General features: G+C 58.9%; 38 protein-coding genes and 4 tRNA genes. 23 read left to right on the forward strand and 19 right to left on the reverse strand.

Annotated features, from left to right (window positions below):
- The first annotated feature begins 238 nt into the window (after positions 1-238).
- The 3 genes from F4V58_RS00195 to F4V58_RS00205 all read left to right on the forward strand — a co-directional run bounded on the left by F4V58_RS00195 (position 239) and on the right by F4V58_RS00205 (position 11,100).
- Complete coding sequence (locus F4V58_RS00195; protein ID WP_075736302.1) at positions 239-3,508, forward strand: arabinosyltransferase domain-containing protein; 3,270 nt, start codon at positions 239-241, stop codon at positions 3,506-3,508.
- Between the two features lie 263 nt (positions 3,509-3,771).
- Positions 3,772-8,607, forward strand: coding sequence for a YPDG domain-containing protein (locus F4V58_RS00200; protein ID WP_075732346.1), 4,836 nt, complete (start codon positions 3,772-3,774; stop codon positions 8,605-8,607).
- 15 nt (positions 8,608-8,622) lie between these two features.
- Positions 8,623-11,100, forward strand: coding sequence for a zinc metalloprotease (locus tag F4V58_RS00205; RefSeq protein ID WP_075732348.1), 2,478 nt, complete (start codon positions 8,623-8,625; stop codon positions 11,098-11,100).
- 182 nt (positions 11,101-11,282) lie between these two features.
- Here F4V58_RS00205 and glfT1 read toward each other — a convergent pair whose 3' ends face one another.
- The 5 genes from glfT1 to wzm all read right to left on the reverse strand — a co-directional run bounded on the left by glfT1 (position 11,283) and on the right by wzm (position 15,007).
- A complete protein-coding gene (gene glfT1, locus F4V58_RS00210) occupies positions 11,283-12,188 on the reverse strand; it encodes a galactofuranosyltransferase GlfT1 (protein ID WP_075732350.1) in 906 nt (301 codons plus the stop codon).
- Positions 12,189-12,248: 60 nt separating this feature from the next.
- Positions 12,249-12,659 (reverse strand): hypothetical protein, encoded by a 411-nt coding sequence (locus F4V58_RS00215; protein WP_075732352.1) that lies wholly within the window; start codon positions 12,657-12,659, stop codon positions 12,249-12,251.
- Positions 12,660-12,801: 142 nt separating this feature from the next.
- Positions 12,802-13,149 carry a hypothetical protein gene (locus tag F4V58_RS00220; RefSeq protein ID WP_075732353.1) on the reverse strand — a complete coding sequence of 116 codons (348 nt, stop codon included), beginning with the start codon at positions 13,147-13,149 and terminating at the stop codon, positions 12,802-12,804.
- Between the two features lie 190 nt (positions 13,150-13,339).
- Positions 13,340-14,149: a galactan export ABC transporter ATP-binding subunit Wzt/RfbE gene (gene wzt / locus F4V58_RS00225; protein ID WP_075732355.1), complete on the reverse strand. Its 810-nt coding sequence runs from the start codon at positions 14,147-14,149 to the stop codon at positions 13,340-13,342.
- 9 nt (positions 14,150-14,158) lie between these two features.
- On the reverse strand, positions 14,159-15,007 hold the full coding sequence (gene wzm / locus F4V58_RS00230; protein WP_075736304.1) for a galactan export ABC transporter permease subunit Wzm/RfbD: 849 nt from the start codon (positions 15,005-15,007) through the stop codon (positions 14,159-14,161).
- Positions 15,008-15,131: 124 nt separating this feature from the next.
- Between wzm and F4V58_RS00235 the strand changes: the two genes are divergently transcribed.
- Complete coding sequence (locus tag F4V58_RS00235) at positions 15,132-16,373, forward strand: aminotransferase class V-fold PLP-dependent enzyme (RefSeq protein ID WP_075732357.1); 1,242 nt, start codon at positions 15,132-15,134, stop codon at positions 16,371-16,373.
- Between the two features lie 895 nt (positions 16,374-17,268).
- Here the strand turns inward: F4V58_RS00235 and F4V58_RS00240 are convergent.
- Complete coding sequence (locus tag F4V58_RS00240) at positions 17,269-18,225, reverse strand: NAD(P)H-quinone oxidoreductase (protein ID WP_075732361.1); 957 nt, start codon at positions 18,223-18,225, stop codon at positions 17,269-17,271.
- A 98-nt stretch (positions 18,226-18,323) separates the two neighbouring features.
- Here F4V58_RS00240 and F4V58_RS00245 point away from each other — a divergent pair.
- The 5 genes from F4V58_RS00245 (at position 18,324) to F4V58_RS00265 (ending at position 21,628) form a co-directional block, all read left to right on the forward strand.
- A tRNA-Ser gene (locus F4V58_RS00245) sits at positions 18,324-18,408 on the forward strand.
- A 267-nt stretch (positions 18,409-18,675) separates the two neighbouring features.
- Complete coding sequence (locus F4V58_RS00250) at positions 18,676-19,623, forward strand: Abi family protein (RefSeq protein ID WP_075732362.1); 948 nt, start codon at positions 18,676-18,678, stop codon at positions 19,621-19,623.
- 441 nt (positions 19,624-20,064) lie between these two features.
- Positions 20,065-20,412, forward strand: coding sequence for a hypothetical protein (locus tag F4V58_RS00255; protein ID WP_075732364.1), 348 nt, complete (start codon positions 20,065-20,067; stop codon positions 20,410-20,412).
- 80 nt (positions 20,413-20,492) lie between these two features.
- Positions 20,493-20,957 carry a hypothetical protein gene (locus tag F4V58_RS00260; RefSeq protein ID WP_075732366.1) on the forward strand — a complete coding sequence of 155 codons (465 nt, stop codon included), beginning with the start codon at positions 20,493-20,495 and terminating at the stop codon, positions 20,955-20,957.
- Between the two features lie 167 nt (positions 20,958-21,124).
- A complete protein-coding gene (locus F4V58_RS00265; protein WP_075732368.1) occupies positions 21,125-21,628 on the forward strand; it encodes a hypothetical protein in 504 nt (167 codons plus the stop codon).
- A 103-nt stretch (positions 21,629-21,731) separates the two neighbouring features.
- On the opposite strand, the gene F4V58_RS12930 is transcribed toward F4V58_RS00265, so the two are convergent.
- A complete protein-coding gene (locus tag F4V58_RS12930; protein WP_281247307.1) occupies positions 21,732-21,854 on the reverse strand; it encodes a hypothetical protein in 123 nt (40 codons plus the stop codon).
- A gap of 316 nt (positions 21,855-22,170) precedes the next feature.
- On the opposite strand from F4V58_RS12930, the gene F4V58_RS00270 reads away from it, so the two are divergent.
- Positions 22,171-22,605: a hypothetical protein gene (locus F4V58_RS00270; RefSeq protein WP_075732370.1), complete on the forward strand. Its 435-nt coding sequence runs from the start codon at positions 22,171-22,173 to the stop codon at positions 22,603-22,605.
- 139 nt (positions 22,606-22,744) lie between these two features.
- Entirely contained in the window at positions 22,745-23,245 is a 501-nt protein-coding gene (locus F4V58_RS00275) for a PIN domain-containing protein (protein WP_245803004.1), read from the forward strand.
- Between the two features lie 103 nt (positions 23,246-23,348).
- Here F4V58_RS00275 and F4V58_RS00280 read toward each other — a convergent pair whose 3' ends face one another.
- The 5 genes from F4V58_RS00280 to F4V58_RS00300 all read right to left on the reverse strand — a co-directional run bounded on the left by F4V58_RS00280 (position 23,349) and on the right by F4V58_RS00300 (position 27,084).
- Positions 23,349-23,789, reverse strand: coding sequence for a hypothetical protein (locus F4V58_RS00280; protein WP_150385640.1), 441 nt, complete (start codon positions 23,787-23,789; stop codon positions 23,349-23,351).
- 285 nt (positions 23,790-24,074) lie between these two features.
- Positions 24,075-25,106: a ThiF family adenylyltransferase gene (locus tag F4V58_RS00285; RefSeq protein WP_075732372.1), complete on the reverse strand. Its 1,032-nt coding sequence runs from the start codon at positions 25,104-25,106 to the stop codon at positions 24,075-24,077.
- Positions 25,075-25,482: a molybdenum cofactor biosynthesis protein MoaE gene (locus tag F4V58_RS00290; RefSeq protein WP_075732374.1), complete on the reverse strand. Its 408-nt coding sequence runs from the start codon at positions 25,480-25,482 to the stop codon at positions 25,075-25,077. The genes F4V58_RS00285 and F4V58_RS00290 overlap by 32 nt, the downstream gene beginning before the upstream one ends.
- Positions 25,472-25,942 carry a MogA/MoaB family molybdenum cofactor biosynthesis protein gene (locus F4V58_RS00295; protein WP_075732376.1) on the reverse strand — a complete coding sequence of 157 codons (471 nt, stop codon included), beginning with the start codon at positions 25,940-25,942 and terminating at the stop codon, positions 25,472-25,474. Before F4V58_RS00295 ends, F4V58_RS00290 begins: the two co-directional genes overlap by 11 nt.
- Positions 25,936-27,084: a molybdopterin molybdotransferase MoeA gene (locus F4V58_RS00300; protein ID WP_075732378.1), complete on the reverse strand. Its 1,149-nt coding sequence runs from the start codon at positions 27,082-27,084 to the stop codon at positions 25,936-25,938. The genes F4V58_RS00295 and F4V58_RS00300 overlap by 7 nt, the downstream gene beginning before the upstream one ends.
- A gap of 40 nt (positions 27,085-27,124) precedes the next feature.
- On the opposite strand from F4V58_RS00300, the gene F4V58_RS00305 reads away from it, so the two are divergent.
- Complete coding sequence (locus tag F4V58_RS00305) at positions 27,125-27,382, forward strand: MoaD/ThiS family protein (RefSeq protein WP_075732380.1); 258 nt, start codon at positions 27,125-27,127, stop codon at positions 27,380-27,382.
- Between the two features lie 113 nt (positions 27,383-27,495).
- On the opposite strand, the gene F4V58_RS00310 is transcribed toward F4V58_RS00305, so the two are convergent.
- Complete coding sequence (locus F4V58_RS00310; RefSeq protein ID WP_075732382.1) at positions 27,496-27,888, reverse strand: phage holin family protein; 393 nt, start codon at positions 27,886-27,888, stop codon at positions 27,496-27,498.
- Positions 27,885-28,901 (reverse strand): histidinol-phosphate transaminase, encoded by a 1,017-nt coding sequence (hisC, locus tag F4V58_RS00315; protein WP_075732384.1) that lies wholly within the window; start codon positions 28,899-28,901, stop codon positions 27,885-27,887. Before hisC ends, F4V58_RS00310 begins: the two co-directional genes overlap by 4 nt.
- 101 nt (positions 28,902-29,002) lie before the next feature.
- Here hisC and F4V58_RS00320 point away from each other — a divergent pair.
- A tRNA-Ser gene (locus F4V58_RS00320) sits at positions 29,003-29,091 on the forward strand.
- A gap of 101 nt (positions 29,092-29,192) precedes the next feature.
- Entirely contained in the window at positions 29,193-30,188 is a 996-nt protein-coding gene (locus F4V58_RS00325) for a serine hydrolase domain-containing protein (protein ID WP_075732386.1), read from the forward strand.
- Positions 30,189-30,592: 404 nt separating this feature from the next.
- Here F4V58_RS00325 and arsB read toward each other — a convergent pair whose 3' ends face one another.
- Entirely contained in the window at positions 30,593-31,642 is a 1,050-nt protein-coding gene (gene arsB, locus F4V58_RS00330) for an ACR3 family arsenite efflux transporter (RefSeq protein WP_075732390.1), read from the reverse strand.
- 450 nt (positions 31,643-32,092) lie between these two features.
- On the opposite strand from arsB, the gene F4V58_RS00335 reads away from it, so the two are divergent.
- Positions 32,093-33,670, forward strand: a complete 1,578-nt coding sequence (locus F4V58_RS00335; protein WP_075732392.1) for an SLC13 family permease — start codon at positions 32,093-32,095, stop codon at positions 33,668-33,670.
- 139 nt (positions 33,671-33,809) lie between these two features.
- Positions 33,810-33,882: transfer RNA gene (locus F4V58_RS00340), tRNA-Arg, on the forward strand.
- Between the two features lie 275 nt (positions 33,883-34,157).
- On the opposite strand, the gene F4V58_RS00345 is transcribed toward F4V58_RS00340, so the two are convergent.
- Positions 34,158-35,777 (reverse strand): aspartate:alanine exchanger family transporter, encoded by a 1,620-nt coding sequence (locus tag F4V58_RS00345; RefSeq protein ID WP_075732394.1) that lies wholly within the window; start codon positions 35,775-35,777, stop codon positions 34,158-34,160.
- A 303-nt stretch (positions 35,778-36,080) separates the two neighbouring features.
- Positions 36,081-37,097 (reverse strand): prephenate dehydrogenase, encoded by a 1,017-nt coding sequence (locus F4V58_RS00350; protein WP_075732396.1) that lies wholly within the window; start codon positions 37,095-37,097, stop codon positions 36,081-36,083.
- A gap of 38 nt (positions 37,098-37,135) precedes the next feature.
- Here F4V58_RS00350 and F4V58_RS00355 point away from each other — a divergent pair, with 38 nt between their 5' ends.
- The 4 genes from F4V58_RS00355 to F4V58_RS00370 all read left to right on the forward strand — a co-directional run bounded on the left by F4V58_RS00355 (position 37,136) and on the right by F4V58_RS00370 (position 38,434).
- Complete coding sequence (locus F4V58_RS00355; RefSeq protein WP_075732398.1) at positions 37,136-37,621, forward strand: tRNA adenosine deaminase-associated protein; 486 nt, start codon at positions 37,136-37,138, stop codon at positions 37,619-37,621.
- Between the two features lie 25 nt (positions 37,622-37,646).
- Entirely contained in the window at positions 37,647-38,078 is a 432-nt protein-coding gene (locus F4V58_RS00360; protein ID WP_075732400.1) for a nucleoside deaminase, read from the forward strand.
- Positions 38,079-38,088: 10 nt separating this feature from the next.
- Positions 38,089-38,301, forward strand: coding sequence for a CsbD family protein (locus F4V58_RS00365; RefSeq protein ID WP_075736306.1), 213 nt, complete (start codon positions 38,089-38,091; stop codon positions 38,299-38,301).
- A gap of 42 nt (positions 38,302-38,343) precedes the next feature.
- A tRNA-Ser gene (locus tag F4V58_RS00370) sits at positions 38,344-38,434 on the forward strand.
- A gap of 257 nt (positions 38,435-38,691) precedes the next feature.
- On the opposite strand, the gene F4V58_RS00375 is transcribed toward F4V58_RS00370, so the two are convergent.
- Complete coding sequence (locus F4V58_RS00375) at positions 38,692-40,755, reverse strand: HtaA domain-containing protein (RefSeq protein ID WP_075732402.1); 2,064 nt, start codon at positions 40,753-40,755, stop codon at positions 38,692-38,694.
- A 380-nt stretch (positions 40,756-41,135) separates the two neighbouring features.
- Here F4V58_RS00375 and F4V58_RS00380 point away from each other — a divergent pair, with 380 nt between their 5' ends.
- The 3 genes from F4V58_RS00380 (at position 41,136) to F4V58_RS00390 (ending at position 45,448) form a co-directional block, all read left to right on the forward strand.
- Positions 41,136-43,538, forward strand: a complete 2,403-nt coding sequence (locus tag F4V58_RS00380; protein WP_075732405.1) for an MMPL family transporter — start codon at positions 41,136-41,138, stop codon at positions 43,536-43,538.
- Complete coding sequence (tgt, locus tag F4V58_RS00385) at positions 43,519-44,799, forward strand: tRNA guanosine(34) transglycosylase Tgt (RefSeq protein WP_075732407.1); 1,281 nt, start codon at positions 43,519-43,521, stop codon at positions 44,797-44,799. Before F4V58_RS00380 ends, tgt begins: the two co-directional genes overlap by 20 nt.
- 226 nt (positions 44,800-45,025) lie before the next feature.
- A complete protein-coding gene (locus tag F4V58_RS00390; protein ID WP_075732409.1) occupies positions 45,026-45,448 on the forward strand; it encodes a hypothetical protein in 423 nt (140 codons plus the stop codon).
- A gap of 277 nt (positions 45,449-45,725) precedes the next feature.
- On the opposite strand, the gene F4V58_RS00395 is transcribed toward F4V58_RS00390, so the two are convergent.
- Positions 45,726-46,055, reverse strand: a complete 330-nt coding sequence (locus F4V58_RS00395; protein WP_075732411.1) for a carboxypeptidase-like regulatory domain-containing protein — start codon at positions 46,053-46,055, stop codon at positions 45,726-45,728.
- Positions 46,056-46,388 lie beyond the last annotated feature (333 nt).

Raw genomic sequence — 46,388 nt, forward strand, 5'->3', positions numbered from 1 at the left:
CTCTTTAAATGTCTTCATGGCCCACACGCTAAACCCAGCGGCAAGCCCTGGCAAGGGCCACACCCTGGCCTGTGGATAACTTCCGCCCCAGCGGGCCAACCCGGCCCAAAACCCTCCCCAACCGCCCCACCCGCCCCACAACCCGGAGTTATCCACAACCCCCGTGAAAGTTTTAGCCACCAACGCCCGCCCCGCCCGGCGGGTGTGCGCAGGAGCAATGTTCTAAACTGGGAGGGTGATAAACCGCGTAGATGTGAAAGAAAGCTCAGAACTTGAATCAGCCCCCGGTTGGTTGCGGTGGAGCGCCATCGTGGCCGGACTGGTGGGGTTCATCCTTTTCATTGCCACCCCGCTGCTGCCGGTCAACCAGACCCAATCCAGCCTGACCTGGCCACAGAACGGCAGCCTGAACTCAGTCAACGCTCCGTTGATTTCCGTGGCACCGGAAAGCATTGAGGCCGCCATCCCGCTGGCCGCAACGCAGTACCTGCGTGAGGACCAAACCATGGTCTACGGCACAGTGCCGGCGGATTCTAAACAAGCCACGGAGCGCGGGCTTTTTGTCAACTACAACGCGGACGCCGGCCTGGTAGTCACCTCCCTGGACGAGGTCATCTTTGACCTTTCGCCCGCCGAACTTAAGCAGGTCCCGGCAACGGAGACGCTGCACCTCGCTGTCACCGAAGACGCGCTTACCGTGCGCCTGGGTAAGTACACGGAAGAAACCGAGGAGGACCTGCGCCCCCAGGTCACCGGCGTCTACACCGAGTTGGAGGACACCCCGGAAGCCATGGCGGCGCTGGGGGAGCTGCGCGTAGACGTGGAAATCAACTCCCGCTTTACCTCCGCGCCTACCTTGTTAAAGCTCCTGGCCATGTGGCTGGGTCTGGCCATGGTGATGGTGTCGCTGTTCGCGCTGGCGCGGATTGACCGCTTGGACGGGCACCGCCGCGGGTTCATGCCCACCACCTGGAAACAAATCCGCCCGCTGGACGCCGTAGTGGCCGCCGTCCTGCTGTTCTGGTACGTCCTGGGCGCAAACACCTCCGATGACGGCTACATCCTCACCATGGCACGCGTGAGCGAAAACGCTGACTACATGGCCAACTACTACCGCTGGTACGGCGTGCCGGAGTCCCCATTTGGCTCCCCGTACTATGACCTCCTGGGAATCATGGCGCAGATTTCCACCGCCTCAATCTTTATGCGCCTGCCTTCCTTAGTCGCGGCCTTGTGCGTGTGGTTCATCCTCTCGCGGGAGATCCTGCCGCGCTTTGGGGGCATCGTAAACTCGGGCCGCGTTGGCCACTGGACTGCCGCACTGATGTTCTTGGCCTTCTGGCTGCCTTATAACAACGGCACCCGGCCGGAGCCGATGGTGGCGCTGGGCGTGATGTTTACCTGGGCATCGTTCGAACGCGCCATTGCCACCCGGCGCCTGCTGCCTGCGGCGGTGGGCACGATTGCCGCCACGGTCACCCTGGCCGTGGGACCTACCGGCCTGTTTGCCGTGGGCGTGTTCCTGGTCAGTTTGCCGCAGGTGTTCAGGATTCTGGGCGAGCGCGCCCGCGCCGCCGGCTGGCCCGCCGTGGTAGCACCCTTCCTGGCCTGCGGCACCGCCATTATGGTGCTGGTATTCGGGGACCAAACGCTGGCCGCCGTGCTGGAATCCACTTCCGTGCGCGCCGCCGTGGGCCCCGCACTGCCGTGGTATTCGGAATATGTTCGCTACGCCACCCTGTTTGATGTTTCCGTGGACGGCTCGCTGACCCGGCGCTTTGCCGTGATTGTCATGTTCGCCTGCCTGAGCCTGATTGCATACGCGTTTATCAAGGACCAGCGCGTGGTGGGCGCGGAAACCGGCCCCACCGCGCGCCTGCTGATGATCATGGGTCTTTCCGCCTTCTTCCTCATGTTCACCCCCACCAAGTGGACGCACCACTTTGGCGTCTACGCGGGCGTGGCGGGAGTCATTGCCGCGCTGGGGGCCGTGGTGCTCTACCAGATTGCCCGGCGCTCTAGCCGCGCGCGCACCTTTGCGCTGGCAGCCGTGGTGTTCCTCATGGCTATTTCCTTGGCCGGCTGGAACGCGTATTGGTACGTCTCTTCCTTTGGCATCCCGTGGTGGGACCGCACCGTGCAGCTCAAGGGCGTTGAGGCCAACTCGGTGGTGCTTGTTATCGCACTGCTTATCCTGGCCGCCGGCATCGCGCAGTCCGTGCGTGCGGAGCAGCGCAAAGATAGTTTTGCCACGCAGCAGGCCTTCGCCGCTAACGAAAGGGCGCGCATGAGTAGCTGGGCTGGGCTGATGTCTGCGCCCATCGCCATTGCTTGTGCGGCGGTTATTACCCTGTCCTTGCTTTCCGTGGCCAAGGCTTACGTGGACCAGTGGCCGGCGTACTCTATTGGCAAGGGCAACCTGGCCGCGCTGGCGGGTAACAGCTGCGGTATGGCCAACGACGTGCTGGTGGAGACCAACACCAATGATTCTTTCCTCACCCCGGTCAGCGGCAGCCTGAGCCAGGCGTTTCGGGACCCGGACGGCCGGGGCTTTGGTCCGGACTTGGTTCCGTCTTTGGCGGAGCTTGAGGATGAGAGCACTGCTAACGCGATTGCCAAGGCGGCGGCCACGGCCGGCACGCAGAAGACCCTGGGCACCAATGAGGACCCTACGCAGGATACGGAGGAGCCTACGTCCGGCGCGCTGCCTTTTGGGTTGCGCAACATTCCGGTGGTGGGTTCCTACACTGAAGATCAGGTAGGCACAGCGGAGCTTACTTCGCAGTGGTTCCACTTGCCAGCACATTCCGCCGATGCCCCCTTGCTTGTGGTCTCCGCCGCCGGCAAGATTTTCCACCACGACGTCAACGGCATTGTTCAAGACGGCGAGGACATCCACTTAGAGTACGGCCGTTTGGACGGCGCCAAGGTGGTAGACAAGGGCGAGGCGGAGTTTGCGCTGGCAGGCGGCGAGCCCAAGTGGCGTAACCTGCGGCTGCCTTTGGATAGCCTGCCGGATAACGCCAACGTGGTGCGCCTGGTGGCCAAGGACACTTCCCTCGCGGAGGATGACTGGCTGGCGTTTACCCCGCCGCGCGTGCCCACAGTGGCGCCGCTCAATGACATTTATGGTGCGGAAACGCCAGCGTTGTTGGACTGGTCTGTGCCGTTGCAGTTCCCGTGCCAGCGGACCTTTGACCACTACGCCGGTGTGACGGAAATTCCGGAGTACCGCATTCTTCCCGATGCCGCCGCGCAAAGCACCCTGTCTGACTTCCAGTCCTACAGTGGCGGCGGTGCCATGGCCACCGCCGAGGCGGTCAACTACTCCTACGAAATCCCCGCTTACCTCAACCACGATTGGTCCCGCGACTGGGGTTCTGTGGAGAAATACCAGCTGCGCACCAACTCCGCCGGCCAGGCCCCGGACCCCGCCCACGTTGACCACGAGGTCATCACCCGCACCGGCTGGTGGAAGAACTCAGATATGCGGGTGGAGGAGAAGTAACCCGCGCCGCGCGCCGCCGCGCACCCCGGGGGTGTCCCGCGACACCGTTCCGCCCCACGCCCGACGCGTGGGGCTTTTCAACGTTCGGAGATTCTTTTTTACGCTCCTTTCAGCTTTACTTTTGGAACTCTTAGGATAAGCTAGAAGAAAGCTTTAATGCGATTAACTTTCCAAACATTCTCCCGCAGGCTTTTTTCAAAAGCCTTATCCGTCAGCTGTGTTTTGGCATAGCTGAGCACTCCTACTTTTTCGAAAGGCCGCTCATGCCAAGATATGGCTTAAAATACAGCGCACCTACATCTCGGCGTACCGCCGCCCTAACCGCTGCGGTCCTGTCCGCGGCACTGATTACGCCGTTCATCCAGCCGGTCGTGGCTCCGCAATCTGTGAGCCAAGCTACTGCGGCCCCTGCCGCCCCGGTTGCCCCTAACTACTCCAATTTGGTTGATGCCGACGGCCTTCTCACCGGCGCTAAGATTGGGATAGGCACCCCCCACACTTTGCATGGACACGTGGTCCTTCAGGAAATTACCGCCAACTCGCGAAATGCCGAATTTGATAGAGCTGGTGTCAACGGTGTTCCTGTGCGTATGCAGTTTAAGGACCCTGACGGTGTTATCTCACCTATCTACTCTGCCACGACTGACCAGTTGGGCAGTGCTAATGGCACCTACTTGTTTGACCTGCGTGCTAAAGATGAAGATGGCAACGTCCTTACTCACCCCGACGCACCGGGCAATGGTACGTATTCCTTTATTGATACCGATGGTAAGCCACACGTGTTCGGGCCCTGGGGAAATCAATCCTATCGCCTGTGGATAGAGGAGCCTGCCGTCAATGAAGATACCGGTAACTCGTTGCTTTATACCCGCCAGACTCCGGGTGCTATTCCGGGTGCGTGGATTGGGGTCAACCAGTCGTCTGTAGCCGGTACTACTTACGTTGCTGGCAGCTATATGCAAAATACTTTGATGGCACTAACGGAGGTGCCTCCGTTGTCTTCCAATGACTCCTATATGGTCCGGGAGAATAGCAATGGTGATAGTGACATCATTGTTGATGACATCGGATTTGTTGAAGGTGGTGTTGATAACTCGTTGTCTGGCATTGTGTGGGAGGATAATCTTCTCAACGAGCGTGGCTCAAACGGTATGGCTTATAACGGCCAGGATGTTCCGTTGGAGGGCTATAAGGTTTTTGCTTCCACGTTGACACCTGTTGCTGCTACCCGGTTCGAGGAAATTCGAAATATGCCGTGGACTGAGCAGGCGCTTGCTACTAAGCAAGCTATTGAAAAGATGCGGGGCAATGGTGAAGAGCCAATTGCTGCGACGGTAATGGCCACTACGAATGCTGATGGCAAGTACACTTTGCGCTTTCCTGATGGCAAGTTTGATCCATCCAATATGTACATGTGGGTTGAATCCCCGGACGGTGAAGTAGTCAAGGCTGTTTCTTATTTTCCTACTCCTGTCTTCCAACCCTGGAATGGCAACGCTAACTCAGGGCCAACCAGCAGTGGTGCACTGGGTATTGGGCCACTTATTTTCAAGAAGAATAGCTATGATCGTGCGCATTTTGCGGTAGTCAATTACAAGCCGGTAAAACTCGATGTGACTAACTATGACACGATTGCTAATCCCGCAGATCGTGGCGATACCGCTGAGGTTGATCTAACCGGCACTTTGCCTAAGAGCGGCAAAGCGTTTGTGCGGTGGACTGATTCTGCTGGGAATCAGGTCGGGGAGGATATTCCGGTTGTCACTTTGGCCGATGATGCTAAAGCTTCGTTGACCGTGCCTGCGGATGCCAAACTTGGTGAGATTTATACCGCTACTTTGCATAGTGGAACGGGCCTAGAGCTTGCTGCCGACGCTTTTGCGGTAAAGAGTGCAAATGCCGAGGTGGCTTACGAGCCACGGACCTACATTGAAGGTCAGGGCGGACTTGTTCCGGCACCAACGTTTACCGATCCAGCCACCGGTGACAAAATTGACATGCCTGCCGGTACGAAGTTCTACAACGAGGACGAAAACGCTGCCAACGGCGGATCTCGCCCTGATTGGTACGATGTCACTACTAACGGGACCATCACCATTGGCCCCGATGCCCCAATTGGAACGCATCAGATTCCGGTAGTTGTCTCTCATCCTAATGGTGAGCAGGTCACGGTCAACGCTGAGGTGACCGTTGTCCCCGAGGACAAACTTAACGCTTCGGTCACCCCGAAATACAGTGAAACGCTGGTTGTTCCGGGGACTGCTGTTACCTCGTCTCCTACGTTCACCGATAAAGATGGCAATGATGTTCCTATCGAGTCTGCTGTTATTGATCCTAGTTTCACTGATCCTGACGGCTATACCGTTGAGATTAATAAGGCTACTGGTGCGGTAACTGTTACGGCTGCTGATGGTACGAAGGTGGAAACCGTTGAGGTTCCTGTTGTTATTACTTATGACGATGGCTCTACGGATGAGGCTACGGCTACGTTCTTGTTGGATACTGATGGTGACGGTGAGCCTGATACCACGGACACCGATGATGACAATGATGGTGTGTCTGATGCGGATGAGAACACGGCTGGTACGGATCCGAAGGATGATAATTCTGTTCCTTCGACTATCGGTGATATCGATGATGTGACTGGCACTGTTGGTGAGCCAATCGATGCTATTGAAGTTCCAGTCGAGAACGTGCCTGAAGGTGGCTCAGTCGAGGTCAAAAGCCTGCCTGATGGCCTAACCTACAATCCTGGGACTGGTCAGATTACGGGTTCTCCCACTACTGCTGGTAAGTCCGCCGTGACCGTGACCGTCCTTGATAAGGACGGCAATCCGGTCAAGGGTGCTAATGGCAATGATGTGACTAAGAAATTCACCATCGGGACTTTTGAGATAAACGACTTAGACGCGGACGGGATCCCCGACTCGAAAGATCCGGATGCTGACGGCGACGGTGTGAATAACGCTGATGAGATTGCTATTGGAACTAACCCGCTTGATCCTGATTCCGATAGTGATGGCAACAGCGATGGTGAAGGTGACTTTGATGGTGATGGCAAGTCCAACGCCGATGAGTCGGTTGTTCCTGACGCTCCTGTCACCGACGGTGATGGTGACGGCCTGGGCGATGTTGATGAGACCGACGTCAATCCCAAAGATGGCACCAACGACTTGGTTGACGGTGTTGATAAGGACGGCGACGGTATCCCTAATGGTAAGGATCCGGATGCTGATGGCGATGGCGTGAATAACGCTGATGAGATTGCTATTGGAACTAACCCGCTTGATCCTGATTCCGATAGTGATGGCAACAGCGATGGTGAAGGTGACTTTGATGGCGATGGTAAGACCAACGCCGATGAGTCGGTTGTTCCTGATGCTCCTGTCACCGACGGTGATGGTGACGGCCTGGGCGATGTTGATGAGACCGACGTCAATCCTAAGGATGGCACCAACGACCTGGTGGATGGCGGGTCAGCGCCAGGCACGCCCGGCATTGATACCGTGCACCCGGGAGACTTCATGCTCAGCGGTACCGGTGAGCCCGGGCGGTCGGTCGAGGTCGAGGTAGACGGCAAGAAGGTCATTGCAAACGTCAACGCGCAGGGGCGCTGGTTTGTCTTCGAAGACGCTCTGCGCAAGGCGGGGATCAGCATCACGGGCGGCACGGTTGTCACCGCGCGCCAGTTCAATGACCTGGACGGAAACGGGCAGCGGGATGGCTACGAGCCGGTGTCCGCTGATGAGACCGTCACGGTAAAAGAACCCGTCAGGACCACCCTGGCTGAGGACCACGCACCTTCGTACACCCCGGCTTCTGTCCGGGTGGGCAGGCAGACAGAAACCTTCACCCCGATTTTTGACCTCACCTCCACCGATGACGTTGAGCAGCGTCCCGCGCCGTTTGGGACAAAGTTCGAGGTCACCGGAGTTACCGCAGGCTACAAGGCCACCGTTGGTAGCAACGGCCGCGTACGTCTAACAGCCCCGGCAAACGCCAAGGTGGGGTCCACCGCGGAGGTAGCCGTCAAGGTTGTCTACAGCGACGGCTCGGAAGATGACACCACGGCAACGTTCACCGTCACTGATTCTTTGCTGGCGGAGAAGTTTGCCCCGGCATACGAGACCGGTGAAACCGGGATCCCCGGTAAGGTGGCCCAGATCGCCCAGATTGGCGAGGCTGCCATGCCGGACGGAACACAGTTTGTGTTCAAACCAGGCGACGCAGACCTGCGTGGCTGGATTGTCAGTGTGGATCCCATCACTGGGCAGCTTGCGGCAATTGCCCCCGCGGGCGCTAAGGCAGGGGACTCCGTGACGTTTGACGTGACGGTGCTCTACAACGACGGTTCCAAAGACATCGTTGCCGTCACCTTGACGGTGGGGCAGCCCACCATCGCCGATGCGGTGGAGCTGAAATACCTCACCACTGGGCTAGATACCGGCGTTTCCAACAACGTGAAGCAAGACAGTGAGATCCAACCGAACTCTAACCACCAGCTGTTGGACCGTGGCACCATCCCGGAGTCATGGGGTCCGGTCACAGTGGACTCTGCGACGGGCACGATCAACGTCAAGGTTCCCGAAAATGCCAAGATAGGCACCTCGGTCACCGCGACTGTGCGGGTGACCTACCGGGACGGCTCGGTTGACACCGTGAAGGTGCAGATGGTGGTCACTGACGTGGTCAACGTCATTGCCGGTCAGCGTGCTACTGGCGATCTCAACTGGGAGTCCGGCACGTTCTCCGTAGATAAGGCCAGTGTGCCGGAGGGATGGAGCGTGAGCATTGACAGCGCCGGCCGGTACTCCGTGGTGGCACCTACGGATGATCCTGAGCAGGCCATTGTCCGCTTCCGCGTGGACGGAGTCGTGGCCGTGGTGGTCTTCCGGGTGACTAAGCCAGTGGAGCCCGCCAGCCCCCAGAGCAGCGAGGGCTCATCGGTGGGGTGGAGCGTTGTCGTTGCCGCGCTGTTTGCCTTGTTGGGTTCTGGGCTTGGTCTGTGGTCCCTGTTTGGCAATCACGATGTCCGCGAAGCGGCTAAGCGCCACGGCATCACCCTTCCTCCTGTCCCTGCATTCCCTTTTCATCTCTAGCCCCAAGGAATCACAATGAAAAAGTTTCGTTTAGTTGCCACGTCGGTTGTCGCGGCGTGCGCTTTGACCACTGGCGTTGTTAGCGTTCCCTCTATTCAGGTCATTCCCGCAGCCCAGGCCGCGCCGGCCCCTGGTGAGGTCCAGCTGCGTAATCAGCGGGTGTTCGCGGAAATTTCCAGCGACGGCACCCGCTCCCACATCAAGTTCGATGATCGCCTTTCTGACGGCTCCCCGCTGATCATGGATCAGCGCGTGCATGCCTTTGTTATTGACGGAGACCAGCGCCAGGTAGTCACATTCGCCGCCGATGACGCCTTCGAGCGCACCGCCGAAGGCAGCAAGACCTTCTACACGCGCACTCATACCGATTCCGCCCTTGAGGTTCAGCTCACCTACATGCTGAGCTTTGACACTGAAGCCAAGACCGTGGAGGTATCTGCGCGGTTGGTGGACAACAGTGCGGAAGGCGGCCGTACCGGGCGCGTGGAAATCTCCAACGTTCCCGAGCCGGCTTTTAGCGGCCTTAGCTATGGGGTTGTCCAACGGGGTGGCGGGTTTAAGCTTGCCTACCAGGAGGAAGATACTCCTAACTCGGTAGTGATTAAGCCGGGGGCTGGGTACAAGTATTCGCTTTCCGGCCCTGCCGCTGAGACCGCCGCGAATGATGATGCGGAAGGTATGCAGGTGCTGGGAGATAGCGCCGAGCGCCAGTTTACGGTCTGGGAAAGTGCCGAGGGTGCGGATGTGGCGGCATCGGTGGCGTTGGAGTTTGCCTCCACCCCTGGTGTCATTGACTCGGATGAAGACGGCATGCCAGACGCCCTAGAGCGTTACCTTGCTCCGCGTTACGGCACCAACCCCGATGAAAAGCAGATCTATCTCCAGCTGAACTGGATGAGTTCCCAGCGCGCGGTTGCACGGTGCGCCGACCTTAAGGAACAGGAAAACTCTTCCGGCCGGAATCTGACACTGACCCCGGGGCAAAGGAGGACGAATAATGAAGCGAAGTGGTACCTCGAGTGCGTTACCAAGGATAATGAGCACTACGCCCCACGCGTAGAAGACCTGGAAGGCTTGGTAGAACTCTTTGCTGACAATGGCTACTCCCTCCTCATTGACGCGGGCAACCTTTATCACAACTTCACCGGCACAGCCGAAGCTGATCTCCGCGGCGGGCCGGTTGATGAATACCGTAGGGACTGGTTCGAGAACGTAGAAAACGGCACTGTGGGCGAGCTCCTGAGGCTCTATTCCCAAAACATTTCCAAGGAGCGCCAGAACATCTTCCGCGCGGGCTTCCTCGGCGGCCGCCGGTCCACAACGTCCAATTCCACCGGCGTTAGTTTGCTAGGACACAACAGCTTCTACGTAGCGATACCTGCGGAGAACCCGGAGGAGGTCCGGTTCAACACCATCCTTCACGAATTTGGCCATAGCTTGAGCCTCACCCACGGCGGTGTGTGGAAAATCAACGGTGAGGAAAATCCTGACCACGAGCGCAATTTCGTGGCCGACCACAAGTCGGTAATGAACTACCTCTATCAGTTGGACAGTAACGTACGTAACCTTCTTGACCATGACGTGATTTCTGATCCATCAAGCCCAGGCGCTGAAGAGGCCCGCCAGACTTGTCTGCGGTCCTTTGGCAGCGAAGCTGATGAGCACTGCCCGCAGCCCGGTGAGTCCTACAAATTCTACGACGAGTGGGACAACCTGATTCTTGCGAACAGCAACATTGGCAAGAAGATCGAAGAAATTGCTCCTTTGACTGAGGAAGAGTTGCACTTCCATGAGGAAAGGCCGTCTATCGATGATCTTCTGGATCAACGGGCTGACGCCAACGACGGTGTAGGCACCATTGAGACCCTGGAGCCCTATGACCTGTTGCAATTCTACGATGGTAACAACATCACCGTTGAGGTAAACAACGTGGGTTCTACCGAAGAGACCTTCACTTTGTTCTACAGCTATCTGGACCGCGTTGAGCAAGAGGTCTTTACTCTGGCTCCGCGTGGCCAAGACGGTGCGGTGGAAAAGCGCAAGATTCCGATGCCCGGCCTCAAGGACTACGAGCTCCCTAATATTGAGGTGGGCTTCAGGCTGGTCAACTCCGCGTCGGAGACGCAGAGTTCCAAGTCTCAGACTTTCAGCTTCCTGCCCATGCCCGCCGACAAAGCCAAGACCGAGTTCGAGAAGATTGCGAATGACCCGGACACCTCCGATGAGGACAAGGAGCAGGCGCAGCGTTTGATCGAGATCGCGGATAAATCCCTGAAGCCCGACGCTTCTACTTCAAACACCACGCCGCCGAAAATCAGCAAGCCGGACAACACCCCGGCTCCCAAACCGGAGCCTAAGCCCGCACCTGCCAACGGCAGCAGCGACGACTCTTGGATCATCGCCGTTGTCCTCGCAGTTCTGGGCCTGCTAGGTGCAGCTGGCGCCGCCGTGTTTGCGAACGGCCAGTTGCCGGCCATGCTGCGCAACCTCTAGCGGTTCGCGCCTAGGCGGCCCGGCGGCCGCCCAGGTTGGACGCGCTAGGCCCGCCGGGGCGCGCTGGGCGGTCTGCGGCACCGCCGGGTAGGCAGCAAAACGCACCAAAGCCGGTGCCCCATTCACTTGGGGCACCGGCTTTTCGCGACCGCTCGCTGCAGCCTTTCGCTGCGGGCGACGCGCTACGGCCGGCGGAAGTCCTCCGTCCGCCCGCGGTTGTGCAGCTTGAGCCATTGCATAAACCCTTTCGGGTCATGGCGCTGGACTAAGAAGAACCACCCAAAGCGGGCGAACTCCTGCGGCAGCAGCTTGCGCATACCGCGCTGCCACAGCAGATACCCGCGGTTGCGGTAGGTGAAGAAACGCTTGAATTCCCCCTCCGGGTACTGGGTGTGCATCTTCCCTCCCAGGATGGGCTTGAACTCATCCGAGCCGTCCGGGTGCAGGTAGCTGGTGGTCAACGCAGTGCCAAACTTTAGGCCGGAATTGGCTAGGCGCCGGTGGTATTCCACCTCGTCGCCGCGGATGAACAGGCGGTAGTCGGGGACGCCGATGATAGCCATGGCATCGGCGGCAATGAGCGCGCCGTTGAACAAGGAAGCGATACCGGGAAGGAAGTCTCCCTCCAGCTCGTCCATCCGGCGGCGCCAGGTCAGGCCCTGGCGCAGGGGGAAAGCCAGCAGCTGCGGGGCGTCGATGTTGCACACGGCAGGGGAGACCTCGTGCAGCTGGTGCTTGTGCGCCACGCGGTAAAGTTCTTTCAACACGCCGTCATCGGCCGGGCGGCCGTCATCATCCGCGCACCAAATAGCGTCCGCGCCCAGGGCCAGGGCCTTCAAGAACCCCAGCGCGAAACCGCCGGCCCCGCCCAGGTTGGTCTTGGAGGGCACGTACACACCGCGCTTGCCGGCCATGTCCTTGACCAGCGCGGCAACGGCGTCCTGGTTGCCGTTGTCCACCACGATGACCCAGTCCACCGGATGGGTCTGGGACACCACCTGGTTTAAGGAGGCGCGCAACAGTTCAACGCGTTGGTGGGTGACAATAACGGCGGCGGTAGTGCCGGCCGGGGAGAGCGTGGCAGTCATGCCTCTATTGTGCCACCTTGTGCGCCGGAGCCCTCCCAGCACCCGGCGGGTGTGGGAATTTTACAGGGAGGGAAGCTGCATAAGACCGGTGTGCAGGGCATGGGCCAGGCCCGCGCCTATTGCCAGGACAACGCCGGCGATGATTGCGCCCAGGGTAATTTCCGCAGTAGTACCCACCGGGTAGCCCTTTGCGGCGTCATTGCGCACGGAGCTCAAGAACAACGCTGCTTTGCCGATGTTGCCCTTGCCGGCCTTCTCCCCAATCTCGCTACTAGTGAACTTGTCTTTGTCACCTTTGATAGAAGATGTCATGTTGCCCGTGGTGGCGGCGCCGATTGCGTAGCCAATGGCCTCGCCGTGGGAGACTTCCGAGGAGCTCTTTTCAGACGATCCCTCCTGCGCGTGGGCCACCGCAGTGGATAGGGTCAGGGCGGTGATGGTGGCAACCAGGCCGGCGCTTAGGCGTTTCATCTGAGAGAGCTCCTTTGAGAGAGTAGAAAAGGTTTCTTATCACTTATCCTAGACTCTCCCGGGCCGGGCGGCTATAAGTTTTGTCATAAAAACTAACAAAAATCCCGCCGGAATTACTCCGGCGGGAAAAGGTCAGTTCAGCTTACATAGGAAGCTTGATCAGGTTAGCAATCTGAGGAGGCAAGACGCCAGCGGAAGCTAGTACTGGAACCAGGGAGAGAATGCCACCCACGATGGCAAAACCCCAGAGGATGTCAGCAGTGGTGCCGGCAGCGTATCCATTTGCGACATCATTCTTATAGGAGGATTGATAGAATTCAAGGTGGGACTTGAGTGAGCCTACTTTTTGCTCATTGGAGGAAGTTTTCAATGCGCCGTCGCTGGAGTGGGCGGAGCCTTGGTGAAGTGGGGAGGTGTCAGCCAATGCGGGGGCAGCGGATAGGGAAACGGCGGTGGCAACAGCAACCAGGCCAGTGGTAAAGCGCTTCATGTAAAAGCTCCTAAGATTTTGAAGGGGACAGCCTCTCTGTGAGGCTCATCCTTATAATAAGTTAGACTTGCCAAAATAAGAAGTTGAACACCATGAGTACCTCAGTTGGGGGTGATAACTTCGCTGGATAGGGCACTAATTGAGAGAATAGTGTGAAATTGGGCGCATAATAAGTTTGCAAAGGAGCAGGTTAGGTGGAGCGCGGATCTGCGTCCTGGGTTTCAAAGCGCTTGAGCAGCTCGCGGACGTACTCCCCCGCGCCGGGGCCCTCGTAAGCCTCCACGACCTCATCGACCAGACCGGCCTGGCGGATTTGCCCGTGGTCCACCCACAAGGCAGTGTTGCACAGCTGCGCCAAGAAGTCATTGGAATGGGAGGCAAAGACCAAGATGCCGGAGCGCTTGACCATGTCCTGGAGGCGGATGCGGGCCTTGTTCATAAAGGCGGCATCGACGGCGCCGATGCCCTCGTCCAACAGCAGGATTTCCGGCTCAATGGAAGTCACCACGCCCAGCGCCAAACGCACGCGCATACCGGTGGAATAGGTGCGCAGCGGCATGGCCAGGTAGTCACCCAGCTCGGTGAACTCCGCGATGTCATCCATCTTGGCCTTCATCTGCTTGATGGTCTGACCCAGGAATAACCCGCGGATGATGATGTTGTCATAACCGGAGACCTCCGGGTCCATGCCCACGCCCAAGTCAAAGACGGGGGCCACCCGGCCGCGCACATGCGAGGTGCCGCGCGTGGGCTCGTAGATTCCAGACAGCAGACGCAGCAATGTGGACTTACCGGCACCGTTGTGGCCCACCAGCCCCACGCGGTCACCTTCGCGAAGGTGCAAGTTGATGTCCTTGAGGGCTTCAACCACCACGGTGTTATTGGCGTTCTTGCCAATCACGCCGCCAGCGGAAGAGAGCATGGCCTTTTTCAACGAGCGCGACTTGGCGTCAAAGATAGGAAAGTCCACACAGGCGTTGTACGTGTCAATTGATACCATTTTGGCTCCTTAAACCCAGTAGCTCACGCGGAAGCGCCATTGGCGCATGGCCACGATGGCAAGCCCCAGGCCCGCGAAGGTGCAGGCCAGGACAATCCACCAGTGGTAGGCGGCCACCGGCTCACCGATCATGGGGGCGCGGACAATTTCCAGGTAGTGATACAGCGGGTTAATCTCCGCGATCTTGGCCCGCGATGCCGCGTCCCCGCCCTGCTGCGTCAGCGTCTTGGTGGTCCACACGATGGGTGTGACGTAGAACAGCAGCTGCACCAGCGCCTCCAGCAGCGGTGCCACGTCGCGGAAACGCGTTGCCACGATGCCAAAGAACATGGCCACCCACACGCCGTTGACCAGCAAGAGGAACAAACCCGGAATGAAAAGCAAAAGCTCAAGGCCCAAAGAGCGGGGGAATATGAGCATGAGAACCACCCAGATAATCAAGTTGTGTCCCAAGAACAGGGTCTGGCGCCACACCAGCCGGTAGACATGCACCGACAGCGCCGAGGGCAGCTGCTTAATCAAGCCCTCATTATCAATGAAGATGTTGGCACCCTCTTTAATAGCGCCGGCGATGAAATTCCACAGGATAAGCCCCACCGTGACGTGGGGGAGGAACTCCCCAACCGGGATCTGAAAGAGCATGGAGTACAGCAGGCCCAGTGCGGCGGCCATCACACCGGTGGCGATGGTGATCCAGAACGGGCCCAGGACAGAACGGCGGTAGCGCTGCTTGATGTCTTGGATTCCCAGCTTGAGCCACAGCTCATGCTGGCCGGCACCACGCACCAAATCCTTCCAGGCGGCAGTGAAAGTCATGGAATCAGACTTGGGCACCTCTTTGCCTGGTGGTTGCGTCATGCGGGCGACATCAGCGCGCAGTTGGTTAGTATCTTGCACGGGTTTAACCCTATCACCTGGGCAAAAACTATTGTCCCGACATGCGTATAGAGTAGGCTATACGCTTGTTCGAGGAGGGATTTTCATGTCGTCTTATGACGCAGCCAGTGTTCGTGGCCTTTATGCTGGGCTTTCGGACGGTTGGACGTACCTCAATGCCCACGCGGCACCACAAGTGGCGGAAAAAGTTGCCTCCGGGGTGGCCCGGTCTTTCCGCATGAGCAACCTGGTGGCGCAACCTGACGCGCCCACCGGGTCACATTCCGCGCGTGCGGTGCCGGGGCAGTTGGAGGGTGACGGCTTCGTGGCATCGGCACGTATGGCCGTGGCTGACCTGGTGGGTGCGCGCCCGGACGTGGTGGTCCTGGGCCCCTCCTTGCCAGTGCTCTACCAATCATTGGCGCGGGCGCTCAAACCGCTGCTGCGACGCAATTCCTCTGCAGTACTCTCCCGGCTAGACCCACCGGAGCTGTACTCCGCGTTCTCCGGGCTGTGCGGTGACGTGCGATGGGCGCAACCCGACCTAGGAACCGGTGAACTGCCCGCATTTCAATATGACGATCTAGTGGACGGCTCCACCCGCCTGGTCGTGGCCTCTGCCGCACACGAATCTTTAGGGACCATTGCCCCGGTGGCGGAGATCCTAGAAAAAGTCCGCGCGCGCTCCCGCGCGTGGACCGTGCTGGACGTCACTGCGCTAGCACCCTACCGCCCCGTGGACATCCACGAACTAGGCGTAGATATTGTGGGCGTTGACCTAGGCCAGCTGGGCGGTCCGCAGATTGCCGCCCTGGTATTCCGGGACACTTCCATGTTCAAGCGGCTAGATACGCTTAACCCCGTTAAGCACGAACCCACCGCCGCCAAGCTGGAAACCCCAGTCTCCGCCGGGATGGCCGGCGGCGTGGGACCCTTGGTGGATCATCTGGCTGGGCTGGCTGCCGCCGGTAGGGGTTCCCGGCGCAACCGCCTGCACAAGTCCATGGGCTCCTTCAGCGAATACATCGATGATCTGCGCGCAGACCTCTACATATACTTGAGTGCGCTGCCGCAGGTCCACATCATGGGCTACTCCGGTGAGGCCGCCGCCGGCGCATCCAATAACCGGCTGCCGCGCCTGACTTTTGCCGTACAGGGCGTCCCGGCTGAAACCGTGCACCAACGCCTCTTTGACAACCAGCTGGTCACCACCGTGGCGCCCAGCACCCCGCTGCTCGATGAGATGGGGCTGCACGAAATTGGCGGCGGCGTGACCATTGGCCTGGGGCCGTTTAACACGCACGCGGACATTGAGCACTTAACGCGTGTGGTGGCGTCCCTGGCTTAAAGGCAGTTGTGGTCACCTTGCGGCGCTTCGCCCTTTGCGGCATCCGATGGGGTTTCTTGCGTGCGGTGGTCTGTCGGCGGGCAGCAGAAGATGAAAATTTGCAACCGCTGTCTAGCATAAGCGCCCCGGCACGGTGTTCGTGTTGGGGGAAATGTCGTAAGTGAGAGTTGGTTACTTGGTTGGTGGCTGGTTGTGCCGTGAAATTCGACGGATTTGTCCTCAAGTGTGTTCAGGGTAGTAAAGGAACCAAGTCAGATATTTACGGGGGTTCCCTGGATAGAACCTCCAACAATGCGAGCGAAGCGAGCTTCTTCGGCCTGCGTTTAAACCCCTCGTCAATCCATCATTCTTTGAACGGAATCGTCGATAAAACTAGTCGCGTAAACTAGTCACTGACGCTGTGCATGCAAAAGGGTCATGACATCGTGCATGCAAAGGATGATGCGATGACAGCTGCTGGTCTCAGTAGGAATAATCAGCAGAAATAATTAGGAGGAATAAAATGAAAATAGGAAGATTGCTTATCGTCACCGTATTATCAGTGGGGATCATTCTTACCATCCTTGGAATGGTTCCCTCCGAATGGTTAAGCTCGATTCTGGGCTTCGGGCCCCTACTGTGCACCACGGGAGCAATTGCTGGCGTTCTCTACAGTTTGTTTGTTGCCCAAAAACGGCGTAAATGAGGATTCAATAATTTCCCGGTTCCCCTTCGCTACGGCCTAAAGTGCTGTAATGAAGGGGTTTCGCACACCACCAACAACCCCCCAAACCCCGGAACAAATTTGTGTCGCTTGACACGAAGGGCAAATGGAAATACCTCAAGTAACTGGAGCCTAATTCCTATCCCATTCCACACCCCTTTCGGGCTTTGTGGCTGGGCTAGATGGCACCACTTAGACGGTGAGCACCAGCGTGCCGGTGACTTCGCCGGATTCGAGGGTCTCGTGGGCATCGGCGGCTTGGGCAAGCGGGAAGGTGGCGTGCAGCGAGTGCTTGACGCGGCCGTCTTCCAGCATGGGCCAGATGTTGTCCACCGTGGCAGCCACGATCTCTGCCTTGGCCTGGGTGCCCCGGGAGCGCAGCGTGGTGCCCTGCAAGGTGAGGCGCTTGGCCAAAACGATACCCAGGTTCAGATCCTCCTTGGTGCCGCCCTGCAGGCCGATGGTCACCAGGTGTCCGTCCTTGGCCAGCGCCTTGAGGTTCTGCTTGAGGTACTTCGCCCCAATGATGTCCAAGATGACGTCGCACTGGTTCTTCAGTTCCTCCGCGAAGTCCTGTTCCTTGTAATTGATGAGGATATCCGCGCCCAGCTCGCGGCAGCGGTCGAGCTTCTGCTTGGAACCGGCAGTCACCGCGACCTTCGCGCCCAGCGCCTTGGCCACCTGGATGGCAAAGGTGCCAATCCCGCCGCCACCGCCGTGAATCAAGATGGTCTGGCCCTCTTTCAGCCCGGCCTCCATGACCAGGTTGGACCACACGGTGCAGGCCACTTCCACTACGGCCGCGGCGTGCTCGAAGCTAAAGCCCTCCGGCAAGCGCATGACCTGGCCTTTGGGCACGGCCACGTATTCGGCGTAGCCGCCGCCGGCTAGTAGGGCTGCGACCTCTTGGCCTTGCTCAAAGTCAGAGTCCCCTGCGTCCGCGATGACGCCGGAAATTTCTAAGCCAATTACCTCCGATGCCCCCTCCGGCGGCGGGTAGTGCCCCTTGGCCTGCAGGAGGTCAGCGCGGTTGACGCCCGCGGCCTTGACCTCGATGAGCACCTCACCCTTTTTGATGGTGGGGGTGTCTACCTCGGTTAGCTCCAGGGAGCTGGGATTGTCAGTGTCTTGTTGAATAATTGCCTTCATTTTTCCCAGGGTAGCGAAAACCGGCCGATCCCGGGCGAATATGGATCCCGGCGCATAATTTAGTATCCTTAACTGGTTGCTTGCTTTTTAGGCAATGAGGAGACGTGGCAGAGCGGCCGAATGCACTGGTCTTGAAAACCAGCGTGGGGAAACTCACCGCGGGTTCAAATCCCGCCGTCTCCGCGGTGTGAAGTCTCGAGACATCGTTTGCGTTTGATGTCTCGAGATTTTCTTTTTGGGGTCATTCTGGGCGCTCCGCTGCCTGACTCGGTGGGAGTCCAGGGGGCTGTGCCCCTGTGGCGGGGCGCTCGTGTTACTGAGAAACTGGAACATCTAGCTATTGCCTCAAACAGCTCGAATCGGGTAGGGTACAGGTATCATGACCGGTTCCGCCCCTCGGGGTCCAGGGCCGGTCTTCATTCTTCTGAGAACCGGAGACGGGCACCGATTATGGTCGAGAGTTCACCCAAGGCTTTTAAGACCTACAACGAGCAGATCGCTCTCCTGCGGTCTCGAGGTATGCGCATCGATGATGAGGGTTACGCCCGAGCGGTCCTAGAACAGGTTAATTACTACCGCCTTTCGGGTTACTGGTACTCGCTGCGGCGCATGTCCGACCAATCGCTTCACAGATGTGACGAATTCGTCGAGGGGACCTCATTCGAACAGGTGACTGCACTCTACGACTTCGATGAGCGTCTCCGCTCACAGGTGTTTCAGGTGGTAAGCATCATCGAGCTTGCGCTGCGTGCATTGCTCGGGCACGTGCTTGGGCGAATTGACCCGCAAATCCATCTGAACCCTAACCTTCTTGGATCTTTGGCTCGAGCACCGCAGTCAGCAGGTGAACCTTCCGCTGACTACAACCGATGGTTGGGTCGCTACCGCAGGGAGATCGGGGCTTCCCGTGAGGATTTTGTTGCCCACCACAACGAGACATACGGTGGTCGTCTGCCCATTTGGGCGGCTGTAGAGGTCATGGATTTTGGACTTCTGAATTACTTATATCGGCTTTCCCCGGACAACGTCCGTGAAGACATTGCAGCCCGCGTCCAGTTGACGCCTGCCCAACTTGGGTCATGGATCAAATCACTCAATATAGTGCGAAACTACTCCGCACACCACGCGCGGATGTTTAATCGCGTGTACGTCCTTCAGCCCCGACTTCCTAGGCCGGGGACGAACCCTGGTCTGGATGCGGTGAGAGGCGTAATGAACCGCTGCTTTGGGCAGCTGACACTAATCCAGCATTTCATCGCAGCCCTTGATCTCCGTGGCCGAAATGTCCTTCCCGAGGTTTTAGCAACCTACCCCACAACGGTGGCTCCAGTACCCATCAGCCATATCGGAGCGCCCCAACACTGGCAAGAGCTCCTACTCTGGCGCACCAACAGCTAGTGATTCATATAGAAGGAACGCTCATACTCACCGGTATCAAGTGGTAGGCCCTAAGCCCAGGCAGGACCGGTATTCATCAGCCTACAGATCTACTCCACACTGGTGGCGGTGGCCTGCCAGTATAGGTTCTTGCCCTCCGGCGTGGTGGTTTTACATCCAAGTCAGGTAGTTACGCGAGCTTTAATCGTTGAGTGGCCGGTGACCATGGACCCGCACCCCGGGTTTGGAAAAGAAGACGCTGCGAATGAGTGACTGAGAGCGTGGGGCGGATGGGAAGATCGGAAGCCATTCTGTAGGGGGAATTGTTGTATCCGGGAAACAAGGGAGGCACTCCCTTAGCTTTCCCACGGGCGTAGTAAATCTTAGAAGACCTTGCCAGCCAAGGTGGGGGGCTAAAATGCTCTACATCACAGTTGCCTAGATGGAAGGGAATGAAGGGGAATGCAAGAGATTAGTAAAGATAACGCCTTATTGGCCTCTATTTTCTACGTGCTGGTTTTTGCTGGTTCTACGTTGCTCTCGGTACACATGCAAAGCGGGGACCACCTAGCTGGGGGCACTGTCTTCTTGTGGCTTGCTCCACTGGCTGTTGGCTTGGCTGGGATTGCTTACTTGATCGTGGCCAGGGACTTCCGGGCCACGGTCTTCTATGGAGTTCCCACCGTGGCGTTCGCTATAGCTGTTGCCTTGATGGCGCCGTCTACGTTTACTCGTTTATTGAGCCTGGTGTTGTATACCCTTTTAATTGGCGTTCTTTGGTACCAGCAATCAAGAACTCGGACCGCTTAGAATGCAACGGTTGTAACGTTTTTTGGGGGGCAGGATTGAGTGAGTAAGGTCCATCTTACTTCTACTAGAAAGCGGTTTTTATGTCCCCTAATTTTTTGAAAAATTTCCCTATCCCGTTGTCGCCGAAAGACCTGGCGGCCGCTGCGGTGGCCGTGGTGGTTGCCATCATGGGCATCGTTGGTATTTCCGTTGCTACCACCCATGAGGGAATGTCTAGCGTCCATGGTTCCGAAAACGCACGACAATTGGAGTCGCGGGATGATCTTCTCCGCGAAAAGCCAATTGAGTGGAGCCGATACGAGGTGGCGAAGGGCGGTGATGCGGTGCGGATTTTCTTTAACACCGGCAGCTGTGAAGGCATTCGCACGGAAGTTGAAGAGACCACCTTCGCGGTAAAAATCAAGCTCTATGAAGGCGTGCCGCCGGAGTTGGATGGAAAGCCTTGCACTGATGACGCCCGAATTGGTTCAACCCTGGTGAAGCTGGAAAAGCCGGTGGGGCTGCGCCGGGTGGTGGATCCTCGCAAGGAAGGCTCGAGCAGCTAGTTCCTTTCTGGTTCAGAGAAACACTTGAGCATTGTTGAGTCGTCAACCTGTGTGTAGTGTTTGTACTGAGGAAAGTAAGAGCGCGCGCAAGCGTTGTCGTCCTGCTGTGAGACAGAGACTTGTTTTCGATAGGTCTTTAACAGTGGTTTAAGAATCAAGGGGCTTCCATGTGGTTTGACGGGTATCATCAGCAATTTGGGAACCGGCTGGAGGAATTTCTTTCCACCGCAGTGCCTACAGCGCTCGCAGAACTCACGAATGCCCAGCAGCAACACGTCACTGATGGCGCTGGAGAGTTTCCTGTCGAAATTCTGCTGGGCATCCTCAACTCTGAGCACAGCTACGAAGACAAAGTCACCCGAATTCTAGTCATAACCGGCACGTGGCTGAATGCGGCATCAGGCAGCCAGTGGGCACTCGGACCTTTAAGCTGGGCGAATTACTCCGAAAGAGTAGGCATTGGCGTTAGATGGGATGAGATTGCATTTGCCCCGTTGCTAATCACCGCAGAGAACCTTATCGATACATATCCCGCCTGGCCAGGAGTGCTCATGGAATTCTCCCGGATGCAAGAAGCTGACCGTGATTACTACCGCCAGCGAATTCAGGAAACTAGAGCTGGAGAGGAGAAGGAAACTCTTCTCAACCCTCAGCCTACTCAGAACGGGTAAGGGGTTTACCCTTGGCAGCCGGGGAGGTCTACGAATGAAGCGAGGCTCTGTTGTGATCCCTGCTTAAAGCAAGATGGACTGGCTCTCCTCCCGAGTGCTTGGATTAGTCGGAGTGAGCGGAAAAGGTGCTGCTTGCACCGGCGATGAGTAACTCGAGCTTGCGTTGCCACCAGGCGTGCGGGCCTTCACGGAGCATGGTTGAGATGAGGGTGGAGATATCAGCCACCAGCGGATCATCGTTGTTATCGCCGGTGGCGGAGTATTGCTCGGCGATATCGCTGAGGGTTAGGGCGCCGGCTCTTGCTTGTTTGAGCCGGACGGATTCACCTTCGGTGGTGATGGTGCGGGTGTGGTGCGTAACAAGGTGGATGTTATAGGCGATAATTTAGTTGGAATCTATTTCATCTAGCGGGCGCTGGTTCCGCTGGCCGAGCCGGTGGGAGTCTGGCGCGCGTGCGTGGTGGCGTTTGGGTTTCCGGGATGTTCGGTATTTCAATTTCGCTGAGCGCGACCAATGCGCTTGATCAATTAAGGAGAAACACATGTTTAATCTTCCTATTCCCCCTGCGCTGCGAGGCTTTATCAAGGACCCGCAGAGTCTGCTCGCGCTCATTGGCGGCGGCATCGCTCTGGTGGCGGCTATCGTGACGGCTGGCGTCCTGGGGTCCGGCGCAGGCTCTTCTGCTGGGGACGCCGGGAAGCCTGCGGAGGGGCAGTCCACGGTTGTGGTGAAGAAGGCTGATGGCCAGGTCCCAGCTCAAGGGAATTGCCAGCTCAAAGGCATCAGTCCTGAAGAGGTAGTTCGCAGGACCAATGATCGTGGCGTATTCCACTGGAAGTTCGAGCCGGGGGAGTACACCGTCTCCGCCTCCTGCCTGGTGCCTTCGCCTGCCACCTCAAGCACCGAAACCCTTAAGGGCGAGACAACGTTTACCGTGGAAGACTCCCCGGTCACGGTGACTATCACCGTCAAGTAAGCGTTGCTGCCACCAGAGGGATATTGAAAAGCGTGCAGCCGCGGATGAACTCGCAGTTCTCTCTGATGAACTTGGGTTCTACGAATGAGCTGTTGTACCGCGGGCTATAACGCGAACGTGCTCTATCCCAGCATGCTTCGTGATATCCTCATCCGTCTCGCAAGCGCCGGACACTTTTCACGCACGGTGGACCGACGCCATCCTGGATGAGGTTTTCCGCAATCTAAAGAAAAATCGCCCCGACCTAGATCCGGTGAGACTCGACAGAACCCGCAATCTCATGTGTCAAGCGGTAGATGATTGTCTCGTGACCGGCTACGAGGATCTTATCCCAGCTCTTTGCCTTCCAGACCCGGATGACAGGCATGTTCTGGCGGCAGCGATCCGGTCTGGAGCGCAAGTAATTGTTACTGAGAACAAGCGGGATTTTCCCCGACATGAGCTGGAAAAGTATGGCATAGGGGCCCAATCTGCCGATGAATTCCTCTGCGATCACATCGATCTCTTCGGCCCCAGCGTTCATCAGACGATTACCTATGCTGCAGTGGCCTTCAAGAAACCACCGAGAACCATTGATGATGTGCTTGACTCGTTAGCCAAGGCTGGCGCTCATGAGGCAGCGGAGGTTCTTCGCCGGTAGTTACCTCCGGACAAGGATTAAGCGTTGCGTGGAGCGGTTGTAGATATCTTCTGCTGAGAGAAGTGAAAAACGGGGCCTGTTAACCAGAGTTAATTCCCGGTTATTATTGGCTTGAAGACAGCGCAAATACTGGTTGCGTCAGTGGTCCCAATAATTCTGGGTAAACGTAGATAGTGCTATCCCAAGGATCCTCCCTAAAAGAATTATTGAGAGCGATCAGCTTGTGAGGCTTTCCTGATTCATCTGCCTGATAGCAGGCACCAATAGTGGCTCTGAAACCCTTTTCGCACATTATCTTGTTCCGGTTGCCGAAAGGGGAAAGAATACGGGGTGTATGTTGGTGGGGATCGTAGAACCTGGAATCGTCTGGAGTAATTGCCCTACCGGTGAAGTCTTCTAAATAAAAACTGCGCTTTTCATATTCACTGGCACCCTCCCCCGGATATTGTGGCCACCCATCTTGAGCGTGAGCAACGCTACCCGCCGAAACTACGCACAAAGCGACCGTAAGTAGTCCGGTTACTGATTTTTTCAATTTTGCCATAACTCCACTCCTTGATTTTTCGGTGTGCTGAAGGTGCTTACGGCTGTAATCTTAACAGCCCTCTGTAGACGCCTGCTCTGAACCTTTTCGGATTGCCTTGCATCGGATTCTGCTTGTTTTCTCCCACGCGCGACGCCGGGCTAAGAAGGTTGGATAAATCACCGTAGCGTATGAAACTACAACAATGGCGATGCTCATCAGCAGATCGCCCATGCGGACTTCATCGCTCTGCGGTAGATAGAATAAGACGGTAAAACCGTGCCACAGGGGTGCCCCGTCAACCACCTACGATGGTGAATGGTTGTCTTCCTCCCACGCGCTGAATCCGCCGCGCAAGGACACCACATCCGTAAAGCCGCGGGCGCGCAGCAAGTCCACCGCTTTGGCGGAGCGCACGCCGGTGGCGCAGTAGATAACGGCCGGCTCGTGCGGGGCAAGCGCGGGGGACTGGCCGGCCTGGATGTCCGCAAGCGGAAAGTGCTGGGAGCCGGGGATGAACCCTTCGGCGCGTTCGGTGGCGGTGCGCACGTCTATTACGCGGGCACCGGCGGGGATGGTGCGGACCTCCGGCGGTGCTGCGGGTTGGGTGGGCACCGCCCCGCCGGCGCGCAGTGGCACGTATTCCCACTTGCCGGTCAGTCCGTCCAAGTATCCCAGCTGGCCAATCAGCGGGGTGCCAACACCTGTGAGCAGCTTGAGGGTTTCTAGCGCCATGGCGGAGCCAACCGTGCCCACCACGGGGCCAAGGACGCCGGCCTGCGAACACGAGGGCACCGCGCCGGGCGCGGGCATATCCGGGAAGACGTCCTCATAGACCGGGCCGTGGCCGGAGTAGAAGACGGATAGCTGGGCATCAAAGCCCAGGATGGAGGCCCAGACATGGGGGATGTGAAGGCGGTGCGCGGCCCAGGAGCACAGGTAGCGGGAGTGGAGGTTATCGCTGCCGTCTACTAGGACGTCGGTGCCGGCAAGCTGCGCAAGCGCAGTATCCGGGGTGAGCCGGCCGCGCTTTTCCACGGCCACGGAGGGGTTGAGCGCGGCAATCGCATGTTGGGCGGAGGCGGCTTTGGGCGTGCCCACGGCGGCGTCGGCGTGGATTATCTGGCGGTGAAGGTTGGAGCGGGAAACCACGTCATCGTCGAAGATGCGCACGGTGCCCACCCCGGCCCCGGCCAGGTATAACAGCGCGGGCGAACCCAAGCCCCCGGCACCAATGACCGACACGGTGGCACGGGAGAGCCGGGCTTGCGCGGCGGGGCCGAAGAGCGCCTCTTGGCGTGCGTACCTAGTCAAGGCCCACCCAATTGACGTGGCCATCGGTGAAGATTTGTTCCTTCCAGATGGGGACCTCCGCCTTCACGCGGTCGGCTAAGGCCGCGGCGGCGGCAAAGGCGTGCGCCCGGTGCGCGGATGCCGCCAGGACCACGAACGCCAGCTCGCCCACGCACAGGTCCCCGGTGCGGTGCGCGCACCACAGGCGCACGTCCGGGTACCCGCCAGCCACGTCAGCGGCCACGCGTTCAATCTCAGCCTGCGCGGAAGGGTGCGCGGTGTAGGTCAGCAGTTCCACACCGCCGCGCCCGCCGTCGTGGTTGCGCACTACGCCGTCAAAGCGCACCACCGCGCCGTCCGCGGGCGTGGCGATATCTGGAACCGCGATGGGGTCCGCGGTGATGAAGGCATCAATGATCACGGTTGCCCTCCAATTGGTTTAACAGGTGCTCTAGCAGGGGCTCTAGCACCCGGCAGGCGTCCTTGGCTGCGCCGGTGGAGCCGGGAATGGCCCAACAGAAGGTGCGCCCGGCAATCCCTGCTACCGTCCGGGACAGCGCGGCTGTTGCCACTGCCGCCGATACCCCGTAAAATGCGTGCGCAACCCCCGGCAGCTCCAAATCCAGGTGCGGCGCCAACGCCTCCACGGAGCGGTCATCGGGAGTAATTCCCGTGCCGCCGGAAATGAGCAGGACGTCCGGGTGGGTGGATAGTGCGGTAGGGAGGGCATCGGCAAGCTGGGCATCAGGGAGGACCTGGCGGGTGACGTGAAGGCCGTGGGCGGAGAGGAACTCCTCGAGGATAGGGCCGGAACGGTCCTCATAGATACCCGCAGCTGCGCGCGTGGAGGCCACCAGAATTATTGCGGTGCGCTTTAGCACGGGAACACCTCCACCCGGTCGCCCGCCTGAAGCGTGGCCCCAGCCGGAATGCGGATGAGCGCCGTGGCCTCTAAGGCATGCGCCAGCAGGTGCGAGCCCGCGCCGGGCAGGACCTCTGCGTCGGCGGTCGCACGGGCAGTGTGGGTGAGCTGGCCGCGGCGGAACTGATCCCTTCCGGGAATGCCTGGGACACCGGCGGTCAGCCGCGCCATCTGCGGCGGGCGCGCTACCCCCAGCACCGGCGCGACGTAAAGGCGGAAACTCACCAAGGTGGACAGCGGGTTGCCCGGCAGGCAGAGGACCGGAACGCCTATAAACTGCGCCAAGCCCTGCGGGCCGCCGGGTTGTTGGGCAACGTGGCCAAACCAGCCATCGGTTAGGAGCTGGCGGATGACCTCAAACTTGCCCTGGGAAATGCCGCCGGAGGTCACAATCGCGTCCGGGCGGTGCCGGCGCACCGCGTGTTCCAAGTCCGCGCGGAGGGCCTCCGGGTCATCATTGGTGCGCACGTGCCCTGCGACCTCCAGGCCGTACTGCTTGGCGGCAGCCATGAGCAGCGGCGCGTTGGAGTCCGGGATCTTGGCCGCGCCCTGGCCTATCTCCGCGCCACCCGTGCACAGCAACAACCTGGCGGGCGCGTAGACCGCCACCTCCGTGACCCCCTGGGCGGCCAGCGTGCCAATGGCCGCCGGGTTCAGCCGCGTGCCCTCCGCCACGATGACCTGGCCCGCAGCCATATCCTCACCCCGGCGGCGGATGAACTGGCCCTGCGGGGCGGCCGGGACCTGGATTTCTTGGCCCTCTGCGCCAAAGTGCGGCGGGTGGCACCGCTCCACCGGCACGATTGTCACCGTGCCGGCCGGCACCTTCGCGCCGGTCATGATGGGCGTGGCCACCCCTTCGTGCAGGGGCTTAGGCTCCGTGCCGGCGGCCAGCGTTTGCCCCACCCGGAAAACCCCGCCCGCCGTGCTGTCCAGGGCGTAGCCGTCCATCTGCGAGTTATCAAAACGCGGAAGATCGAACTGCGCCGTGAGAGTGCTGGCCGCCACCAACCCGCCCGCCTCCGCCAGAGGGCGGGTGACCACCTGGGGCTTATCCACCTGGGCGCGGACGGCGTGGAGGTGTTGTTCGTAGGTACGCATGAGCTAGATCCTAACTGCTTGGCCTGGCATAGTGGGGGCCATGATTGAGGTTCACTATTTTGCCGCCGCCCGGCAGGCCGCCGGCGTGGCCTGCGAGCAGGTGCCGGCCACCGCCACGCTGGGCGAGCTGGTGCGCTACCTGGGCAACGCCCACGACGGTGCCACGGCCGCCGGCATGCACTTTCCGGAGGTGCTTGCGCGGTGCAGTTTCCTAGCCGACGGCGTGGCTGCCCACACCCAGGACTCCCTGGCCGGGGTTGCCCGCGTGGACGTCCTGCCGCCCTTTGCTGGGGGCTAAACGCAAGGCGGTTGTGTAGGTGGCTTCCGCCCTTCGCCGGGGGCTAAACCTGCAAACGTGCCAAAATTGAGGAGTTGCAAGGACAAAAAGCCGCCAGATTTGGCAGGTTTGCTTTAAATGTCTTTCAGCGGGTGGGTCAAGAAGTTCACCACGGAGGACACCACGCCGATGATGACCGCGCCAAAGATTGCCGGTAGGAACCCCTGGACGCTAAATTGCCCAATCCCAAAGGAGTTGAAGAAGGCCTCCACCACAAACAGCATGGCGGCGTTGATGACCAGGTTGAAAAGACCCAGCGTGAGACAAGTAATGGGGCCCAGAATAAACCGCACAATAGGGGCGACAAGCCAATTGACAAAAATGAAAATAGCCGCGGCAGAGACGAACGCGCCAAAGTGGCCCAAGTCATGCGGCTCTAAATCGATCCCCGGCACCAAGCTCACTACCGTCCACAGGGCCACGGATACCGCTAGCAGGTTGAGCAGGAAATTCCATACAATGCTCATGCGCCCACCTTGTTCCACGCGTTGATAAGTTTCTGGGTTTCTTCCGCCGTGGTGACGGTAACGCGGATGCCTTCGGGGAAGCTGCGGACCATCACGCCGTTGTTGCTGAGCTCAGTGGCCAGCTGGGCCGGCGCGCCGGGCAGCCACACGAAGTTGGCCTGGGAAGGCGCGGTTTTAAGCTCTTCGCTCACGATGCCCCTCTGCGCCACCGTTTCATCCGTTCTTGCGCGCAGCTCATCTTGGGCTTCTAACGCTGCTAAAGCACCGGCCTGGGCCAACGAGTTCACCGAGAAGGGCACCGCCACTTGGGCCATGGCCTCGATGATATTGGCCGGACCGAAGGCGTAGCCCACGCGCGCGCCGGCCAGGCCGTAGGCCTTGGAGAAGGTTCGCAGCCCCACCAGGTTGGGGTAGTGGCCGTGCAGCTGGGTGGCAATGGGGGTGTCTGGGGTGCGCACGTATTCGAAGTAGGCCTCATCGAGGGCTACCACCACATCCGTAGGCACGCGCTCCATGAACTGGGCAAACTCATCCTTGGTGACCACCGTGCCGGTGGGGTTATTGGGGTTACAGACAAACACCAAGCGGGTGTGCTCAGTGATGGCGTCCGCCATGGCGTCTAGGTCCAAGGCCTGGTCTTTCAGTGGGACCGGGCGCGGGGTGGCGCCGTGGATTTGCGCGAAGATGGGGTAGGCCTCAAAAGAGCGCCACGGGAAGACCACCTCATCACTCTTGTCGCACGTGGCCTGCACCAGCTGCTGGCACAGCGCCGAAGACCCGGTTCCCACGGTGACCTCCTCCACGGCAACACCCAGGTGCTTAGCCAGTGCCCCACGCAGCGCCGTGACCCCCATGTCCGGGTACCGGTTGGCGCCGCTGGCGGCGTCTGACATGGCCTCTACTGCAGCCGGTAGGGGTGGGAGTGAGGACTCATTAGATGAGAGTTTGAGCGCGTCCGGCATAGCCTTGCCAGGGACGTACTTGGGCAAAGAAGAAAGGTCGTGGCGAATCATGTGTCCATACTAGCGCCACCGAAAAGCCACCGTCTTTGCCACCGGTTTTGTATAGCTGCGCCACCCTCGGGTAGACTGCTTGCCAGGCCTTAGGGTCAAAAGGAGACGTGCCAGAGCGGCCGAATGGGGCTCCCTGCTAAGGAGTTGACTTGTTTGCGCAGGTCCGGAGGTTCAAATCCTCTCGTCTCCGCATAATACAAAATCCCTGGTCTTTTATGGCCAGGGATTTTGCTTTGCGTGTTGGGGTTAACCCCTAACCCTAGCCATCATCGCCGCCGGAGAAGATCACTAATGAAATTCTGCTACGCCGCCGTAGCCGCAATCATCGTTGCAGGAGGGCTCTTAGCTCTTGGCCCCAAGCACATTCAGCTCGGCTCTCCCTCCACCGGGGACATCGCACTGGCAGGGACTCTTGTCCGTGCCCACGAAACCGGGCAGCACAATCTCACCGCGTTTACTATCAACGGTAACCAGACAACCTTCGCCGGTCTAGGTAGCGATGAGAACACCGAAGTTGAGATCGGCTCAGTGACCAAGGTGTTCACCGCAGAACTTCTTCACCAGGAAGTCGAGAGGGGTAACTTGCAGGTAGATACCACGGTGGGTGAGCTAATCGAGGTGGGCGACACACCGCTTTCCTCAGTTACACTCGGTGAACTCATGGACCATACCTCCGGACTACCCCGCCTAGCTAATGCCAACCCTTTCGCTGGGGTGACCAGTGTTTTAACAGCAGCTAATCCGTATGAGAATGAGACGGCGGAAGATATTGTTCGGGCAGCTACACAGTCCAATCTCAAAGGCCGCGGGGAACATTCCTATTCCAACTTGGGCTACGCTCTTCTAGGCTATTTGCTGGAGCAATACACGGGAACACCGTATGCAGAGCTTGTTCAGGAACGCATTTTCTCTCCCGCCAAGATGACCAGCACATACGTCATGACTCCAGGCTCTGTGCCTGCCGATGCACCCCGTGGACGCACCGTTCGCGGTATGCCTGCCGATCCCTGGGAAATGGTAGGCTCCGCCCCTGCTGGTGCCATCCGTTCGACGGCGCACGATATGTCTAAATTTGCACGCTGGATAATGGACAACGGAGATTTTTCCTACGGCTGGCTGACTAATTCAGTCGAAGACGGCGGGGGTTACTGGCACAACGGCGGTACCTACGGTTATTCCACAATGCTGATAATCGACCCCGCTAAGAGACAGGCTGTCTTTGTTAACAATGACACCGCTGTGGGTACCGAAGCCCTGGCACGGGCTTTAAAAAAGGAGCTGCAATAATGCCCGATTTGTCGTTAGTACTGGTCATAGCATTCACCGTTATTACCGTGTGGACTGCGTGGAGTTCATACCGGTCTTCGCAGAGCGCCGTGAAGCAGCTTTTCAACCTGGCAGTAACATTCCTAGTCAATGCGTTTCTTGGGGTAGTAACCCCCTGGTACGCCTCGGTGCCAATCATGTGGTGGTATTTGCTTGTCGCAGCCACCGCAGCATACGCAGCGACGACGACCTTCAGTCTGACACGTCGGCGGGAAACTCCCAACCCATAAAGGACGGCAAGGCACAATCCCGTTACTTGTACGTAGGAGGTCGCGTACATCCCATTCGAGAAATTCCACATTTCCATCCCAATGTGCTTAGCCGAAGTGCTTGGCAGTCCCGGCGTGAATTTCCAGGCTCGGGGTTTAGGCCGGAAGGGTGGGGTCTTGCGGGAAGAGTTTGGGTCCGGCCCAGCGCACAGCGTAGACCAGTGCGACTAGAACGGGTACCTCTATAAGCGGGCCAATAGTCCCGGCCAAGGCCTGGCCGGAGCTGGCACCAAAGGTGCCGATAGCCACGGCGATGGCCAGCTCGAAGTTGTTGCCGGCGGCGGTAAAAGCTACGGAGGCGGACCGGGCGTAGCTCATCTTCGCGGCGCGGGAGGCAAATAGACCGGCTGCGAACATAATTGGGAAATAAAGGAACAGCGGAAGTGCCACCTGGCCAACCTCTAGCGGGCGGGCTGTTATCTCATCGCCCTGCAGGGCGAAAAGCAGCACGATGGTGTAGAGCAAGCCTCCCAGCGCTAGCGGGGAGATGGCCGGAAGAAATCTGCCCTCGTACCAAGCGCGGCCTTTAGTGGCCTCACCCGCAACGCGGGAGATAACGCCGGCTAAAAGCGGGATACCCAGGAATACCAGGACCGAGCCCACGATGGACCAGAAAGAAAACTCCGCAGAGGTGGTAGAAAGCCCCAGCCAGGAGGGGAGCACCTGGAGGTAGAACCAGCCTAGGATGCCAAACATGAATACCTGGAAGATGGAGTTAATGGCCACCAGTACGGCGGTGGCCTCCCGGTCGCCGCAGGAAAGGTCCGACCAAACTAACACCATGGCAATACAGCGGGCAAGCCCCACGATGATGACGCCGGTGCGCAGCTCTGGCTGGTCCGCCAGGAAAACCCACGCCAGGACGAACATTAGCAGCGGGCCCGCCACCCAGTTGAGGATAATGGTGAGCTTCATCAGCGTCTTGTCTGTGGTGAGCTTACGGGCCTTGTCATAGCGGACCTTTGCTAGCGGCGGGTACATCATCACCAGAAGCCCCAAGGCGATGGGAATGGAGATGGTTCCCACGGAGGCGGATTCTAGCGCGCTACCAAGCTGTGGCCAGAGCTTGGAAAGAGCCAGCCCTAGCGCCATGGCTAATAAAATCCAGAGGGGGAGGAAGCGGTCGAGAAGCGATAAACGGGGCATGAGGAACTTTCCGGTTGGCAATGAACGCCTTGAACTCTACCCGCCGGGGTTACCCGCCACACGGGGAGAAACCGGGGCGGGGGTCTGCGGAGGGGGCGGGCGAACGCCTGCTGTTCACTTGATCCGTCAAAAGCGGTAGCTACTGCGGTTAGCAACCCTGTTGAAGCCACTGCCCAAAATGTGGTTTTCACCACGTCAGTATTAGTGCTGCCTGGCGCGGTGTTTCGGGGTTTTAAACGGTGAACAGGACGTTTCCTTGACGTGAACATCGCAGGGTTGTTGATTAACCCCGATAGGGGGGAATATTGAGGGGTAAACGGGGATGGTTGTGACTGGTCTGCAATGTGTTAATCGTCTAAGGTTTTATATATATGCGGTGACGCGCATAACATTCGGGCTTAAAACGGGCTCGGGTAACACTTTATCTCTCGAGAAGTAAAGGAAGCGGCTATGACAACTCCGCAGACGCAAGTCTCAACCGCCCACGCGGCAAGTGGAGAGGATAGCGCCACCGCTCGTCGCGAATGGCGCCGGATGGCCATCGGCATCATTGCCGGCTTGGCTCTTGCTGCACTTGTGTGGCTGATTTTCCCCGCTGACGCCGTGGACACGGTCATGCAATCCCCGGGTGTCAAAGAGGACACTGAATACTCACACGCGGCGTTGCGTACCGTAGCCGCCGTTACCGTGCTCATGGGTGTGTGGTGGATGACTGAGGCCATCCCACTCCCGGCCACCGCACTGCTGCCCATCGCCATCTTCCCGCTCGCGGGTGTGGCCACCATCAAAGACGTAACCGCCCCATATGCCTCCGCCACCATCTTCCTGTTCATGGGCGGCTTCCTGATTGCGCTGGCTCTGCAGCGCTGGAACCTACACCGCCGCATGGCGTTGTTTGTGGTCAAGATTGTGGGCGTTTCCCCCAAGCGCCTCATCCTGGGTTTCATGCTGGCTACCGGCTTCCTGTCCATGTGGGTATCCAACACCGCCACCGCCGTAGTCATGCTTCCCATTGGTATGTCCGTTCTGGCCCTTACTGCCGATGTCGTCGGTGGGCACCGCAACCAAAAGAAGTTCGCCACTGCACTCATGCTGGGCATTGCATACTCCGCTTCCATCGGCTCCCTGGGCACTTTGATTGGCACCCCTCCAAATGCCTTGCTGTCCGGCTACATGAAAGAAGCCCACAACATTGACCTGGGCTTTGCGCGCTGGATGATGGTGGGCATGCCACTGGCTGTCATCTTCCTGTTCATTGCCTGGTTTGTACTAATTACGGTATTCAAGCCGGAGATGGACACCATCCCTGGCGGCAAAGAGCTCATTGATGAAGAACTTCGCGCCATGGGTCCTTGGACCGGCCCGCAGATTTCCACCGGTGTTATTTTCCTTTTGGCCGCGCTTTCCTGGGTGGCCGTTCCGCTGCTGATTGACAAAGAGGCGTGGAACTACAACGACGCCATTGTGGGTATCATCGCTGGCCTGCTGCTGTTTCTCATCCCAGCGGATTTCAAGAAGGGTACCCGCCTCCTGGACTGGGATACCGCCAGTGAGCTCCCCTGGGACGTGCTATTGCTCTTTGGTGGCGGCCTGTCACTATCGGCTATGTTCAACGCTTCTGGTCTGTCGCTGTGGATCGGTGAAGTTGCCAAGGGTCTAGGTGTGCTGCCCATCTTCTTGCTCATCGGTGCCGTGGCTCTGATGGTGTTGTTCCTGACGGAAATTACCTCCAATACCGCCACCGCTGCGACCTTCCTGCCAATCATGGGCGGCGTTGCCGTGGGCATTGGCCTTACCGAAAACTCCGAAGCCAACGTCCTAATCCTCACCATCCCAGTCGCACTGGCTGCTACCTGCGCGTTCATGCTGCCGGTGGCAACCCCGCCAAACGCCATCGCTTATGGTTCCGGCTACGTCAAGATTGGCGACATGATCAAGGGTGGCGTAGGTCTGAACCTGATTGGTTCCGTGTTGATTACCTTGACCGTGTACTTCCTGGCCATTCCGGTGTTTGCGTTAGTGTTCTAGCGCCTCACCGGCCGGCAGATTTCGCCAGGATAAAGGCGGCAAAAACCGCATTTATCCTGGCGATTTGTTACTTAATCTAAAGCTGCGTATAGTTATACAGCGTTGCAAGGCAAGCCAATTGGCCGCCAAGTAATGGTTAGCGCCCGTAGCTCAACGGATAGAGCATCTGACTACGGATCAGAAGGTTGGGGGTTCGAATCCCTCCGGGCGCACAATATTGCCCCCTCCTCGCGGAGGGGGTATTTGCTTGCCCAGGCTCGGGGTGCGCCACCCCGCTGGGCAGCGGAAAGACCCCGCGAGGACGGGGTCTGAGGCCTGGGAGGCTGGGCTGCTAGAGCTGCTAGAGTCGCAGCACCGCCTGGGAGGCCGGACTGCCTGCGCCGCAGCACCGCTAGAGCCGCAGCACCGCCCGGGAGAGGCCGGACTGCCTGGGAGTCCGGGCTGCCCGCGCCGCAGCACCGCTAGATCCGCAGCACCGCCTGGGCGTCTAAGTCATAAACAGCGCGAAGCAGAGTATCTGCGCGAAGACAATCTTCATCACCATGGACATGGGGTAGACCGTGGTGTAACCAATCGACGGCAGTTCGTTATCCGTGTGGTCTTCCACGTAGGCAAAGAGTCCGGGCTGGTTCTGCAGGCCGGCTAGGAGCCCCACAGTCTCACCGTAGGTGAATCCGAATACCTTGTAACCAAGCAGTATGGTGGAGACGGACAGCGCGAAGACCGTGGTCAAAGAGGCGGCGATGATTTTCAGGCTGTTCGGGTCTGACAGGGCCTCGCCAAAGCCGGCACCAGCGGTGGTACCAATCCCGGCCAGGAAGATGGCAATACCAAACTGCCTGATGGTGTGGTTGGCGCCGTAGGGCATCTGCCACACAATCGGGCCTGTGCGCCCCAGGAATCCCAAAACCACGCCGGCTAGCAGCGGGCCACCGCCAAAACCGAGCTTGATGGTGGCGTCACCGTAGAGAGGGACCTCAATCATGCCAATGAGCGTGCCAATCACTAGACCTAGAGCCAGGGGGATCAGGTTGACATCAGAGATTCGGCGGTAGGAGTCGCCAAAGATTTCCGTTGCGCGCTGGATGTTGCCGCGAGTGGTGACCACGCGCACGCGGTCGCCCAGGCGCAGAATGGTGTCCGGCTTGGCCACAAAGTCTTTATCGCCACGGCGTACCTGGGCCACGAGCGCCCCTTCCATCTGCGGGCGCAGATCGCGCAAGGGTTTGCCCACCATGTTGGGTGAAGAGACTACTACCCGGCGGTAATCCAGCTTGCCGTCGCGCGTGGGAAGGCCTTCGAGCATACCGCCCACTAGGGACTCGACTTTTTCCAGTTCGCTTTCCTTGCCCACAATGGTCACTACGTCGCCAACCTCAACCGTGCGGTCGCTTTCTGCAACGGCTAGCTTTTCCTTGTCTTCTATGCGGGAGACAATGATGTCCAGGTTGAACGCTTCTGGCCACTGGTTGACTGCGGGCAGCCCGGCTTTTTCAACCTGAAAGCGGCGGACCAGCAGTGGGGTGGAGGCCACGCCGGCCTCACGCTCTTCCTTCTTGTGGTCAATCTTGAAAATCTTGGAAAATACCGCCACGTTGAGGATGACTATCAGCACGCCGAAGGGGTAGGACAGGGAGTAGGCCACCACGGGAAGCGCCAGGGACTCCTTGTCGTCCGGTCCCACGTAGGTAGGCAAGGCGTCCACGATGGAGGCCATGGCGGCGGTATTCGTTCCGGAGCCGGCAAACATGCCGGCACCGGAGGCACTATCAATGCCCAGGAACTTGGTGGCCGCGAAGGCCATGCCCACCATAATGATGATGGTGAACAGCCCTAGCCCGTTGAGCTTGGGGCCAATAGTCTTCATGGAGGCGAAGAAGGTGGGGCCGGCTTCCAGTCCGATGGTGTAGACAAAGAGCGCCAGGCCCAGGATATAAAGCAGCGGGGGAAGGGAGATTGCTGGTTCTAAGGCGGAAAAACCTAGACCCACAAAGAGGACGGCTGCCACGCCCAGGCGAAAGCCGCCAATGCTGATTTGGCCTAGTAAGAGGCCCACCACCATGATGACGGCTAGCGCCAGTAATTGATTTTCCACTAGTAGTTGCATAGTTCTCATCGTGGCACGGCAAGTGGGTTTATTCAAGGCCACTAATGTCCGATCGGACAGAAACAAAAGGGCCGGAAAGCCTACTTTTAGCACCAGTTATTGTCCGAATTCGGCGTCTGGATACCCACGAAAGGAGAGGTTCCCGCTGACCGTATCCAGTCGTGGAGAAAGTTAGGTTCGCGGAGGGGGTAATTTTGGTGGTGGGAGGGCAATCCCCGAGTGTGACTAAGTGATCACTAAATATGGGTTTTTCTTAATTCTTGGAGGAGGTTGTTCACGCACACCCGGCAACCGGAGCGGGGCCTAAAATACCTCAATCCGCCCGCCCATGGACTCAGCCTGGCGGAGTTGGTCTACCCAGCCGTGGCCTCCCAGGCTGAGCCGGAGTACGGGCCGGGAGGAGATCTTCACCGGGCTCACTGACTCGCGGCGGGCCCCCGTGCGGGCCTCTAGGCGGGTGCGGGCGGCAAAGCCGGCATCGGCAAGCTTGGCAATGGAAGGCTCAGGAGCGGCAAGGTTGTCCCGGGCGTGCTCAAGCACCCCCATAAATTCATCAATGGCCTTCACCACGGCGGCGGAGTTCGTCTCACACATCTGCCGCACTAACTCCGGGCGGGTGCCTGCTACGCGGGTGGCGTCTTTGAAAGAGCCGGCCGCCAAGGACTGGGAAAGAATACCGCCGCGGTCACCGGTTACCGCCAGGGCTTCCGCGATAACGTGGGGCAGGTGGGACACGCGCGCTACCGCCTCATCGTGCTTTTTCACCCGCACCGGCATGGCCTCAGCTTTTACCATGCTGATGAGCTTGACCACATCAGTAAACAACTCCGTCCAGCAACGCTCAACGCGCTCAGATTCCGCCGCGTAATCATAGGTCACGGCCCAAGCCGCGCCCCGGAAAAGGCCGGTATGGGAGGCGTCCCAACCAGAATGGGCGGTACCTGCCATGGGGTGCCCGCCCACGTAGCGCGACTCCATGCCGTGAGCCAGCACGGCCTTGTACACGGGAGCCTTGACTGAGACCACGTCCGTGATTCCGCAGGAAGGTGCGTGCGCGGCCACTTCATCAAGTACCTCAAACACGGCACTAAACGGCACCGCGATAACAATGAGCGCCTGCTCCCGCTCCGCCCGCTGAAGAACCTCCGGCAGATCATTGGACACGTCATAGCCCTGCTTTACCGCGCGCCGAGTTCCGGAGGTGGAACGGTTGTAGCCGAATACAGGGTGTTTCAGGCCTGCGAGGTCGCGCAACAAAGAACCGCCGATGAGGCCAAGACCAATAATGCACACGGGACGGGAGACGTTAAAAGGATTCACATGACAATTGTGACACAACAAAGATAAACTCACGTGGTATGAGCAATGATGGTGGAAACTCTTTCGCGGTAACCGTGTCCCAGAACGAGGGCATTTGGCAGGTTCGCCAGTTCGAAGACGGCTTTGAAAATATTTCCGTCTCTGTCCGTGCGGTCCGCGCCCTGCGCAGCGAAGGCGCGGCTTTTGCGCTGTTGTGCGTTGAGGATGAGTACTTTGTTATCGTCAGGCCCAAGCCCGGCGGTCAATACATGTTTATCTCTGATGCCACCTATGCCATTGACGATGACTATGCGGCGGACTGGCTCGACGAGACGGACCTGGACTTCCCGGAGGCAGAAGATGCCGATGACGCCGAGCCTTACGCAGACGGTGACTTCAACATCCTGGCAGACCTAGGCTTGAGCGAAGATCAGCTGGCTGCCCTCGTGGCTAATGAGGAAGACTACCCCACCGACATCTTGCTGCGTATTGCCGGTGAGCTGGGCTTTGGTGATGAGCTCGAAGACGCCATTGACCAAGACTGAAGGGCTGCGCGTTGCGGAAGCACGTATGCGCCGCGCGCTGGAGGTAGCCGGCCACACGCCGGAAGGTGATGTGCCGGTGGGGGCAGTGATTTTCGATGCCGCCGGTCAGGAGCTGGCCACCGGAGTCAACCGCCGTGAGCAGCTGCAAGACCCCCTGGCGCATGCCGAGGTTGAGGCCATCCGCGCCGCGGTGAAGGTCCACGGGGACTCCTGGCGTCTGAGCGGCTGCGAGTTGGTGGTCACGCTGGAGCCTTGCGCGATGTGCGCGGGGGCGGCGGTGGCGGCCCGCGTGGGCTCCATTGTGTTCGGCGCGTGGGAACCCAAGACGGGGGCGTGCGGCTCTTTGGTTGATGTCCCCCGAGCCCCCGGTGCCCTGCACGTTCCGCAGGTGCGTGGGGGCGTATTGGCAGGAAGTTCTAAGCATATGTTGCAGACATTCTTCACGAAACTTAGGTAGGGTGGCTTCCATGAGTGAAATTAAAAACAAAGGCGAAGAGCTTCTAGGCTCCGCAAAGGAAACCGCAGGCGACGTAACTGGTAACAAGTCCTTGGAGAACGAAGGCAAAGCTGATCAGGCTACTGCCAAGATCAAGGACGCTGCTAATGACGTCAAGGAAAAGGCTGAAGAAGTTGTTGGAAACGTCATGGACGCTGTCAACGACAAGCTGAACAAGAACTAGCTGATTTTGTGCCGGCGCTAGCGCTGGCCTAAGCTATTACGCGGTGGCGTGTCCGAGCGGCCGAAGGTGCTCGCCTCGAAAGCGAGTGTTGGGTAACCCCCAACCGCGGGTTCAAATCCCGCCGCCACCGCCAAGTCAAGGTCCTACCCTGGGAATCCAGGGTGGGACCTTTTCGCTTCGCTACCCGTTCGCGCCGCCGGCAGTCACCGCTCGGGTACAGGCCCCTGACCCTTCCGCGCCGCCCCCGCTCTTTCCAGAGTTGGGCAAGAAAAATTCCCCAAAAGCAGAAGGTGCTTTCGGGGAATTATCGCTATCTAAGCTCCGGTTATAGCTAGGTGCTTAGCGGAACTGAGCCTTTAGCGGAACTGAGCCCCTAGCGGAGCTGAGCCCTTAGCGGAACTGAGCCAGGAAGTGCATAATTTGGGCCTGGATGGAGTTGAAGTTGAGGAAGACGTGGCCGGCAAGGCCCAGCAATCCAAGAACACCGGCTACGATTCCGACGATGGCCCCAGTGCCTAGTCCACCGGTTTGGCCAGGCTTTGGTGTCTCGGATGGCTCGCTGGGCGCGGGCACCTCTGGCTTGCTTTCTACGGCTACGGTCACGGCCGCGGTGGCCTTGGAACCACGCTCGTTGGTGGCCACGGCGCGGAACTTGGCACCGTTATCCGCCTTTTCCACGGTCTTGGTGAAGGTGGTACCGGAAGCGCCTTCTACGGCTACCCAGTTGCCGTCAACTTCCTTCTCCCAGGTAACTGCGGGCTCCGGCGTGCCGGTGACGGTTACCGAAAGCTTCAGTTCCTCGCCTTCCATGATGGATACGGCTCCGGAAATGGGGCTGATATCAGGGCGGACAGTTGCCGCCGGGCGCTCGGTATTCTCGCGGACGGGGAGCTTGCCATCTTTAACCCCGCTCAGGTATTTCTTCAGGTCCTCGCTGAGGCCGGAGACGTCTTCAACCAGGTTGTTTTCCGCGTGAATTTTTTCCAGCCGAACGATTGCGAGGCCGTTTGGCTTCGCGGCAATCGTTTCCAACGGGCTGAGATCGGAGATGTAGTTATCGCGTACGTCCAGGGTTTCCAGGCCACGGATTGCCAGCTGCTCTACGCTATCTAGCTGGTTGTTCCGCAGATCAATCTTCTTGAGGTAAGTGTATTTGCTCAGGATATCGGCTTCGCGGATCCGGTTATTGGCGGCCTGTACCTCGTTCAAATCATAGTCATCATTGGGTGACTCATTAGGATCTGGTAGGCCGGTGAGGCTATCCAGGTCATTGTCGTTGACCTCCAAGGAGGTCAGTGCCTTGAGGGAGAAGAGGTGCTCGATAGTCTCCAGCTGGGCGTTGTTGGCCCGCAGCGTCTGCAGCTTGGGCTGGTAGCCCAGGCCGCTGAGCGTCTTCAGAGGGTTGCTGGAGACGTCTAGCTCGATGAGGTTTTCTAGCTGCTGGAGTGGAGATAGATCGCTAATCTCCTGCTGGCTGATGTTCAGGCGCGCCAGGCGCGGCGCGAAGGCCAGGGCGGAGATATCTTTTACTTTTCCATTGCCGTTTTTGCCCTCCCCAATGCAGAACAACCGGGTGAGCTTGTGCATGTCTTTGTTGGTCAGGGGCTCTTTGGAGTCCTCGAGGTCAAGCTCCCAGCGCACGCACTCTTCCAGGCGGGGGTCAATGCTGATGGGCTTTTCCAGGAGGCTGGGGTCTTCTTCGTAGTAGGAGTTAGGGCGCAGGGAGCCGTAGCGTTCGGGGAAGAGCTTCCAGAGGATTGGCTCTGGATTATCAGTTTCTGAATCTGCAATCTTGGCGGTCAGGACGATGGGCTCGCGGGATTCGCCTTCGTAGAATCCCACCAGCTTATCTGCGAAAGCGGTGTTTACGGGCTTGAAGGAGGTTACACGGAGGTAGCCGTCCACAATTTCGGCCTTCAAGTCGGTGAGGTCCAGCAGCGGTCCGCGCTCATTAACCGCGACGCCGGGCTTCTTCAAGGTTCCCACTGAATTGCCGTCAACTACAAGCTTTTTGTTAACAAAGTCGATGGTGGGGTTGGACAGGGTGACGTTGAGGATCCCGCCGTGGTGAACCCAGTTGACGGAGCCGTCTAGCTTTAGTTCCGTGAGGTTGTCCAGGTCAATCTCTTGGTTTTTCTGCACTGGCCACAGTAGGTAGTGGTTATGTGGGTCTAGCTCAACTCCACCGGTGCGGGTTTCCTGGTGCTCGCCCACGTAGAGGCGGAAGGAGTGCACCCAGTCCATGTTGGCGGTGCCCTTTTCTAGGGTGACCTTCTTATCAGCAATGGTCTCAGCGCCTTCGACTTTCACGCCGGTGCCGGTGGCAGCTGCGGTGTTTCCGGCGGCTGGTGCCGGGGAATCCTCAGCGGCAAACGCTGGGGTGGTTCCCACTGTGGTGAAGGTTAGCGCCGTGGCGGTTAGACCAGCCAAAAGACGGCGGGTGAATATGGTCATAGAGATTCCTTTCTAGGACGAATTGAAAATCTGGAGAACAAATCCGGCCGGGATTGCTGCCAAAAGACTTGGAACAAGCATCATGTTAGCCAAGCCAAACCTTAGTGGACAACTTCCCGCTATCATCCCTTAACAAGGCCGTTTTTAAACAGGTAAAGCGTCGGGAAGCGGGGGCCTGCAAACCCGGATATCCCCCGTTGGGCTTCAGCGTGGACTGGCAGCGGGCATTCTTGACGGCCGGCGCCCGCAACGGTGCAGATAGTTCCCAGTGCCCGCCAAGAAATCCGCCAGTGGGCCGCTTCAGGAGCCCGGTTGAACGGGTGTAGTGGCTCGCCTGGGATAGACTGTGGGGCGTTAACACCGCTTGATGGAGGAACCCCGTGGCAAAGTTACTGTACAAGTTGGGCAGATGGTCCTTCCTTAACCGCTGGAAGGTCATTGTTGCGTGGATAATCATCGTGGGCGCTACTGCGGGCGCGTCCGCGGCCCTGATGAAGCCCATGACCTCTGAGTACGCCATTGACGGCACCCCGGCCATTGACGCCACGCGCCGCGCGGTGGAGCTGTTCCCAGAGTCCGGAAACCCAGCTGATTCCCCCACGGTGAACCTGGTGTTTAAGGCCCCGGACGGCCAGAAGCTATCAGATCCCGCCAACTTTGACGCCGTCCAGGCGGTAGTGGATCACATCGCGGCCAACTTGGAGTATTCCGGCCAGCGCTTTGGCAACCCGCTGGTGGTGTCCCCGGAGCTGCAGAAGGAGGTCATCCGCCGGTTTACGGAGATGGGTCTGCCGGAAGAAACTGCCCGCGTTGACGCCGCGAACTTGGCCATGGTCAACGCGGAGGAAACCATCGCGTACACCTCCTTTGATTTTGACGCGCCCAGCCCCTACCAGGTGGAGCCCGCAGATAAGGCCGTGGTTCACCAGGCCATGGATATTGGCCGCGAAAAGGGCTTGACGGTGGAAGCCGGCGGGGCCGGTTTTGGCGATGACATCGAGGTCAACTCCACCTCGGAGGCCGTGGGCCTGTCCGTGGCTTTCATCGTGCTGATTATCACCTTTGGCTCCCTGATTTCGGCGGGCATGCCGCTGATTTCCGCGGTCATCGGCGTCGGTTTGGGCGCTATGGGCGTGACCATTGCCACGCATTGGATGGAGCTTAATGACCTCACGCCGGTGCTGGCCGTGATGATTGGCTTGGCCGTGGGCATTGACTACGCGCTGTTTATCATGTCGCGTTACCGCCAGGAACGCGCGCGCATGTCCGGCCCCGATGCCGCCGGTATGGCCGCCGGGACCGCCGGCTCTTCCGTAGTCTTTGCCGGCGCGACGGTGTTTGTGGCGCTGTTTGCGCTGGTCATCGCCAAGATTGGCTTCCTGACAGCCATGGGCATGGCCGCGGCCGGCACGGTGCTGATGTCCGTGCTGGTGGCGCTCACGCTGATTCCGGCACTGCTGGGCCTGGCGGGGGACAAGGCCTTCGCCTGGCGGATCCCGTGGGTGGCGGGCAACCGCAAGCGCGGGCGGCGCGGCAAGCCGGGGCCTACCATGGGAAAGCGGTGGGTGCGCTTTGTGCAGCGTTTCCCGGCGCTGGTCATGGCCGTGGTGGTGCTCTCCCTGGGCGCGTTGAGCTACCCGGTGCTTAACATGCAGCTTTCCCTGCCGGCGGATACCAGTTCCAACCCGGACACCACGCAGCGCAAGGCCGCGGACTTGCTATCAGAGGGATTTGGCCCCGGGATTAACGGCCCGTTCCTGGTGATTGTCAACGGCGCTGAGGCCAATCCGGACGCCCCGGCACTGGCACCGCTGGTTGCCGCGCAGCAGGAAGGCACGCAGGAGGACAAGGCCGCTTTGGGTTCCTTTATGTACGCCACGCAGAAGCTCAACCAGGTGGGCGGGGTCAAGCACGCGCAGTTGGTGGGCGTGTCCAAAGATAATAAGGCTGCGCAGGTGCTGGTCACCCCCACCACTGCGCCCACGGATAAGGCCACGGTGGGTACCGCCACGGCGCTGCGCACCGTGAATGCCGAAATCGCCGATGCCACCGGCGCGGAAGTTGGCATGACCGGCCTGACCGCAGTCCAGCTAGACATCACCGAGCGCCTAGAAGCCGCCATGGGGCCGTACCTGGCCGTGGTGGTGGGCCTGGCGATTGTGCTGCTGCTGATTGTATTCCGGTCCATCATGGTTCCCGTGGTGGCCGGCCTGGGCTTCCTGCTGTCGGTGGGCGCGGCCTTCGGCATGACCGTGTTGGTCTGGCAGATGGGCTTTACCGGCCTGGTGCCAGCGCCTGGTCCGCTGATTTCTTTCATGCCCATCTTCCTTATCGGCGTGACCTTTGGCCTGGCCATGGACTATGAGGTATTCCTGGTCACCCGCATGCGGGAGCACTTCCTGCGCCACCCGGCGGGCACCGACCCGCGTATCACTCCCGTGGAGGACTCCGTTATCGAGGGCTTTACCCACGCCGCCCGCGTGGTCACCGCCGCTGCCATCATCATGATTTCCGTCTTCGTGGCCTTTATCAACCAGCCGCTGCCGTTCATCCAAATCTTTGGCTTCGCGCTGGCCTGCGGGATCGTGTTTGACGCCTTCTTTGTCCGCATGGCGCTGGTGCCCGCCACCATGTTCCTGATGGGCCGGGCCACCTGGTGGATGCCACGCTGGCTGGACAAAATCCTCCCCACCATCGACGTAGAAGGCACCGCGCTGGAAGAGGAATGGGAAGCCCGCAACCGGGGCAACTACAATAGCGAGCATGAACCAACCCCTGCTTGATACTGACCTGTCCTTCACCCAAGGCACCGCACTGAGCGAAGAACTAGGCGAAGGCCCCGGCAAGCACGGCCGCACCGGCACCATCCACACTCCGCACGGGGACATCCAGACCCCGGCGTTTATCCCCGTGGCCACCAAGGCCACGGTGAAAACGCTCACCCCGGAGCAGATCCGCATGACCGGCGCGCAGGCCATTTTGTCCAACGCTTACCACCTCTACCTGCAGCCGGGCCACGACGTGGTGGACGCCGCCGGGGGAGTGGCCGCTTTTGAGAACTGGCACGGGCCCACCTACACCGACTCCGGCGGGTTCCAGGTCATGTCCCTGGGCGTGGGTTTCAAGAAAGTGCTGGCCATGGATGCTTCGGAGCTGAGCGAAAAGGACATCCGCGCGGCCAAGAAGGAGCGCATGGCGCTAGTGGATGAAGACGGCGTGGACTTCCGCTCCATCATCGACGGCTCCAAGCACCGCTTCACCCCGGAGGTGTCCATGCAGATCCAGCACGGCCTGGGCGCGGACATCCTCTTCGCCTTCGACGAGCTGACCACCCTGGTGGACACCCGCCAGTACCAGGAGGAATCCGTGGCGCGCACGCACCGCTGGGCCAAGCGCTGCCTGGATGAGCACCACCGGCAGACCCTCGCGCGCGCCGGCAAGCCCCGCCAATCCCTGTGGGGCGTTATCCAGGGCGCGCAGTACGAGGACCTGCGCCGCCAGGCCACCCGCGGCCTCGTGGAGCTATCCAACCAGGCGGAAGCAGAAGGCCGGCGCGGCTTTGGCGGCTTTGGTATTGGCGGCGCGCTGGAAAAGGAGAACCTGGGCACCATCGTGGGCTGGGTCTGCGACGAGCTGCCCAAGGAAAAGCCCCGCCACCTGCTGGGTATTTCCGAGCCCGACGACCTGTTCACCGCCGTGGCGGCCGGCGCGGACACCTTCGACTGCGTGGCACCCACCCGCCTGGCGCGTCGCGGCGGGGTCTACACCCTGGACGGCCGTATGACGCTTACCAACGCCCGCTTCAAGCGCGACTTCGCCGGCGTGGATGAGGAGTTTGGCGGCTACGTCTCCAACAACTACTCCCGCGCCTACCTCCACCACCTGCTCAAAGCCAAGGAATTCCTGGCCGGCACGCTGTGCACCATCCACAACCTGGAGTTCATGGTGCGTCTGGTTGACAACATCCGCGCCTCCATCGAGGGTGGCTACTTCTCCGAGTACCGCGATGAGTTCATGGGCCGCTACTACGCGGGCAAGAAATAACCACCGGTTGGGGTTGCCCCGGAACTGGCAGTGATTAGCGTACCGCCACCTGCGCGTGGCAGTGCTCCGTCGGCCCGGTGCGTGGACGGGCGGCAACTCGAGGTAGACTACCCACAGCTGTGTGGGAGCCCTTGCGTATGTTCTAACCTGGGAACACTGCGAGGTTTCGGAAGGTCTGGGACGATCGGAAGGGGAGGACTTACACAGCTTATATTTGTATTCTTGTATGGAGGTTATGCCTGTGGGAGGAAACTCGGACGACATTGCTGCGTTGAAGCAGAGGATCGACTATCTGTCTGCACAAGTAGAGCGTCTGGTTGAGCTGCAATCCTCCTATCCATCACCAATGACAACTTTTCGAAAATCAGCGATGTTAGCAGCCTTGACTTTCGAGCAAGAGGCCTTAGCCCGCAAGTTGTTAGGGGCGGTTCATGCTTTTAACAATGGTGAAAAGGTTGACATCAACCAAGGCCTGCTTCCTTTTCATGAGGAGACCGTAGGCTTGTTTAACAAGTATGCTGATAGGGGAGAGATCAACTCCGAAGAGGTGAAGGACATGCTAAAAACATTTATTCCGGGCGGTGATGGTGCGGCCCAACGCTTACTCGAGGCGTGGGAAATAGTTCAGTCCCAAACTTCAACTAAGTGACGGCGAACTGTATTGAGGAGATGTACAACAGGAAGCGTAGGCACTCAGTGATTGGCATGACAACCCCGGCGGCCTTCGAGAGAAAAATCGAAACTACCACCGAAACCGGCTCGCAAGCCGCTTAGAACCCTGTCCGGGATTTGGGGGCAACCCCAACGCTGCACGCGCAAAATTAGCTGGCGCTTGACAATCTGAAAATCTCCCGGTTTGCGGGCAACCCCAAGGGGATAGTTCACATAGTTGATGATAGCGACTCCCTCTTCAGGGGAGACTGAGGCTATTTCACAGTGATCTGAATGTCGGTTCTTCCTGATGGCGGCACTTCGATCTTTACTTCACCTTTCATTTTCACGTCGAGGCAGTGGACGGTGATTGACTGCTTCCCGGGATAAACACCGGTCTCAAACTTGCCAGCAGAATCCGTCATAATAGCGTTCTCTTCAAACCTATTAGTCGAATTGACTGAACAGTTCTCTACAGGCCTGTCAGCACTGTCATGAACAACTCCACTGAGCGAAACGTGTTCCATTTCATCGTTTGCGGAAGAACACCCGACTAGTCCGACCACAATGACTATAAAAAGACCGATACCCTTCACAGATCGCATGACGCACCTACTTAATCTTCATAATGATCTCGTATAAACTCTTCGTGATTCGCGTAGCGCCGTTTCTTGCGTCTGTACAGTAGTCCTTTCCTGCTCTCCCAACTCCGTATGCGTGTATGGCGATCGCTTGGTTGGTGCTCGGCTCATACACAGGTGATCCACTCTGCCCACCAGTAGTGTCAATAGAATAACAGAGCTGATTTGGCTTGGAATATTCGATTTTTCCTGACATTCTGAAGTGGCCTTTGGTTTGTTCCTAGCAATTTACCTTGGTTTCCATTATTTCAGGAAGCTGGTTTTGGCTGCAATATTCGGCCTCAACTTCCAGTGGAG

Origin of the sequence: Corynebacterium phocae (genome assembly GCF_008693075.1) — a bacterium.
Taxonomy (GTDB): domain Bacteria; phylum Actinomycetota; class Actinomycetes; order Mycobacteriales; family Mycobacteriaceae; genus Corynebacterium; species Corynebacterium phocae.

Coding starts and splice junctions, on each gene's coding strand:
- F4V58_RS00200 (WP_075732346.1), top strand. CDS start 3,772: ATGCCAAGATATGGCTTAAAATACAGCGCACCTACATCTCGGCGTACC.
- F4V58_RS00205 (WP_075732348.1), top strand. CDS start 8,623: ATGAAAAAGTTTCGTTTAGTTGCCACGTCGGTTGTCGCGGCGTGCGCT.
- glfT1 (WP_075732350.1), bottom strand. CDS start 12,188: ATGACTGCCACGCTCTCCCCGGCCGGCACTACCGCCGCCGTTATTGTC.
- F4V58_RS00215 (WP_075732352.1), bottom strand. CDS start 12,659: ATGAAACGCCTAAGCGCCGGCCTGGTTGCCACCATCACCGCCCTGACC.
- F4V58_RS00220 (WP_075732353.1), bottom strand. CDS start 13,149: ATGAAGCGCTTTACCACTGGCCTGGTTGCTGTTGCCACCGCCGTTTCC.
- wzt (WP_075732355.1), bottom strand. CDS start 14,149: ATGGTATCAATTGACACGTACAACGCCTGTGTGGACTTTCCTATCTTT.
- wzm (WP_075736304.1), bottom strand. CDS start 15,007: ATGACGCAACCACCAGGCAAAGAGGTGCCCAAGTCTGATTCCATGACT.
- F4V58_RS00235 (WP_075732357.1), top strand. CDS start 15,132: ATGTCGTCTTATGACGCAGCCAGTGTTCGTGGCCTTTATGCTGGGCTT.
- F4V58_RS00240 (WP_075732361.1), bottom strand. CDS start 18,225: ATGAAGGCAATTATTCAACAAGACACTGACAATCCCAGCTCCCTGGAG.
- F4V58_RS00250 (WP_075732362.1), top strand. CDS start 18,676: ATGGTCGAGAGTTCACCCAAGGCTTTTAAGACCTACAACGAGCAGATC.
- F4V58_RS00255 (WP_075732364.1), top strand. CDS start 20,065: ATGCAAGAGATTAGTAAAGATAACGCCTTATTGGCCTCTATTTTCTAC.
- F4V58_RS00260 (WP_075732366.1), top strand. CDS start 20,493: ATGTCCCCTAATTTTTTGAAAAATTTCCCTATCCCGTTGTCGCCGAAA.
- F4V58_RS00265 (WP_075732368.1), top strand. CDS start 21,125: ATGTGGTTTGACGGGTATCATCAGCAATTTGGGAACCGGCTGGAGGAA.
- F4V58_RS00270 (WP_075732370.1), top strand. CDS start 22,171: ATGTTTAATCTTCCTATTCCCCCTGCGCTGCGAGGCTTTATCAAGGAC.
- F4V58_RS00280 (WP_150385640.1), bottom strand. CDS start 23,789: ATGGCAAAATTGAAAAAATCAGTAACCGGACTACTTACGGTCGCTTTG.
- F4V58_RS00285 (WP_075732372.1), bottom strand. CDS start 25,106: ATGGCCACGTCAATTGGGTGGGCCTTGACTAGGTACGCACGCCAAGAG.
- F4V58_RS00300 (WP_075732378.1), bottom strand. CDS start 27,084: ATGCGTACCTACGAACAACACCTCCACGCCGTCCGCGCCCAGGTGGAT.
- F4V58_RS00305 (WP_075732380.1), top strand. CDS start 27,125: ATGATTGAGGTTCACTATTTTGCCGCCGCCCGGCAGGCCGCCGGCGTG.
- F4V58_RS00310 (WP_075732382.1), bottom strand. CDS start 27,888: ATGAGCATTGTATGGAATTTCCTGCTCAACCTGCTAGCGGTATCCGTG.
- hisC (WP_075732384.1), bottom strand. CDS start 28,901: ATGATTCGCCACGACCTTTCTTCTTTGCCCAAGTACGTCCCTGGCAAG.
- F4V58_RS00325 (WP_075732386.1), top strand. CDS start 29,193: ATGAAATTCTGCTACGCCGCCGTAGCCGCAATCATCGTTGCAGGAGGG.
- arsB (WP_075732390.1), bottom strand. CDS start 31,642: ATGCCCCGTTTATCGCTTCTCGACCGCTTCCTCCCCCTCTGGATTTTA.
- F4V58_RS00335 (WP_075732392.1), top strand. CDS start 32,093: ATGACAACTCCGCAGACGCAAGTCTCAACCGCCCACGCGGCAAGTGGA.
- F4V58_RS00345 (WP_075732394.1), bottom strand. CDS start 35,777: ATGCAACTACTAGTGGAAAATCAATTACTGGCGCTAGCCGTCATCATG.
- F4V58_RS00355 (WP_075732398.1), top strand. CDS start 37,136: ATGAGCAATGATGGTGGAAACTCTTTCGCGGTAACCGTGTCCCAGAAC.
- F4V58_RS00360 (WP_075732400.1), top strand. CDS start 37,647: ATGCGCCGCGCGCTGGAGGTAGCCGGCCACACGCCGGAAGGTGATGTG.
- F4V58_RS00365 (WP_075736306.1), top strand. CDS start 38,089: ATGAGTGAAATTAAAAACAAAGGCGAAGAGCTTCTAGGCTCCGCAAAG.
- F4V58_RS00375 (WP_075732402.1), bottom strand. CDS start 40,755: ATGACCATATTCACCCGCCGTCTTTTGGCTGGTCTAACCGCCACGGCG.
- tgt (WP_075732407.1), top strand. CDS start 43,519: ATGAACCAACCCCTGCTTGATACTGACCTGTCCTTCACCCAAGGCACC.
- F4V58_RS00390 (WP_075732409.1), top strand. CDS start 45,026: ATGGAGGTTATGCCTGTGGGAGGAAACTCGGACGACATTGCTGCGTTG.
- F4V58_RS00395 (WP_075732411.1), bottom strand. CDS start 46,055: ATGCGATCTGTGAAGGGTATCGGTCTTTTTATAGTCATTGTGGTCGGA.